The sequence below is a fragment of the Lacinutrix sp. MEBiC02595 genome, from assembly GCF_053601555.1.
Genome location: NZ_JBSHNU010000158.1, coordinates 115,343 through 169,739, shown reverse-complemented (window position 1 = coordinate 169,739; position 54,397 = coordinate 115,343). Strand labels below are relative to the sequence as shown.

Genomic DNA, 54,397 nt, shown 5'->3' with positions numbered 1-54,397 from the left:
AGCGTATGCAACGGTGCATCCTTGTTGTGAGTATCGCGATGAAGAAGTGAAAGACGATCATAAAGAATAACGAGAGAATAACAAGAGAATAAGAAAATAGTAAAAAAGCCTGAATTAATATTCAGGCTTTTTTATTTTTACCAGATGCCCTATAGAATTTATGTCATCGAATTATCTAAACGTGTGTTTACTGAAAACACCAAGTTTAGAAATGCAAATCCGCAATTTAATGGCGTTTTGCAATGCTTGTATGTTGGTATGACGAGCAAAACGCCTAAAGAACGTTTTCTGCAACATAAAACAGGGCATAGAAATAAGAAAGGACATAAGTTGTCTTCTAACATTGTTGAGAAATACGGACTTTATCTTCGTCCGAGTTTATACAATCACATCGATCCAATTACAACTAGAGCAGAAGCTTTAAAAATGGAAGAAACGCTAGCTTTAGAATTGCGCAGACAGAAGTATGCGGTTTGGTTTAATTGAAGTTTAATCGCGTGATTTTGAAAAAAAAAACAAGCTTAAGTCGTTTTATATGATGGTGTTAGGTTGAATTAAATATTGTTTAAGAAATTATTCTGTTAATAACGGTTAAAATGTTAATACTATTGTAAACTATAGTTCTATAGATGCAAAAATCATTTAATTTATATCATAAAAACTTAAAACCATGAAAAAACTATTACTAGTCACTGCTATCTCTATTTTAGGATTAGCACATGTTAACGCACAAGACGTTAAATTTGGAGTTAAAGGAGGTTTGAACTTTGCTTCGGTAACTGGAGTTGAAAGTTCTCAGCTAGAACCTATAACGGCTTTTCATTTTGGAGGTATGGCGGAAATATTCATTTCAGAAAAATTCTCTTTACAACCTGAATTAATGTATTCTGGACAAGGATTTAGCGATGGAGGAATAATTGATTTACATTATTTAAATGTTCCGTTAATGGCAAAATACTATGTAGCAAAACGAATAAGTCTAGAAGCTGGACCGCAAATTGGATTTTTGCTCAATGCAAGAGAAGGAGGTGAAAAATTAAAAAACCGGGATAACAATATTGATTTTGGTGTGAATTTTGGTCTAGGTTATAAACTAGATAATGGACTTAATTTTGGAATGCGATATAATTTAGGATTAACAGAGTTCTCGGTTACAGGTAATCACAGTAAAACAACAAATGAAATTAAAAATAGTGTGTTTCAATTTTCCATTGGCTACTTCTTTTAATGCGTAATAATTTTCTATATTTTAAAACCGAAGTCTATTGACTTCGGTTTTTGATTTTTAGTCTTTTGTTCTTTCTTATTAATACTACCAGTTATTAAGTGTAAACTTAGGTCGGTGAACTTCTGAGAATTAAAAATACATGTATCTTTTAAAATCAAAAAACGCTCCTAGAAACATCTAGAAGCGTTTTTTTTTAATTTGCATGGATCGATGATGAACAGAAGTGCTCTTCTTATTATGCATAAGAGTGCATGACCTGTCAGCAGCGACTCGCTGCTACATCATTCCTGGCATACCGCCACCCATTCCTCCTGGCATACCACCTGGAGCATCTTCTTTAATATCAATTAAAGCACATTCTGTAGTTAAAATCATTCCGGCAACAGAAGCAGCATTTTCTAATGCAATTCTAGTTACTTTTTTAGGATCGATAATTCCTGCTTTCAGCATATCTACGTACGTGTCTGTTTTAGCATCGTAACCAAAGTCTTTTTTACCTTCTAACACTTTGTTTAGAACAACACTTCCTTCACCACCAGCATTTTCAATGATGGTACGTAAAGGAGCTTCAATAGCTCTGTTTACAATTTGAACTCCTGTAGTTTCGTCTAAGTTTTCTGTAGTAATATTTTCTAATACTTTTTTAGCACGAACAAGAGCAACACCACCACCAGCAACAATACCTTCTTCTACTGCAGCACGTGTAGCATGTAAAGCATCATCTACTCTGTCTTTCTTTTCTTTCATTTCTACTTCACTAGCAGCACCAACATAAAGTACGGCAACTCCACCAGCAAGTTTAGCTAAACGCTCTTGTAGTTTTTCTTTATCATAATCACTAGTTGTAGATTCAATTTGCGATTTGATTTGATTCACTCTATTTTTAATCATGCTCTTTTCTCCAGCACCATTAATAACAGTCGTGTTGTCTTTATCAATAGTAATACGTTCTGCAGTACCTAACATATCTAAAGTAGCATGTTCTAAAGTAAATCCTCTTTCTTCAGAAATTACAGTACCACCAGTTAAGATTGCGATATCTTCTAACATTGCTTTACGTCTGTCACCAAATCCTGGTGCTTTTACAGCGGCAATTTTTAGAGAACCACGTAATTTGTTTACTACTAAAGTTGCAAGTGCTTCACCATCTACATCTTCTGCAATAATTAATAATGGTTTTCCAGATTGCGCTACAGGTTCTAAAATAGGAAGTAAATCCTTCATTGTAGATACTTTTTTATCATACAATAAAATGTAAGGATTTTCTAAATCGGTAATCATTTTGTCACTATCTGTAACAAAATAAGGAGATAAATAACCTCTATCAAACTGCATACCTTCTACAACATCTACGTACGTATCTGTTCCTTTAGCTTCTTCTACAGTAATAACACCTTCTTTACCAACTTTACCAAAAGCCATAGCGATTAAATCTCCAATAACGTCATCGTTATTTGCAGAAATAGATGCTACTTGTTTTATTTTATCGGAAGAGTTTCCAACTTTTTGCGTTTGTTTTTCTAAGTCTTCAACTATTGCAGCTACTGCTTTGTCAATACCACGTTTTAAATCCATAGGATTTGCGCCAGCAGCAACATTTTTTAAACCTTCTTTTACAATTGCTTGTGCAAGAACAGTTGCTGTAGTAGTACCATCACCTGCAAGGTCATTGGTTTTACTTGCAACTTCTTTTACCATTTGCGCTCCCATATTTTCAAGAGGATCTTCTAACTCGATCTCTTTTGCAACGGTTACACCATCTTTAGTTACTTGAGGAGCACCAAAGCTTCTACTAATAATTACGTTACGTCCTTTAGGACCAAGTGTTACTTTTACTGCGTTTGCTAATGCATCTACACCACGTTTTAAACCGTCGCGTGCATCAATATCAAATTTTATGTCTTTTGCCATCTTAATGTTTTTAACTATTAGCTATTAGCACTTGGCTTTTAACTAAAAGGTTTATCTGTTTTTAATAAATTTTTAATTGTAACTGGCTAAAGGCTAACAGCCAAAAACCAAAAGCTATTTATATGATCGCCATGATATCTTCTTCACGCATCATTAAATAGTCGTGACCATCTAATTTTAATTCGTTTCCAGAATATTTTCCGTAAAGAACAGTATCTCCAACTTTTACCGTAAGAGGTTCATCTTTTTTACCTGTACCTATTGCTATAACGGTACCTTTGTGTTGTTTTTCTTGAGCTGAATCTGGAATAAATAAACCAGATGCTGTCTGTGTTTCTGCAGGAAGTGGTTCTACTAAAACGCGATCTGCAAGTGGTTTGATGTTTACTTTACTCATGGTATATGTTTTATTTATTTATAATAGTTTTTATGCTTTTATAGGAAGCTAAAAATGTGCCAATAGAGTAGGACTGACAAAGTTGCCGAATGTCTTCATATTATAAACTTGAAAAGTAGATTTTGGACAAAAAAAAATGCCAACTTTTAAAAGTTGGCATCTTGAATATTTTTTAAAACAGGTGATTACTCAGGAGTATCTTCTGTTTGTGCGGGAGCAGTTGGTACTTCTACTGGTTGTACAATATTGTCAGTATCTAAAGCTTTAGATTCTGTAGTTGTTGTACCGCTGTTAATTGCAACGTTAGAAACTAAAATTAATACAATTAAAATAGTTGCAAGCGTCCATGTGCTTTTGTCTAAAAAGTCGGTTGTTTTTTGAACACCACCTAACTGTTGCGTTCCTCCACCACCAAATGATGATGATAATCCGCCTCCTTTTGGGTTTTGTACCATTATTACTACAACTAGCAAAAATGCTACCACTACTATTAAGATTAAAAATACTGTAAACATGTTGTTATTCTTTATTATTTTGTTCTTGTAATTGTTTTACTGCCTTAATTTGGTCTGCAAAGAAACCACTTTTTTCTGGATATTTCAAACTTAATATTTTATAAGATTGTAATGCCTTTTTGTAATTTTTTTGTTCTACATAAATACGCGCCAAAGTTTCTGTCATTAGTGCCTCTGGCTGTATCATTTGGGCTTCGGCAATATTGATATTTGCTTTAGCTGTTTTCTTTGGTTTTAGCTTTGGGTTTTTTGTTATAAATTTTTCTATAAGATCAAACTTTTTCTCTCTTTTTGTTTTTATTTCTTCTGATGTTTCCTGTTCTTCTTCGCGTTGAATAGGAGTGAAGTTTGCTAGTTTTAACCATTCGTTAAACGAATGTGTTTCTGTGTTTTCAAACTCTAATGGCTTACCAATGTTTAAAATTTGGTTTGCAGAAATGGTTTCTGAAGGGATACTTTCTTCTGTATCTTCCACCTTTTTAGAAATATCTAAACTAAAGTTTGCAATTTTGGAACGTTCTATTTTTGGTTGAAATAACTCTGGATCTAAAACGCCAGTGGTATCTTTTATTTGCTGTCTTAAAGCATCATCAATCGTCACGTTTTTGTTTACCGAAATGTCTTCTACATCTACCGTGATATCTTTGACATGTTCGCTATTTTGTTTTATGTGTTGCGATATTTTATTTTGAAGAAACTTTTTCGAAGTAATATAATCGAACAGAATACTTCTATCTGTAGTATAGCTTGCCGTTTTTTTAAGTTCTTGATTATAGTTGAAACTTTCTTTATTCTTTAAACCTTTTAAGTAAATAGCTCTTGCAGATTGACAATACGGAAAAGCATCCACAACCGTTTTTAAGGCTTCGGTTTGCAAAGCCGTAACTTTTTGAGGATGTTGTAATAAATAGGTGAAGTCTGTATTATTCATTGGCTAAGCCAAATTTAATTATTTTTTTTATTGAAAATTGCGACTGCTTACGGTATACTTTTTACTACCACTTTGCTAGTGAAGCATTAAAAATATCTTGTGTTAAACGTTCAAAAATCTCTTCGAAAGCCGTCGTTTTTATCGACCCTACAAGTTGCTCACTTCCTCCATAATCATAATAGAAAGAGAAGCGTTGTTCAAAATCGTCTTCTTCGTTTTTCTTATTGAAAAAGCGCACATTTATACCAATAGTTAAACGGTTTTGCGCGGCAGTATTTGCGGATGTTGCTGTAGTTGGTGAAATTCTATATTCTACAATTTCGCCTTCGTAAACCAAATCGGCATTAGAGTTTACTAAACTTAAATTAGTTTGATTGGTTATTAAATCTTGTAAAGCGATGGTGAAATCTCTATTTAAACCTGGTTCTACTAGAATAGCATTATTTTGAAAATAATTTACCTGAAATGTTTTTACATTAGATGCAATAGATGCTCCTGTAAAAGAATATGGCCCACAGGTAAAAAAAGTGGTTGCTATTAGTAAAAGAAAAAGGTGTTTTATGTTTTTCATTTATTTGGAATGAGATACTGAAACCGGTTCAGATAATAATTAATGTTATTAATAGGTGTTAGGTTTTTTCATAGTGATGTAGGCGTAAATGTAACCAGCATTATCTGCTACGTCAAAATCTGCATTAATAAGTCTATAGCCTTCGTAATGTTTCTCGTTTATAAGGTCTTCTGCTTCTTGCCTTATTGCTTCCGAACTATTACGACTAAACGTTTTTCTTATTAAAAATATTTCTACTGCTTTCATTTCTTCTAAAATTACCTCAAAAATAACTTTTTAAAACTTTGATTTTCATAAAGTTTTGTTACAAATCAAATTGCTTAATCTTTCGGTATAAAGTACGCTCACTAATGCCAAGCTCTGCTGCTGCTAACTTGCGTTTTCCTTGGTGACGTTCTAAAGACTTCTTAATTAACTCTAATTCTTTATCGTGTAAGGAAAGTGTTTCTTCTTCCTCAATTTCTTCTGCAAAGTGATATTTATCTGTAGCGTCTTGGAGCGTTTCTGGGTTTGCGTTTTGCGGAATAGATAATAATTTTAAATCTTCTTTAGCATCTTCAAAATCGGCATCTTCTTCATCTCCATATATTTTCTGTATTAAGCCTTCGTTTTTTTCTTGAACTTCTGCATCGTTACCATTTTTCATGAGTTCCATGGTAAGTTTTTTAAGATCGTTTAAATCGGCTTTCATATCAAATAAAACCTTGTACAAAATTTCACGCTCATTACTAAAGTCACTATCTGCTTTGGTGTTTTTAATTACAGCAGGTAGGTTCGTGCTTCCTGTTGGTAAATATTCTTGCAGTTTTACAGCATCGATAGTTCTGTTTTGTTCTAATACCGAAACTTGTTCTGCTACATTTCTTAATTGCCTAATGTTTCCAGACCATCTAAATTTTAATAATACTGGTATCGCATCGTCTGTTAATTTAATGGTTGGCATTTTGTATTTCAATGCAAAGTCACTAGCAAATTTTCTAAACAATAAATGTATGTCTTCTTTACGTTCACGAAGTGCAGGAAGATGAATTTCTACCGTACTTAATCGGTAATATAAATCTTCTCTAAATTTTTCTTTTTTTATAGCATCAAACATATTTACGTTTGTTGCAGCCACAATACGTACATCTGTTTTTTGAACTTTACTAGAACCTACTTTTAGGAATTCTCCATTTTCAAGAACACGAAGTAAACGTACTTGTGTGGTTAATGGTAGTTCTCCAACTTCATCTAAAAAGATGGTTCCACCATCTGCGACTTCAAAATACCCATTTCTAGTTGCTGTTGCTCCTGTAAAAGCGCCTTTTTCATGTCCGAAAAGCTCGGAGTCTATAGTTCCTTCTGGAATAGCACCACAGTTTACAGCAATATATTTACCATGCTTTCTGTGGGAAAGCGAATGTATTATTTTAGGAATACTCTCTTTACCAACTCCAGATTCTCCAGTTACTAAAACCGAAATATCTGTTGGTGCTACTTGTATGGCTTTTTCAATGGCACGATTTAGTGTTGGGTCGTTACCAATGATACCGAAACGTTGTTTTATTGATTGAATAGACTCCATATTTTACTTCCTGCGAAGGCAGGGATCTTTTATTTAATATTTATATTCTTCCGTCTTTAATTTTTTTTGCCGAATTGAAGACGCTTTCCCTTAAAAAAAAGGAAAGAGTTTATTAATTATTAGCGCTCAAACCTAAAGGTTCACCAATTAAAGTGGTTTTAGTAACTCGAGTAATCTTTACGTTTACAAACTCACCAACTTTATAATTTTCTTTTGGGAACACACAAAGTAGGTTTTGATCGGTTCTTCCAGACCAATCTTGATCTCCTTTTCTAGCTTCTTTTTCAATTAAAACTTCTACTGTTTTACCCATAAAAGATTGTGTTTTCTCTAAACTATGTGCTAATTGTAAATCGATAACTTCTTGTAAACGTCTTTTCTTAACTTCTAAAGGTATATCATCTTCCAATTTACGTTCAGCCATAGTTCCTGGTCTTTCCGAATACGCAAACATATAACCAAAAGCATATCTTACATGTTGCATTAAGCTTAAAGTGTCTTGGTGATCTTCTTCTGTTTCTGTAGGGAAACCAGTTATCATATCTTGGCTAATCGTGCATTCTGGAAGAATTCGTTTAATATTATCTATAAGATCCATATACTCTTGACGCGTATGTTGTCTGTTCATTTCCTTTAAAATCCTGTCGCTCCCACTTTGAACAGGTAAATGAATGTAGTTGCAAATGTTTTCGTATTTAGACATCGTTTCCACAACGTCTAACGTCATGTCTTGCGGATTAGAAGTAGAAAAACGAATTCGCATTTTTGGTTGTGCTTGTGCACATAATTCTAAAAGCTTTGCGAAATTTACAGCAGTTGCCTTTTGCATATCTGTCGCCTTAACAAAATCCTTTTTTAAACCTCCACCATACCAAAGGTAGCTATCTACATTCTGTCCTAATAAAGTAATTTCTTTATAACCTCTGCTCCAAAGGTCATTTACTTCTTCAATAATACTCTGGTGATCACGGCTTCTTTCTCTTCCTCTTGTAAAAGGAACGACGCAAAAAGTACACATATTATCACAGCCACGTGTAATAGAAACAAAAGCGGTAACTCCGTTAGAATTTAAACGTACAGGAGAAATGTCTCCATACGTTTCTTCTTTAGATAAGATCACGTTTATAGCATCTCTACCATCATCTACTTCTGCAAGTAGGTTTGGTAAATCTTTATAAGCATCCGGACCAACAACAAGGTCTACAATTTTTTCCTCCTCTAGAAACTTACTTTTTAAACGCTCGGCCATACAACCCAAAACACCAACCTTCATATTAGGGTTTACTGTTCTTTTAACTTTATTGTATTTTTCTAAACGTTTTCTAACCGTTTGTTCTGCTTTATCACGGATAGAACAGGTGTTTACCAAAACTAAATCGGCATCTTCTAGGTTTTGCGTGGTGTTAAATCCTTGATTAGATAGAATAGAAGCTACAATTTCACTATCACTAAAATTCATAGCGCAACCGTAACTTTCAATAAAAAGCTTGCGTTTGTTTCCTTCTTTATTTTCTATAACAAGGTTTTCTCCTTGTTTGTTTTCGTCTATAGTCTTTTCCATATTAATGCCTGCTAATGCAGGTAACTTACTTTTTGTCTTTCTACTTTGCTTCAGATAAACTTCAGCAGAAATTTCATTATTTATAATCTTGGTCAATAAGTATGCAAAGGTACAATTATTTTAAATACAGTGACAAAGTGACAGTGTGTAAATTTTTAAAGGGTTTGTTAATAATTTCCTACTTTTGAAGCACTAATCAAAAATACTAAATAATGACATTTCAAGAATTTGAAAAAAGAGTGCAACATGCTAAACAATTAGATTTTGGCGATATTTTTAATAAAAGTATAGAACTTTTTAAGAAAGTTTGGGTACAAGGGCTGGTAATGATGTTGTTAACGATGTTAATAATACTTCCTTTTTATTTACTTATGTACTTGCCTTTACTTGGAGCAGGAATGATGGATCCAAATTCTTTTGGGTCAGGAGGAGATGCTAGCTTTATGCTAATGATACCTTTTTTCTTGATATTAATAGTTTTCTGTATCGTAGCAACTGTAATAGGTTTTGGTATGCGTGCTAGTTTTTACAGAATTTGTAAAATGAAAGATTTAAATGAAATAGGTTCCGATGATTATTTCTTTTATTTGAAAAAACCATATTTAGGTAAATTGGTGAAATTATCACTTGCCGCTTTCGGAATCTCTTTTGTGGCAACAATTTTATGCTATTTACCATTGTTTTATGTGATAGTTCCAGTGACGTTAATGAATGTGATTTTTGCTTTTAATCCGGAGCAATCTGTTTCTGAGATTATAAAATCTGGTTTTGCTTTAGGAAATAAAAAATGGCTAATTTCTTTTGGACTTATCCTTGTAAGTTCTATTCTAGCATCTATAGTAGGTATGATTATGTGTTTTGTTGGTGTTTTTGTAACCGCATCTTTTGCATATATTCCTGCGTACTATATATATAAGGAGTCTATTGGTTTTGATTCTGAAGAAGAAAATAAGCAAATTGAAAATATTTAAAATATAGTTTATATTGTGAGAAAGCCTGTTAATTCAGGCTTTTTTTATGTCTAATTTTATGGAATTAATGCCCCGTGAAAGAATAAATTAGGAACGTGAAATTTTTTTCACATACCTTTGCACTCTGAAAAAATAGAAATATGGCGAAGAATTTAGTTATAGTAGAGTCACCTGCAAAAGCAAAAACTATTGAAAAATTTCTTGGAAAAGATTTTAAAGTAGAGTCTAGTTTTGGGCATATTGCAGATTTACCTTCTAAGGAATTAGGAGTAGATGTAGAAGGTGATTTTGATCCTAAATATGAAGTATCTAAAGATAAAAAAGCAGTTGTAAAAAAACTGAAAGATTTAGCTAAAAAAGCAGACATGGTTTGGCTAGCTAGTGATGAAGATAGGGAAGGAGAGGCTATTGCATGGCATTTAGCAGAAACGCTAAAACTAGATAAAGAGAAAACAAAACGTATTGTTTTTCATGAGATTACTAAAACTGCGATTAAAAAAGCAATAGAAAATCCTAGAGATATAGATTACCATCTAGTAGATGCACAACAAGCAAGAAGGGTTTTAGATAGAATTGTAGGGTATGAACTTTCTCCAGTTTTATGGCGAAAAGTAAAAGGAGGTCTATCGGCAGGACGTGTGCAATCGGTGTCTGTTCGTCTAATTGTTGAAAAAGAAAGAGAGATTACAAACTTTACAGCAGAAGCATCGTATAGAATTGATGCAGAATTTTCTAATGAAGCGGGGCAGTCTTTTAAGGCAAAGCTTCCTAAGAATTTTGCAACAAAAAAAGAAGCCTATGCGTTTTTAGAAAGTAATGCGGATGCCAATTTTAAGGTTTCCGATCTTCAGAAAAAACCTGCAAAAAAATCACCAGCAGCACCTTTTACAACTTCTACATTACAACAAGAAGCAGCAAGAAAATTATATTTTTCCGTTAGTAAAACCATGAATATGGCACAACGCCTTTATGAAGCTGGTTTAATTACGTATATGAGAACAGATAGTGTAAACTTATCTGACGAAGCAAAAAATGGCGCGCAAGCAGAAATAGAATCTGCTTATGGTGAAAAATATAGCAAACCAAGAAATTATAAAGGGAAGTCTAAAGGTGCTCAAGAAGCGCATGAGGCGATTCGCCCTACAAATTTTGCAACACATTCTGTTGCTATTGATAGAGATCAAGCACGATTATACGATTTGATTTGGAAACGTGCTATTGCATCACAAATGAGTGAAGCACAATTAGAGCGTACCAATGTTAGAATCGAATCATCCACAAATAAAGAAACCTTTACAGCAAATGGAGAGGTTATTAAATTTGAAGGGTTTTTAAAAGTATACTTAGAAGGAACAGATGATGAAGATGTAGAGCAAGATGGAATGCTTCCTGCAATGAAAGTAAACGAGGCGCTTTTAAATAATTACATTACCGCAACAGAACGTTATACAAGACCACCAGCAAGATATACCGAAGCTTCTTTAGTGAAGAAGTTAGAAGAACTTGGTATTGGTAGACCATCTACATATGCACCAACTATTTCTACAATACAAAATAGAAATTACGTGGAGAAAGGAGCGGTTGATGGCGTAGCACGCGATTATACGCAGTTAACATTAAGTAGCGGAAACGTGAAAGATGCAATTCTTACCGAGAAAGTAGGGTCGGATAAAGGAAAATTAGTACCAACAGATATTGGTATGATTGTTACTGATTTTTTAGTCAATCATTTTGAAAGTATTTTAGATTATAATTTTACAGCTAAAGTAGAAAGTCAGTTTGATGATATAGCAGAAGGAAAGAAGGATTGGAAAAAGATGATGAAATCTTTTTATAAAACGTTTCATCCAAAAGTAGAAGACGTACAAGAAAATGCTGAAAGAGAATCTGGAGAACGTATTTTAGGAAAAGATCCAAAGACGGGAAAACGTGTTAGTGTCCGTTTGGGTAAATTTGGACCAATGGTGCAATTGGGAGAGCCAGACGATGAAGAAACACCAACCTATGCTAGTTTAAGTCCGGATCAACAATTAGGAACTATTAGTTTTGAGGAAGCGATGGACTTGTTTCAGCTTCCTAAAAATTTAGGAACGTACGAAGACGAAGAGATACAAGTTAATAATGGTCGTTTTGGTCCTTATGTGAAGTTTGGAACAGCATATGTGTCGTTACCAAAAGGAACAGATCCATTAACGGTAGAGTTGGATGATGCTATTGTTTTAATTAAAGAAAAACAAAAAGCAGACGCGCCAATTTATCATTATCAAGATTTACCAGTGCAAAAAGGAAAAGGTCGTTTTGGTCCATTTATAAAATGGAACGATATGTTTATTAACGTGAACAAAAAGTACGATTGGGATGATTTATCGGATGCGGATATTGTAGAATTAATTGAAACAAAGATTCAAAAAGAAATCGATAAGGTTATTCATAATTGGGAAGATGAAGGTATTCGTGTTGAAAAAGCACGTTGGGGAAGATTCAATATATTACAAGGTAAAGTGAAAATTGAATTACCAAAAACTACAGATGCTCCAGCTTTAACTTTAGAAGAAGTACAAGGAATCATTGAAAAAAATGCGCCTAAAAAGAAAGTAGCTAAGAAAAAAGCTCCTGCAAAGAAAAAGGCACCAGCAAAGAAAAAAACGACAACTAAAAAGAAATAGATAGTACATGAATTTTGATTTTCTTTCACCAGTTTCCGATTTAGTTTTAGCGCATAATGAATTATTGCCAGTACAGGCTTTAGGTAGAAAATTAAAAATACATTCTAAACAAGAAGGTATTCCGGAGTTAGATGGAGTACGTCTTGCTATATTAGGAGTGCTGGAAACTAGAAATGATGTAGACTATATTGGCGAAGATTTCAACTTAAACGAAATTCGCAAATCCTTCTATGCACTTTTTCCTGGTAGTTGGAATACCAGTATTGCCGATTTAGGTGATATTAATAAAGGAGAATCTGTTGAAGATACATACTTCGCTTTAAAGACTACCATTACTATTTTAGTCGAAAAAGGAATTATACCAATTATCATTGGAGGAAGTCAAGATCTAACCTACGCTAATTATCGTGCGTACGATGATATTATACCAATGGTTAATATTGTTAATGTAGATTCTAAATTTGATTTAGGAGATTCTGCTAAACCAATTAAAAATAAAAGTTTTGTTGGTAAAATAATATTAGATCAGCCATTCAATTTATTTAATTATTCGGCAATTGGTTATCAAACCTATTTCAATTCGCAAGAAGAAATAGATTTAATGGAAAAACTGTATTTCGATGCATATCGTTTGGGTGAAGTATCTAATGATATTACCGTAGTAGAACCTATAATGCGAGATGCAAATATTGTAAGTATAGATTTAGGCGCTATAAAGTCTTCCGAAGTTAGTTTAAATCAAAGAGTATCCCCAAATGGTTTAGACGGTAAAGAAGTCTGTGCCATCTCACGTTACGCAGGAATAAGTAATAAAGTAACTTCTTTTGGTCTTTGGGAATATAAGCCCTCTAAAGACGATGAAATAAGCGCTATGCTTATCTCTCAAATTATCTGGTATTTTATAGAAGGTGTAAATTATAGAGTAAAAGATGATGATTTTAAAGATGAAAATAATTATCAAAAGTTTATTACACTTATAGAAGATCAAGATTTAGTTTTTTATAAAAGTATAAAAACAGGTAGATGGTGGATTGAAATACCTTTTTTAAACGAAGTGAATAATAAATTAAAAAGACATACGTTATTACCATGCATGCATCAAGATTATGTAGATGCTTGCAACAATATTATACCAGAGCGATGGTACAAAGCCTTTCAAAAGAATTGCGTATAGATTAAATAACGAAATAAAATAATAGTTTTGTCGTTTAAATGTTTTATTTTTACGACGAACAGTATTTTTTTATGACAAAAAAGTTGTTTTTTAAAAAATATATAAATATGTTTACGCTCTTAAATTTTGAGCATAGAATAATTAACCTCGAGTATTCAATAAATATGAAGAATTTTCTTTTATTAACAGTAGTTTTAGCATTCCTTACAAGTTGTGGTTCTGGAGACAGAGGTCAACTAGTAGGTGTTAAAGGAAAAAAATGGCATCCAGAAAAACCTTATGGTATGGAATTAATTCCTGGAGGAGCATTTATTATGGGTAAATCAGATGATGATTTAGCTGGGATTCAAGATGCACCAACTAAAACGGTTACAGTAAGGTCGTTCTATATGGATGCAACGGAAATCACAAATAGTGAGTATCGTAAGTTTGTACAATGGGTTAGAGACTCTACCATTAGAACAAAACTTGCTATACTAGCCGATGAAGTAGGAGCAACTCCTGGTGATGGTGGTATTGGTGATTTTGCATTTAAAGATGCAGATCCAGAAAACATGAATGCTTACGAGCAATACATGTATGACAATTACAGCGGAATGGGTGAAACTGGTTACGAAGGAAGAAAATTAAATCACGATGTAGATTTACTTTTTGACACTTCAGAATATCCAGATGAATACTATGTCGAAGTAATGGATACCATGTATTTACCTATAGAGGAGTCTTATAACGGACAACGTACTTGGGATGTTAAAAAATTCAAATTTCAATATACATACATGGATATTGAAAAAGCTGCAAAAGCGAAGAATAAAGGGAAAAAAAGATCTGAATTCATTATTACAGAAGCTGTAGAGATTTATCCAGATACTACCGCTTGGATTAGAGATTTTGCATATTCGTATAACGAACCAATGCACAATGATTATTTCTGGCATGATGCGTACGGAGAATATCCAGTAGTAGGTATTTCTTGGAAACAAGCAAAAGCATTTTGTGAGTGGAGAACTTTATACCACAATGCATATAGAAAAGAAAAAAAGCAACATTTTGTAAATGAGTATAGATTACCATCGGAAGCAGAATGGGAATATGCAGCAAGAGGAGGCTTACAAGGAGCAACTTTCCCTTGGGGTGGACCGTATGCTAAAAATGATAGAGGATGTTTCATGGCAAACTTTAAACCTTTAAGAGGAGATTATGCAGCAGATCAAGCTTTATACACTGTAGAAGCGAAATCGTATGACCCTAATGACTTTAATTTATATAACATGGCTGGTAACGTATCGGAATGGGTAAGTGCTTCTTACGATCCTGGTTCTTACGAGTATGTTTCTACAATTAATCCTAGTGTTAATGATGTAAATAACCAACGTAAAGTGGTTAGAGGTGGATCTTGGAAAGATGTTGCCTACTATTTACAAGTAAGTTCTAGAGATTATGAATATGCAGATTCTGCAAGAAGTTATATTGGCTTCAGAACCGTTCAAGATTATATGGGAACAGATGTAACCGCGAACGCTAGATAAGATTAATAACCAATTAATAATAATTTAATAACCAACTAAAGTAGCAATACTTAACTAAAAACTAAAATTATGGCACAAAAAGGTAAAATCACAGTAACTAATATGATCTACGGATTAGGAGCAGCAATTGTAATCGTTGGAGCTTTATTTAAAATTCAGCACTGGCCTTATGGTTCTGAAATCCTAACATTAGGTATGATTGTAGAAGCTTTAGTATTTACGTATTCTGCTTTTGAAAGACAATCAAGTGATTTAGACTGGTCTTTAGTGTATCCTGAATTATCAGGAGGTGCTTCATTAGGAGGTAAAAAATTAAAAGAAGAGCCTAAAGATGCAGAAGGTTTACTTTCTAAAAAATTAGACAACTTATTAAAAGATGCTAAAATTGATGGAGAATTAATGGCAAGTTTAGGAGCAAGTATCAAGAATTTTGAAGGTGCTGCTAAAGGAATCTCTCCAACAGTGGATGGAATTCAAGCACAAAAGAAATATAGCGAAGAAATGTCTTTAGCTGCTGCACAAATGGAGTCTTTAAATAGCCTTTATAAAGTACAAATGGATAGTGCTAGTAGACAAGCGACTATTAATGAGGAAGCTGTTGAAAATGCAACGAAATTAAAAGATCAAATGCAATCTTTAGCTTCAAACTTATCTTCTTTAAACGGAGTATATGGTGGAATGCTTTCTGCAATGAACAAAAACTAATTAGTATTATTAACTAATATTTATTAACCAATAAAAACTAATTAAACATGGCAGGAGGAAAAGCATCCGCAAGGCAGAAAATGATTAACTTGATGTATTTAGTATTCATCGCAATGATGGCTATGAATATGTCTAAAGAGGTACTTTCGGCATTCGGGTTAATGGAAGCGAAATTCGCTGATTCTAATGAAGCTACAACAGAAAGAAATGATAAGTTACTAGCAGAATTAGAAATTAAATCTGATGAAAATCCGGAAGAATTTAAAATGCCTGCTGCAAGAGCACAGGAAGTTAAAATCGCTTCAGATAAATTTTACAAGTATATTGAATCTTTAAAAAATGATCTAGTAAAAACTGGTCAATATAAACTAGACGAGCAAGGTAAGTTACCATTCGAAGCAATGGATAAAACCGACATCTTAGATGAAGCTTGGTTTACAGGAGATCGTTTAACAAAGAAAGGTCAGGAAGTAATGGATAATATTAATGCTTATAAAAAGGCTATTAATGATGTTCTTGCTAAAGATGAAAGTTATAGAGGTAGAGCGCAAGCTTTCGGTAAAACATTCAGTACAGAAAAGGTTCCTAATAAAGATGGAAAAAAGATTGATTGGTTAGCATATAACTACCAAGGTTTTCCAGCTATTGCTTCTTATACGAAGTTAACAGCAATGCAAAATGATGTTAAGGTAACAGAATCAGATATGTTTAGCCTTTTCTTAGGAAACATTGTTTCAGAAGCGACAACATTAAATAACTACAAAGCAATCGTATTGGCAGATAAATCCGCATTTTTTGCAGGTGAGAAATTCCAAGGTAGAGTTGTTATTGGTAAGTATGCAAATGTTGCACCTACTAAATTAAGTGTTCAAGGTAATGAAGTAGATTTATCTAAAGCTATTGATTCCACTGGAGCAGCTACTTTAGATTTCAACGTTGGAAATGTTGGTGAACACCAAATAGAAGGTAAATTTACTTTTATTGAAAATGGTAAGGAATTAGAAATCCCTATCGTTAACGCAAACTACGTTGTTGTACCAAGACCAAACTCTGCAACTATATCTGCAGACAAAATGAATGTTGTTTATCGTGGTGTAAGTAACCCGATGACTATTTCTTTTGCTGGAGTGCCGGACAATAAAGTAAATGCAACTGGTGCAGGTTTAAGTAAAGGATCTGGAATAGGTAAATATAACATGGTGCCTACAACAGGGAAAGAAGTAACTATTAATGTTACTGCTAAATTGGATGATGGTACTCCAGCTTCCGATAGAAAAACATTTAGAATTAAGGATATCCCTAAGCCTTCTGGTCAAATGGCTGGAAAAACAGGACAATTTGGTTTACCAAGAAACAATGTAGAAATTGGTAGAGTAGAAGCTGTATTAGAAGATTTTGATTTCGATTTACCTTTAAGAGTAACATCGTTCAAATTTAAAGTACCTGGTTCACCAAGTGTTACTTGTCAAGGTAACAAACTTAACTCACAAGCTAAGTCTGCTTTACGTAAAGCAAAACGTGGTTCTGATGTTCAAATATTTGATATTAAATCAAGTAGTAATGGACCAAGAATTAAGCCAGCAGCACCAATTATTATAGAGTTATCTAACTAAACCAACTTTATAGTATTATTAATTAAAATTAATTATTGTAAGATGAATTATAGATCTTTTTTATTAACCATTTTTAGTGTAGCACTAACAACTACAGGTTTTTCGCAAGCAAATATTTTAAATGCGAAAACTCCGCAAGAGATAGGCGTTAGAACAGAAGCACAGAAAGCTGTAGATAATGATAAACCATTAGAATACGGTTATGTAGATGATAGAGACATTATGTACTCTAAAATGACTTGGGAAAAAGTGGTTTTAGATGAGCGTGTAAACTTTTCTTTGTATTATCCAATTGATACAAACAACATAGGAAGCAACAGACGTTCTCTATACGATGTTTTAACAAAAGCAATCCGTGAAGGTAAAATAGAAAATGTATACGATGATTCTTACTTTACTGCAAAACGTAGCATCAAAGATTTGAAAGATATAACTTCTAAAGTGGATACTTTAGATATTGGTTATGATCAATTAAATGCAGATGGTTTTGTAGATGCAGAATATATTACGAAAAGAGAAATCTCTTCTTATGATGTAAGTGCATATTTAATTAAAGGTCTTTGGTATTTTGATAAGCGTCAAGGCGAACTTAAATATAGATTATTAGGTCTTGCTCCAGCAGCAGCCGATGTAAACTTTATTGATAGTGATGATGAAGCTAACAAAGAACCAAATCCTTTATACTGGATATTCTTTCCAGATGCAAGAGATATTTTGCATGAAGCAAAAGCATTTAATAATAAAAACAGTGCTGTGCCATTTTCTTTCGATCACATTTTAAACGCAAGACGTTTTAACGGTTATGTGTATAAAGAAGAAAACGTTTATGGAGATAGAACAGTAGATGAATATATTACTGAAAATGCTTTAATGCAACTTTTAGAATCGGATAGAATTAAAGATAAAATCAGAAACTTTGAAATGGATATGTGGTCTTATTAAATCACATTTTTAAATAATGGAAACGCTCACTACCGATAAAAAGGAAGTGAGCGTTTTTTTATTACCATAAATCTCGAAGGCTTTAAAACAGTATATTTGCAATTCATTTTAATACTTATTTCTTGAAAGTAGATTACATAATAGTAGGTTGTGGTTTAGCCGGAATTCATTTCTGCGAGCAATTAAAAGCAAATAATAAAACCTTTGTGGTATTAGATAATAAATCGCAACACGCTTCTGTAGTCGCTGGCGGTTTATATAATCCGGTAATTCTAAAACGATTTACTTCGGTATGGAAAAGCCAAGAACAATTAGAATTGGCGCTACCAATCTATGAAAAATTAGAAAAGGATTTAAAGGTTACTTTAGATTATAAGACACCAGTGTATAGACGTTTTACTTCTGTTCAAGAACAAAATGATTGGTTTACTGCTTCCGACAAGCCAGAACTGGCCCAATATCTTTCCTCAGAACTTATTAAAAATGAAAACCAAGCAATCGATGCTACTTTTGGCTTCGGAAAAGTTTTAGGAACCGGAAGAATAGATACGAAACTATTAATTCAAAGCTATAAAAAGCACTTACTAGCACGTAACGAGTTGTTGGAAGATACTTTTAATTATGAAGCATTAATTATAAAAGATACGATGCAGTATAAAGATATAAGCGCTAAGCATATTGTCTTTGCGGAAGGTTTCGGAGTGAAAAATAATCCGTTCTTTAAAGAACTTCCTTTAAAAGAAGTAAAAGGAGAATTATTAACTATCCATGCTCCAGATTTAAAAATAGACTTTGTATTGAAAGCAGGTGTGTTTCTAATTCCTATAGGAAACGATTTATACACGGTTGGTGCTACCTATGATTGGAAAGATAAAACGAACAACATAACAGCAGAAGCCAAAGAACAGCTCTTAAAAAAGCTTAAAACGTTCTTGAAATGCGAGTTTAAAGTGGTGCATCAAGTAGCAGGAATTAGACCAACGGTTACTGATAGAAGACCGCTTGTTGGGCAACACGAGATACATAAAAACATGTATGTGCTTAATGGTTTGGGGACACGTGGTGTTATGATAGCGCCTTATGTAGCAAAACAACTATTAGATTGTATTGAAAACAATATTGCCTTAGAAAAAGACATTGATATTGCAAGGTTTAAATAGGTAATGTATTTCTAGTAACAATAACCTTGTCTTCGAATAAGAAACTGCGTTAGCGATTGCAATGATATCCTTTTTACTAGAATATAAATTTCCTTAGTAATTACAGGGTATAAAAGTAAAAAGATTTAATGGAAAGCGCGACCCTTGTGGTAACGCCCAAATACTTATTGCTTTTTTACTGCATTCTTATCAAAATGGACAAACATATTGATCCATATATTTCTGGATACACGCATTATTATAGGAGCAAAAATAATTAATGTTCCCACTATAGAAGCAAAAACATAATGAATAGAAGCTTTTAGAAAAACCCCGCTAATTACAGCAGCAGCAACAGCAAAAGCAATACCAACAGCATAACTAACATACATGGCACCATAAAAAAACGATGGCTCTATCTTGTATTTGATACCACAATGCGAGCAATTCTCGTTCATGGTTAATGTCTTTGATAAGTGATACGGATTGGTATCGCAATACATAGATTCTTGATGACATTTTGGGCAAGAACCCGTTAAAATACTATATAATTTAGAACCTTTTTTAAACATATAATTTATGTACTTTTGCAAACCGGTTACGGAATGCGTTCCTTAGAACAAAGCTAGCCATTATTTATTAAATTAAAGTAACAATTGTTACCAAACTATGCTTAACATACACAATCTATCTATATCTTTTCAAGGCGAATATTTATTCGAGGAAATTACATTCAAATTAAATTCTGGCGATCGTGTTGGTTTAATAGGGAAAAATGGCGCAGGGAAATCTACCATGCTTAAAATTTTATCTAAAGAGTTAGAACCGGATTCTGGTCAATTAGCAGCAGATAAAGATTTAAAGATTGGATTTTTAAAACAAGATATAGATTTCGTTTTAGGAAGAACAGTACTGGAAGAATCGTACCAAGCCTTTACCGAAATTAAAAAAATAGAAGCACAGTTAGAAGAGATCAATACACAACTTGTAGAGCGTACCGATTACGAAAGTGAAGGGTACAATCAAATAATGATTGATCTTAACGATTTACAACATCAATTCGAAATACTTGGTGGGTATAACTATCAAGGGGAAACCGAAAAAATATTACAAGGTCTTGGTTTTAAACGCGAAGACTTTAACAAACTTACCGATACTTTTTCTGGAGGTTGGAGAATGCGTATTGAACTAGCAAAACTATTATTACAAAATAATGATTTATTGCTATTAGATGAGCCAACCAATCACTTGGATATAGAATCTATTATCTGGTTAGAAGGCTTTTTGAAAAATTATACAGGTGCAGTGGTTATTGTTTCGCATGATAAAATGTTTTTAGATAATGTCACTAATCGTACTATTGAGGTTTCCTTAGGAAGAATTTACGATTACCCAAAACCATACACGAAGTATTTAGTGCTGAGAAATGAAATTAAAGCACAACAATTAGCATCTCAAAAAAATCAGCAAAAACAGATTGAGCAGACTGAAAAGTTAATTGAAAAATTTAGAGCCAAAGCGAGTAAAGCAACCATGGCGCAATCGCTAATAAAAAAGCTCGACAAAATTGATAGAATTGAAGTTGATGAAGACGATAATTCTGTAATGACTTTAAATTTTCCAGTATCTATAACACCAGGAAAAGTGGTGGTAGAAGCAGATAAGATTTCTAAAAATTACGGGGAAAATCAAGTATTATCCGAAGTGAGTTTAATGATCGAACGGGATGTTAAAACTGCATTTGTTGGTCAGAACGGACAAGGTAAATCGACACTTGCTAAAATTTTGGTTGGCGATTTAAAACACGACGGAATATTAAAACTTGGTCATAACGTACAGATTGGTTATTTCGCACAAAATCAAGCAGAATATTTGGACGGTAGCAAAACCGTTTTAGATACCATGATTGATGCTGCAAACGAAACCAATAGAAGTAAAGTCCGTGATATTTTAGGTTCGTTTTTATTTCGTGGTGACGAAGCAGAGAAATACGTAAGAGTACTTTCTGGAGGGGAACGTAACCGTTTGGCGCTTGCAAAACTAATGTTGCAGCCGTTTAATGTGCTTATTATGGATGAGCCAACCAATCACTTAGATATTAAATCTAAAAACGTGTTAAAAGATGCGTTAAAGCGTTTTGAAGGCACACTACTTTTGGTTTCGCATGATCGTGATTTCTTACAGGGATTAACCGATACGGTTTATGAATTTAAAGACGAAAAAATAAAGAAATATTTAGGGGATATAGATTATTACTTAGAGCAACGTAATGTGGAAAATTTACGTGAAGTAGAAAAACGTACCGTTATAAAATCAGCTCCTAAAGAAAAGAAAACCCAGTCTTACGACGACCAAAAGAAGCTGAAATCTTTAAACAACAGGTTGAGTAATACCGAGTCTAAAATAAATCAGTTAGAAAAAGAAATTAAAGAAGCAGATGTGGAACTTGCTGTAAATTATGACGAAGTTTCTTCTAAGCCAGGTTTCTTTGATACCTACCAAGGTAAAAAAAATACCCTTACCAAACTCATGCAAGAATGGGAAGATATCACGTTGAAACTAGAAGATTTCGCATAAGTTTTTTGGGTTTTCTTTAACATTTATCCGTTAAACTATAGCATAGTTTTGTAGTCTAATTACAAAACTATACCAATGCGCAAAATTATACTATCTATTATAGGTGTTCTACTTATAGTTGGCTCCTTCTTATTTGCTAAAAAATTAATAGCAGACAAGAATAAACCAAAGCCAGTTAAAGCTAAAGTTGTAAAAACTATTTTTACAGACACAGTACAAAATAGTACCATACCAATAGTTATTGCAGCAAATGGTAGCCTGGAAGCGAAACGCAGATTAGAAATCTATGCAGAAGTGCAAGGGATTTTTAAATCTGGAAACACTTTATTTAAACCCGGACAAGAATACCGAGCAGGACAAACTTTAATTAAAATTGATGCTGCAGAATATTACGCAAGTGTACAGTCTTCCAAAAGTAATCTGTACAATTCTATTGCTGCTATCATGCCCGATCTTCGTTTAGATTTTCCAGATATCTTTGATAAATGGCAAAACTATCTTACTAGTTTTGATTTAGATAAAACAACACCAAAGTTACCTCAAATGACTTCCGATAAGGAAAACTACTTCATTACAGGAAGAAGTATTGTGTCTAATTACTACAACGTAAAAAACTTAGAACAACGTTTGGCTAAGTATTACATCTCTGCACCTTTTTCAGGAATTTTAACCGAAGCGTTAGTAACGGAAGGGACATTAATTAGAAGCGGACAAAAACTAGGCGAGTTTATAGATCCTACGGTGTACGAAATGGAAGTCGCTATTAGTAAAACCTACGCTAATTTGTTAAAAGTAGGAGAAGATGTTGCCTTAAATAATTTAGATAAAACCGAAACCTATACTGGTAAAGTATCGCGTGTTAACGGAAGTATAGATGCTACCACACAAACCATTACTGCGTATATAGAAGTGAAACACGCCAATCTAAAAGAAGGAATGTATTTAGAAGCGAATCTAAATGCAAAACAAGAAAGTGATGCTATCGAAATAGATAGAAACTTACTTTTAGAAAGTCAGCAAATATTTGTCGTTAAAGATAGTTTGTTAGATGTACTAGATGTGAAACCTGTATATTTTTCGGAAACAAAAGTAGTATTGAAAAACGTACCTAACGGAACTATTATTCTTAAAAAGTCAGTTCCTGGTGCCTATGCAGGAATGTTAGTAAAAGCTTTTGAAGAAAAAAGTAATACCAAAGACCAACAGTAAACATGAGAAAACTAATTACGTATTTTATTAAGTATCACGTAGCTGTTAACATATTTATTTTTGCTTTTCTTGTTTTTGGAATTCTAGGAATACTATCCTTAAAATCTTCCTTTTTTCCTTTAGTAGAATCTAAAATAATTAACATTAGTGTTACCTATCCTGGAGCTTCCCCTCAAGAAATTGAAGAAGGGATTGTGCTTCAAATAGAAGATAATCTAAAAGGTTTAAAGGGTGTCGATCGTGTTACTTCGGTATCTAGAGAAAACAGTGGAACCATTACGGTAGAAACCGAAAAAGGGGAGAACATTGACTTCATGCTATTGGAAGTTAAAAATGCAGTAGATCGCGTGCCTTCTTTTCCTTCCGGAATGGAACCTTTAATTGTAGCGAAACAAGAGGTGGTTAGAGAAACCATTTCCTTTGCTTTAAGTGGGGATGATATTCCGCTAGCTACTTTAAAACAATTAGGAAGGCAAGTTGAAAATGATTTAAGAGCGATTGAAGGTATTTCTCAAATAGCAATTTCTGGTTATCCAGATGAAGAAATTGAAATCGCAGTAAATGAAATTAGTTTGTTAGCATATAATCTAACCTTTACTGAAGTTTCGCAAGCCGTAAGTAGAGCTAATATTTTAACCACTGGAGGTACTATAAAAACGGATGCCGAAGAATATCTTATTCGAGCAAATAACCGTTCGTATTATGGGGATGAACTTTCTAATGTAGTTGTTCGTGCTACCAATGATGGTAAAGTTATTCGTTTAAAAGATGTGGCTATTATTCGTGATCGTTTTTCAGAAACGCCAAATGCGACGTATTATAATCAGAATTTATCCGTAAATATTACGGTAACGAGTACGAATAACGAGGATTTAATATCTTCTGCAGAAAATGTGAAAACGTATATTGAAGGATATAATCAAAAGCATAATAATGTACAATTAAGTATTATTGAAGATCGTTCAAAAACACTTAAACAGCGTACCAATTTACTAGCCGAAAATGCGGTTGTAGGAATGCTGTTGGTGTTAATCTTTTTATCCCTATTCTTAAACACACGTTTGGCGTTTTGGGTAGCCTTCGGATTGCCAATTTCGTTTTTAGGAATGTTTATGTTTGCAGGACAATTTGATGTAACCATAAATGTATTATCCCTTTTCGGAATGATTATCGTTATTGGTATTTTGGTAGATGATGGTATTGTTATTGCCGAAAATATCTACCAGCATTACGAAAAAGGAAAGTCGCCTATCGACGCTGCTATTGATGGTACTATGGAAGTAATTCCTCCAGTAGTTTCCGCAATTATAACAACGCTTTTAGCCTTTTCTTTATTTTTATTTTTAGATAGTAGAATTGGTGAATTTTTTGGTGAAGTTTCCGTAATTGTAATACTTACTTTAGTAGTTTCCTTAGTCGAAGCATTAATTATTCTTCCTGCGCATTTAGCCCATTCTAAAGCCTTGAGAAAACCAGTTATAGATGAGAACCCTTCAAAAATGAAACAGTTTTTCTCTAAAATGCGAGTAATAAATAAAGCAGGAGATAACTTTATGATCTTCTTAAGAGATAAAGTATATGCACCTGCTATTACATTTGTTTTAAATTTTAAATTACTCTCTTTAGGTATTTTTCTGGCTTTACTAATTTTAACTTTTGGAGCTATTGGTGGTGGCGTTATTGGTATGACCATATTTCCTTCGGTTGCAAGTGATAAAGTGACTATAGAATTAGATATGCCAAATGGTACAAATGAAAAAATAACAGATTCTATTATTTCTATGATAGAAGAGAAAGCGTTTATCGTTAATCAAGAGTTAACCGAAAAATATTTAAAAGGAGAAGATAAAGAGCTTTTTGAAAATACGATTTTAACTATAAGTAGTAGTTCTAGTGCGAAATTGCAGATTAATATGTTGCCAGGAGAAGAAAGACCAGACGCCATAAAATCAGATTTAGTAGCAAATAGATTACGAGAATTGGTTGGTCCTGTTATTGGAACAGAACGTTTAATTTTTGGTTCTGGTGGTAATTTTGGTGGTAGTCCTGTTTCGGTTTCCCTTTTAGGAAATAATATTGAAGAACTTAAAGCTGCAAAAATAGAGTTGAAAGAGGTTTTAGCGTCTAATCCGTTATTAAAAGATATTGAAGATAATGATCCTGCCGGAATTAAGGAAATACGTATCGAACTTAAAGAAAGTGCTTACCTATTAGGTTTAAATTTAAGTACGGTAATGGCGCAAGTGCGTTCTGGCTTTTTTGGTACACAGGCACAACGTTTTCAAAGAGGACAAGACGAAATTCGTGTTTGGGTGCGTTATGATAGAAGTAACAGAGCATCTATTAATAATCTAGATGACATGCGAATTGTAACACCGACCGGAGAACGAGTAACGCTTAAAGATATCGCTTCGTACACTATTGAAAGAGGTGATGTTGCTATTAACCATTTAGAAGGGCAACGCGAAATAAAAGTTTCTGCAGATTTAAAAGATCCAAGTACAAGTACAACCGATATTTTAGCGGACTTGAAAGGGATAACGATGGTAGAGCTGAAATCTAAATACCCAACCATTTCTGCGTCTTTTGAAGGACAAAACAGAGAAAGTGAAAAACTAAATAGTTCTTTAGCAAAGGCAGGGATTCCTATTTTATTCCTTATTTATATTGTCATTGCTTTTACGTTTAGAAGTTACAGTCAGCCAATCTTACTAATTCTATTAGTTCCTTTTAGTCTTACGGCTGTAGCCTGGGGACACTGGATGCTCGGTTTTTCTGTAAATATATTATCCCTTCTAGGTATTATCGCGCTAATTGGTATTATGGTAAATGATGGCCTCGTACTTATTGGTAAATTTAACTCTAATTTAAAGGACGGTTTAAAGTTTGATGAAGCGCTTTTAGACGCAGGAAAATCTCGTTTTAGAGCCATTTTCTTAACCTCATTAACTACCGTTGCAGGTTTAGCGCCTTTGCTTTTAGAAAAAAGTAGACAGGCACAATTTTTAAAACCTATGGCAATTTCCATCTCTTTTGGTATTGCATATGCAACGATTTTAACTCTTTTGGTTTTACCGCTATTCTTATCTTTTAGTAATAGTATTAAACAAAAAGTAAAATGGTTAGCAACAGGGAATGAGGTAACCAAAGAAGAAGTAGAAAGAGCTATTAAAGAACAAAAGGAAGAAAATGAACATTAAAATAATAACATTATGTTGCTTTATAGGTTTAGGTACTTGCTATGCACAGCAAGAGCTTAGTCCAGAAGATGCCGTGAATTATGTGTTAGATAATAACTACGGAATTAAAATAGCAAACAAGAATCTGGAGGTTTCTGAAAATAACACCAGTATTTATAATACGGGATATTTACCAACAGTAACAGGTAATGCGGGAGCGACTTATAATTTAGATAATAATGAATCACAATATTCAGATGGTAGACCCGATGCTGTTTTAAACGGTGCAGAAAGTTCTCGTTATAATGCTTCTTTAGATGTCAATTATACCTTGTTTGATGGTTTAGGAAGGAAATATAACTACAAGCGATTAAAAGAGCAATACCAATTATCGGAATTGCAAGCACGTGAAACTATAGAAAATACCATAATAGAGTTGTTTTCTATTTATTATAATGTGGCGCAACTTTCGGAAAATGCAACTACTTTTCAGCAGACTTTATCTATTTCTAAAGATCGTTTGGTACGCTCGGAATATCAATTTGAATATGGCCAAAATACAAAACTTGAAGTTTTAAATGCCGAAGTGGATATTAATAACGACAGCATTAATTTAATCAATACCAAGCAGCAATTAAACAATACCAAAAGGGATTTGAACTTTGTAATGGGAAATCAGGTTGCCGACGATTTTACTGTGAAAACAGAAATTAATTTCCTACTAGATATTAATAAAGCCGATTTGTTAGAAAAAGCTAAATCTAGAAACGTAGCGTTATTACAAGCCGATAAGTCTATTCAAATATCTAAATTAGATATTAAAACCGGGAAGTCTTCTTATTTACCAACTTTAGGATTAGTAGGTTCTTACGGATGGAACAAAAGCGATAATAATGCAGCATCTTTTGTTGCGGTATCTACAAATACAGGGCTATCTGCCGGACTGAATCTAAGCTGGAATATATTTGATGGTGGAAGCACTTTAATAAGAGTAAAAAACGCAGAAGTAGCCTTAAAAAATCAAGAGCTTCAAAAAGAGCAAATACTGCTTTCTTTAGAACGTGATTTTAATAATGCTTGGGACGATTACCAAAACAAGCTTACTATTTTTCGAGTACAAGAAAATAATATAATTACTGCTCAAAATAATTTTGATCGTTCGCAAGAGAAATTCAAAATCGGACAAGTAAATTCTATCGAATTTAGACAAGCACAATTAAATCTGTTGAATGCAGAATTAAGTAGAAATCAAGCAAAATATCAAGCGAAACTCTCTGAATTACAGGTGTTGCAGCTAAGTGGTGAGTTGCTGAATATTGCATATTAAGAAGTCTCGTTTGGTTTGAGTGTGCATTTCGTCGAATAAATTTGTTTTTTATCTAGTTATCAGTTAGTTTCGTATAGAATTAATTCCAAATCTATTCCTTATGAAGACTTTAAAACTAACCCTATTATGTCTTTTTGTTAGTCTGATGATGCATGCTAACGTTTCGCAAACCGAAAAAGAAGCTTTAGTAGCATTATATACTGCAACTAATGGAGCGCAATGGAATACCACTTGGGACTTAGAGCAACCAATTACAACTTGGCATGGCGTTACTGTCAAAAACGATAAAGTGGTAGGTCTTAATCTACACATGAATAACTTGCAAGGAACACTTCCTCAAGAAATAGGGAACCTTATATATCTTCAAAAAATAAACTTAGGTTTTAATAAATTAGAAGGTAATTTGCCAGTAGCATTCTTTAATTTAAAAGAATTGAAATCGGTAAAGCTATTTGTAAATGCTTTTGAAGGAAATATACCATCCGAAATTGGTTCGTTAACTAAACTAGAAGTCTTAGAATTATTTAGTAATACATTTTCTGGTGAAATTCCTTCCGCTATAGGAAACTTAAAAAACTTAAAAACATTGGTGTTAGGAAGTAATTTCCTAACAGGTGCTATTCCAACCGAAATTAGCCAACTAACAAAATTAGAAGTATTAAGCTTAATCGATAATAAATTGGATGGTGAAATACCTGCAGAAATAGGTAGCCTTGTAAATCTTAAAGAACTTGTTTTAGCTAGTAATGCGTTAACAGGGAATTTGCCAATAGAACTAAATAACCTAACGCAACTAAATACTATTATGGTAAGTGGTAATAAACTGAATAAGGATATGGTTAGTATTATTGATAGAGAACCAGCAGATATACAAATGAAATTACATTTTGTTACAGACACAGCGTTAGCAACAGAAGAAGATTAATACTAATATTTAGATGTTTATTAAATAGGCAAAATTTATTTTGCCTATTTTTATTTTATGGAAGAACACTTTTTTCAATGTCCTTATTGCTGGCAAGACATATCCATGTTGCTAGATAATAGTATCTCTAATCAAACATATATTGAAGATTGCGAGGTCTGTTGTAACCCTATTGAAATAAAAGCACAATTTATTAACGCAGAACTTGCTGGTTTTCAGGCAGAAAATATAGAACAATAAATTTTTTAAAAAAAGGCTTGTAATATCTAAAAAGCGTTGTATATTTGCAGTCCGAAACAATTTGGTCGCCATTATGAAGCGAAAGTTAAAAGCTAAGAAAATTGTTTTATTTAAAATCGCGGGATAGAGCAGTAGGTAGCTCGTCGGGCTCATAACCCGAAGGTCACTGGTTCGAGTCCAGTTCCCGCTACTAAGAAAGCCAGATACGAAAGTGTCTGGCTTTTATGTTTTAGATACGGCATCACGCTATTTTACTAGCGTATGGTATATAAGGATCAATTCCGTGGTATTTCGCTTAAAGATTCGTGTTTTGTTGCATGGGCAAGTGAAATCATGTTGGTTTTTTATCTAAAAAAGGCATGTAGGGAGCTTATCTAATAGCTATATTATTTTTTAAATACAAAGTAATACGCGGATACATCTCTGCATTCAAGGTTCTAACGCAACAAACGTTGCTTTTTTTTTAGTTTATACTAAGCTACATTTTTTAGTTCAAAATCCATAATTTCTTGAGGAGTTTTATAACCTATTATTTTCCGAGGTCTATTGTTAAGTTTTTCTTGAATACTCATTAGTGATTTTTCATCAATTTGATTGAAGTCAGTTCCTTTAGGAAGGTATCTTCTAATAAGTCCATTTGTATTTTCATTAGTTCCTCTTTCCCAGGAAGAATATGGATGGGCAAAGTAAATTTTCATGCCAGTATTTTGTGTTATTTTTTCGTGTTTTGCCATTTCAATTCCGTTATCGTATGTCATTGTTTTCTTAAATAATTGATTTAATAGGTTTAGTTTTTTCGAAAACATTTTTGCTACTTCATCTGATTTTCTGCTATTAAGTTTTATTATAATAGTGTATCTAGACTTTCTTTCAACAATGGTTCCAATAGCACTCTTTTGATTCTTACCAATCATTAAATCTCCTTCCCAATGACCAATTTCTTCTCTTAGTTCAATGTGTTTGGGCCTTAGATCTATACTGACTTGGTTGATTATTTTACTTCCTGTTCGGCGTCTTTTTTTAGGGGTTCTTCGTCTAGTTTTTTTGCGTACAAGAAGCTTAATTAGTTTTTTGTTTAAACTAGCTTGAGGACGTGTATAAATGTGTCTGTAAATAGCTTCATGTGAAATTGTCATTATGGGATCATTAGGATAATCTTGTTTGATTTTACCAGCTATTTGCTCAGGAGTCCAATTTGATAAAAGACCTTTATATACAAAGAATCTTAAAAGAGAGTAGGTGCTTATTTTGTCAAGATTTCTTTTGTTTAAGTAGTCTTCTTTAGCACACCAATGTGCCAAATGAGCTTCGTATTTATCGTACTTATTTTGTACCCACTTATTGACTTCTCGAGAGATTGTAGATCGCGATCGATTTAGTCTTTTAGCTATGTAAGCTTTAGTGTTGTTTTCGTTTAAAAGAGTCTCTATTTGAATTCTCTCCTTTAAGGTAAGTCGTTTATGTTTTTTTACTTCCATTGTAACAAATCTATAAATTTAGATTTGTTGCGTTAAGTTATTGAATTCGGAATCTTACAGGCTTATGCAACATAACTGGTTCATGTATAGCCGTTCTATTTTATAAAATAATAAACAGCTACTTTAGGAAATATATATAGCTAAATTTGAAAAATAAAGCAATGCTGTATATGGAAAAATAAGTCCTAAATTTCATTCTTTTTATAGTCCCATAATAGGATTTTTTCTGTAGGCTAAATCGCTCAATTATTAGCCGTTTAGCATGCAAAAAACGTCTTTTATCGTTATAATTGGATTTTTTTTTACTTTTTTTAAGTTTTTTTTTTACTAAAAATAGTTGCTGTTTTTTTTTTCTTCCAGATGCTCTAAAAGTCAGTGATAGCTTTAACTTAGATGCTTTTTTACAATGTGCTTTGTTTCGTTTTTAGATACAAATTACAGATGGAAATCTCCTATTATATGAGGTTAAATAAAAATTTAGGGTTGTGCATTTTGATTATTTGCCTAGATTTGTTGCATAATTTTAATTATTAAAGATTTACAAATATGAAGCTTAAACTTGTTTTTTTTAGTGTTATTTTTTTATTAATTACTGGAGTAGGAACAGCTCAAAATAGAACTGGAGCTCCAAAGAGTATTATTAATAAAGATGTTGCGATCTCTAAATATCATGATCTTAAAGAGTTAGAGGATATGCAAAAAGGGAAATTATTAGAGTTATATACCGAACGAATGGAAATCATTATTAAACTATTGCCATCCATCGCTTTCGGGATTAAACCAGGTATTACAATGTCTAGTTTTGGTATTCCAGATTCTAAAGAAAATAGAAGTGCATTGGAGGATCATCATGAGGCTACTGCAAGTTTTTTCGCAAATACTATTGCCTTTCAGAGTAGAATTTTGCCATATTCCGATAAAGCTAATTTAATAGCAGCTATTTTGTTTTATGAACAAGTTTTGAAGTCCCTGCATATTTACGGACAGGAAAATAAGTTCTAAATGGATTACAAAAAAGGAGGAATTACTTGAAAATAATTAGAGACGTAAGAAAAAGAGTGCAATGTGATTTTATTTTTTTACCATTACTTTCTCGATTTAGTTTATAAATATTCTTTGAAAGCCTGATTAACAGTCGTTTTTTTTAGTAAAAACCTATTAATCGGGCTTTTTTATTTTTTCGCTTATGATTTTATATTTTGCATTTCGTCGATAAAATTTGCATTACATGGAATTTATCTCTAGATTTACCATCTTAAATAACACACTTAGAATTATTAAATATTTTTCGTTATGAAACATTTACTTAAAACCGCATCTATATTCCTTTTAATTATTGGAAGTACCTACGCACAGCAGGAAAAAGGTATAATAGGTAATAGCAATTGGTTAAATTCTTGGACAGAATTTAAACCAGACTTAGTGGAGTATAATGAGGCTACCGAAATTCTTACAGGAATTATTTCAACAGACACAAAATTACTAAAGAGAAACACTTATATGTTACTCGGTGACGTTTTTGTAACGGCTGGCGCTGTACTTACTATAGAACCAGGTACGGTTATTATTGGTGATTTTAAAACAAAAGGATCGCTAACTATAACTAAAGGTGCTACAATAATTGCAAACGGTCTAGAAACAGATCCTATTGTGTTTACGTCCAATAGAAGTGTGAAAAAAGCTGGGGATTGGGGAGGTATAATTATTCTTGGTGATGCTCCCATAAATAACTTCGGTAATGGCGTTTTAAAAGGCTATAATTTTAATACAGATCCTTCTTTAGATGTTAGCTACGGTGGTGAAAACCTAGAAAGTAATTCTGGTGTTTTACGATATGTAAGAATAGAGTATGCAGGTAAAAGAACTAAAGATGGTGATAATTTTAATGCACTATTATTAGCTGCTTTGGGTACGGAAACAACTATTGATAATGTGATGGTAAGCTATTCTGCTGGTAATTCATTTGATATATATGGTGGAGAGCTATACTTAGAAAAGTTGGTTTCCTATAAATCTAATCGTATCGACTATAACTTTAATTTTGGAGCGCAATGTAATTTATTTAACTCGTTGGCAGTTCGATCTTCTTATGTGTCGAGCTCTAAGGGGTCCAGAAGTATGAATGTTGCATCTTACGAAAAAGGGGACGACGTTAGTTCTGTCAAACTAGAAACGACAGTTACGGCTTTAAACTTAACATTAATTAATGTAAGTGATGATTTAGATTACGAAATTAAATTAGACTTAGTTAAGGAAGGTATTTTTATTGGAAATGATGCAACTCTTAGTATGAAAGAAAGCGTGGTATCCGGATTTAGTCCAGCGGTTATAATTGATAGTGACGTGCGTGTTAATAACGAAAGTTTAAAGAAAATAATATTTCAAAAAATGTATTTCAATAATTGTAATGGAAATATCTTTAAAGAATACAATAGTAATAATGAAGATTTAGAAAACTGGTATGGTAACAGTAGCTTTTTTAATGTGTACTCTAAAGGATTAGATTCGGAAACATTTATTGATCTGAAAAATGATAATCGACTAGATTTTAGATTGCGTATTAATAAAATTCTTGCATCTAGTATTGATTAGAATTCAACCATATAATATAACTGTCTTAAATGCGGAAGCATGACGTTTAAATAAGCTTATACTTTTGGTATTTGTCTTTAATAAGTAAGTGTATGATGAAAATTACTTTTCTACGTAAATTATTTTTAGGATTATGCATTAGTGTTTTTTTAGTTTCTCAAAAAATAAATGCACAAATAGTAATTGGTACTCCAAATTTAGGATTCAGTCAAGCATGTGCAAATGCGTCTTTTAATTCTTATAATGTCAATTTTGTCTTTTCACATAGTGCTCCATTAGATGCATCCAATCAATTCAACATATTATTGTCCGATGCTAACGGTGATTTTACTAACGAAACCGTTATTATTCCAACGAATGCAGGGACAATAACTTCTTCTCCTGCAGTTTTAAATTTTTTATTACCAACCAATCTCGCTGGTGAAGGATATAAAATAAAAATAAGAAGTACTGCTCCTGTTGCAACGAGTTCTAGATCTGTAGCCTTTGCCGCATATTATAAAATTCAAGACGAACCATTTACCATTAATAATTTAATAGATACTGCGGTTTTTTGTGCCGGCGGAAGCTATTTGTTAACCATTGATAATCCTGGAACAGGAACCAATGATTCGCCACTAAATTATCCTTCTTTATCCTTTAAATGGTATAAAGAAACTAGTATGACAACATCTGTTTTTGTTTCCGATGGCCCTAGTTTATCTGTAAATAGTCCTGGAACTTATTTTGTAGAGACCTATTATGGTTCTTGTACTTCCAGTTCCTATTCTAATAGGGTACAGGTTTCTGAAGCTATGTCAAGTATAGAAGCTGTAATTATCTCTAGTTTAGGTAATCCGTATTGCCCAAGTAATGCACCAACTATCTTAAGTACAACAAATGGAGAAACGTACCAATGGTCCCAAGATGGTATTCCTATTTCAGGAGCTACCAACCAAATGTATGCAACTGCAGAATCCGGATTATTTGAAGTCCGGGTCGATTTAGGTGGATGTGTAGCAACAGGTTCTATCGATTTAATAAGCGAGCAGTTTACTAGTAGTATCAATGTTTTGGAAGAAAACAACATCGAATCCGATCAAACTTTAGAAGTCATTGTTACGTCATCTGCAACAAATCCAGAATACCAATGGTTTTTTAACGATGTCCTTATTACGGATGCTTTAGAGGAAACTTATATAGCAAGCCAAGAAGGAAGCTACAAAGTTATCATAACAGAAACTACAGGTTGCCAAGCTTCTAAAGAATACACTTTTACTGTAATTAAAGCAGAAGACCCATTTCCAGATGTTGCAGAAATTCCAAATTTAATTAGTCCTAATGGTGATGGCGCAAATGATACGTGGGTAATTCCTAATCAATATGTAAGTGGTACCAATACCGAAATAGTTATAATGGATTCCTACGGGAAAATAGTTTTTGAAACGGAAGACTACCAAAATAATTGGCCAGAAAATGAAATGCCTTTTAATGCTGTAAATGCGGTGTATTATTATATGATCATCACAGAAGACAAAAACACAAAAAACGGATCGATAACAATAGTTAAATAGTATGAAAAAAACATTACTTGTAATAGCTTTAATTTTTGGTTTCACGCAGTGCTTCTTTGGACAAGAAGAGGACGGAGTGATTTCGCTAGCTATACCTGTAAGAAATTCATTGAAGTTTAATAGATTCAATATCAATCCAACCTTTAGTTTTGTAAGAGAACAAAACAAATATATAAGTGTAAATAATAAAAGGGAATGGGTGCAATTTGAAGACGCTCCACAAACCTATTTATTAAGCTATTCTGGTCGATTTAGAGAGAATATAGGAGTAGGTATTGGTTTCTTTCAACAAAATTATGGTGTTTTAACTTCTTATGGTGGTATTTTAAACCTAGCCTACAATGCCATGCTGCAACCAGATAGTAATTTAACTTTCGGATTAAATATTGGCTTTTATCAAAGTGGTATCAATGAAGGTAAAGTGGTTACCAATGTGGCAGATCCTTCCTTAGAAAATATACCATCTAATTCTATTTTAAGTGTTAGTCCAGGAATTAATTACGGAACAGTGTTTTTTGACTTCGGAGTTTCCGTAAATAATCTAGTACAGTACAATTTTAAAACATCACAACTTCTTAAAGAAGATCCGCAACAAGTTATTCAGGCACATATAATGTATACCGGATATATGAGTAGTTATGGTTTTCTGGATGAAAGTAAATTTTCGGGTATCATAAAATCGGAATTTAAAAAAGATAAAACAGTGCTTTCCGGATTAGCAATGCTTACGGTACCTAAAGGAATTTGGGGACAAGTTGGTTATAATACGCAGTATGGTATTTCAGGTGGTATCGGACTTAATATTACTTCACAAATAGCTATTGAGTATAACTACGAGAAAGCTATTGGAGATCTTTCCGCTTTTGGTTCTTCACATGATATCACGTTGGCATATAAATTTAAAAACACAAATAATTTTTATTATAGTGGAGATGATGAGGAAGAAACGATGCTTTTCAAAAAGAAGAAAAGAAGAGTGGTTTCTTCAAAACCAAAAGTAGATACAGCAGCTAGAGCGATAATTGCTAAAGAAAAAGCAGATGCAAGAGCCTTAGCCCAAGCCAAAATTAAAGCAAAAGCGGATGCAAGGGCAGCAGCAAAAGCAGAAGCAGCTGCAAATAGAAAACAAGTAGAAGAAGCAACAATACCGGTCGAAGAAGTAGAAGAGGAAAGCGTAATAACAGATACAGAACTACAAGCACAAGCACAAGCCGATGAAGCAGCCAGATTAGCAGCAGAAGCAGCAGCAAAAGCGCAAGCAGAGGAAGATGCAAGATTAGCAGCTCAAGCAGCAGCACAAGCACAAGCACAAGAAGAGGAAGACGCAAGATTAGCAGCAGAAGCAGCGGCACAAGTTCAAGCAGAGGAAGACGCAAGATTAGCAGCAGAAGCAGCAGCACAAACACAAGCCGATGAAGCAGCCAGATTAGCAGCAGAAGCAGAAGCACAAGCACAAGCCGATGAAGCAGCAAGATTAGCAGCTCAAGCAGCAGCGCAAGTTCAAGCCGATGAAGCAGCCAGATTAGCAGCAGAAGCAGCAGCAAAAGCGCAAGCCGATGAAGCAGCAAGATTAGCAGCCGAAGCAGCAGCGCAAGCACAAGCAGATGAAGACGCAAGATTAGCAGCCGAAGCAGCAGCACAAACACAAGCAGAGGAAGACGCAAGGTTAGCAGCGGAAGTAGCAGCGCAAACACAAGCAGAGGAAGCTGCAAGATTAGCAGCAGAAGCTTCGGAGAAAGAAGAAGCTCTATCTGAAATCACACAGAAAGATGTGATAGCAAAAGAGATGTTTGCAATTACAGAATCGGCAAAAATATCTAAAGAAAAGCAGGATGCATTGTTAGCGAAATTAAATGAAGCAGTTGCAAGTAAAGATAAAGACCTTAAAGACTTAAAAGAAGAAAATGATTTGAGTGAAAAAGGAATTTATTCAGAACCTAAACCATTTAAAAGTATTGCTGCAGAAAATCGAATGCTAGAATCCTTAAAAACAGAAGTAGATCAAGTTATTCAAGAGCGTGGTGAAGAAATAGTAGCATTAGAAAACCTATATAATAATAGACTTAAAGATGTTTCTAACAAAAAGGACGAAACGAATCAATATTATTTAAATGCAATTCAAACTTTAAAAGAAGAACAATTACAATCTAAAAGAGCGAAAGAACAATTAGTATCTACTTTAGAAAGTATTAAGATTGCTACCGATTTTGAACGTAAACGAAGAATTAAACGTGCCGTTTATGATAATGAGAAAGATCGTTATTTAAAGGATAAAGCAACCCTAGAAAGCATTATAGAAAATACACCTTTAAGCACCGAACCTGTTACAGCAGAAGATTTTGATTTTGGAGAAGCGCAAAGTGCAACGGTACAAATATTAAAGGATGTGCAAAATGTAGACGAAGGATATTATATCATTATTGCAGTACATAGTGACAAGGTGAAGAGAGATGCATTTTTAGAAAAAGTAGTCGCTACTGGACAATCTAATATTAATTTCTTCTTTGATGTAAATACCAATAAGTACTTTATTTACTATGAGAAATTTGATTATGTAGATGGAGCTATGCGAGCTTTAGAAGCTAAAGGAAGCAAGCCTTACAATGGAAAAATGTCTGTTATTAAAATAGAAAATTGATAAAAAATTAAAGTAAAAATATCATTTAATCCATATTCCCAAATGGTTTAAATGTATGAAACATATAACATGAAAAAACCTACTTTTTTTAAGATCGGAATAGTAATTATATTACTAACAACTAGTCTGCAGTCTATCGCTCAGAATTACGTTCCATTTACACCTAGATTTAACCAAGACCTAAAAGGAGATATTCGCTTGATTGGGAATAATATATTAGGTCCAGATAACAATGCCTTCAACAATAACAATGTATATAATCACAATGTGGATATGCAGTATATTGATATTGATGGAGATCCTTCAACATTCAATTCTACAAGTGCAGATTTAGAAATTCCGAATCCTGGTTGTTATAAAATTATACATGCAGGTTTGTATTGGGGTGCAGTTACAAATGGAACGGATCCAATTACAGAAGTAAAGTTTAAAGGTCCAGAAGGAGGTTATAATGATGTTGTAGGAACGCCAATTTATAGTGCTGGAGGAGTAGCAACGGGTGATAGTTATCCGTATTCTTGTTATGCAGATGTAACCGCTATAGTTAATGGTTTTACCAATAATTTAGGTACATATACTATAGGAAATGTTTCTACAGCACAGGGAGAAACATCTGATTTTAGTCCTTATAACGGAACAGGATATTCTGCAGGTTGGTCCTTGTTTATTGTTTTTGAAGATCCAACGTTACCAGGAAAATCGATTACCAGTTTTGATGGTTTTAGTGCAATTAGTTTCGCCGATAATCCTAATTTAGATATACCTGTTTCTGGTTTTAGAACAGTACCAGCACCTATACCAGTAAGAGCAAATTTTGCGTTTGCAGCTTTAGAAGGGGATAAACCAATTCAAGGGGATAGATTAAGAATTAATGGCGTAAACATGTCTACGGTAGATCGTCTTGCTAACAACTTTTTTGATAGTTCTGTTACGCAACTGGACGCAACGCCTGTAATGAATAGAAATCCTAACAGTACAAATACTTTAGGTTTTGATACAGGGATTATGGCGGTTCCTAATCCAGGGAATTCCGTTATCACAAATGATTCTAATAATGCAACAATAAGTTTGTCAACACAAGGAGATACTTATTTTGTGTACCTGTCTGCTATAGCTGTAGAGATTATAGAACCTAATATTGTTCTTACTAAAATTGTACTCGATGAATTTGGAGCCGATATTGGTGGGCAAATGGTTGCTTTAGGACAGCCTCTAACCTATGTTATTGGTTTTCATAACACAGGAAATGATGATGCCGGAAATTTAATTATCAAAGATATACTTCCTATTAATACCATTTTTGATTATCCAGCTGGTTTAGAATTACCTCCAGGTGTTACGGTTGTCAGTTATGATCCTATTACGCGAGAAATTATCTTTAGTGTAGCTAATTCTTATGTAGAACAAGGATATCCTGTTTCCGAAATTCGAATTAATGTAAATGTTGTTGAAAACTGTAATGAAATTGATGATGCTTGTTCTAATACGATTAATAATCAGGCTTTTGCAACCTATACAGGTATTACGAATGCTAATTATGAAATTACAGATGATCCTAGTTTAAATAGTAATACTGGATGTTTATTAACACCACAAGCTACTAATTTTCTTGCCGATTTAAACGATTGTGTTTTTACACAAAATGAAGTGCTTTGTGGGGAAAGTGTACAGTTAACTGCCGCTGATGGTTATGATACTTATTCGTGGTCTACAAGTACTACAGGTACACCTGTAATAGGAACAACGCAGACAATTACAGTGACCAATGTTGGTACGTATTACGTGCATAATGCTGCTGTAGCTCCTTGTCAATCTATAGATCAAATATTTACCGTTACGCCGTATGGTGCTTCTATTACAAATCCTGTAATTCCGTATGCGGATGAAGTTGTTACTTGTCCGAATGATGGAAAATTACTACCAAATATATTCTTATGTGGTGCCAATGATTCCGTTTTTATTGAAACAAATATTGCAGATGCATCTACGATTATTTGGGAGCAATTAGACGAAGCAAGTTGTGCGCCAGTTTCCGATACAGATTGTGCCAATGAAAATACTTCTTGTACTTGGACGCAAGTTGGAACAGGACCCGACTTTTTAGCGAATACTTCCGGACAGTTTAGGTTAACTTTAAACTATGATGGTGGATGTTTTAATCAGTTTTATTTTAATGTGTATCAGAATATTTTAATTCCGACGGTTAATACTCGCGATATTATTTGTACAACTCCTGGTCAAATTACAGTTGGTGGTGTTCCTTCTGGATATGAATATAGCATCGATGGAACAAATTTCCAGGCTAGTAATATTTTCTCCGTTACCGTTGCAGGTATTTATACCATCTATATCAGACAAACAGGAGTAACTACAAATCCTTGTATTTTTACGGTTCCAGATATTCAAATTAGAGAAAGAGATTTTAGCGTTTCTACAAACGTGACACAGCCACTTTGTAATGGCGATAAAGGAAGTATTCAATTGGTTGCAAATGATGTGAGACCACAATATTTTTTCACCATCCATAATGGTGCAACACTAGTAAATAATGTTGGTCCGATTACCGAAAATAATTACGCCTTTAATAATTTAAATCCAGGTACTTATACCGTTTTAGTCGAAACCGAAGATGGATGTAGCTATACCGAAGATATTACCATTTCAGAACCACCACTATTAACAGTTACAGCGGCTATTACTAGTCCGTTAACCTGTGCAGATGGCGAAATTACAGTATATCCACAAGGCGGAACACCTCCGTATTTTTATTATATAAATAGTACAACAGATTTTCAAACGGTACCAGAAATAGTGGTAACAGCTGGAGGTACTTATGATATTACCGTATTAGATGCTAACAATTGTAGTGCAAGTACGACTATTGAAATAGTAGATATACCAGCTCCGGAATATACTATTAGCCAAACCGATGTTTTATGTTATAATGATACTACTGGAGAGATTCAAATTAATGTTACCAACGCAAATGGATATACTTTAGAATATAGTATTAACAACGGAACAACTTTTACTTCCAATTCTACTTTTACTAATCTAAATGGTGGGAATTATGAAGTCGTAATTAAATACACGCTTGGTGGTTCTGAATGTTTTACAACGGCAGAAACAATTACCATAAATCAACCAGATGAAGCTTTAACCGCTACCGCAGGAATATCTGCACTTGCAGGTTGTGGTCCATCAGGAGAAGGTACTATTCGTATTACTAATCCGCAAGGAGGAACACCTTTTCCTGCACCAAATTTTTATGAGTATAGTTTTGATAACCAAACAACATGGACAACATCCAACGAAGCATACGTAAATCCAGGAACATATACCGTTTATATTCGTGATGCTAATGGTTGTGTTTTTGTGATGCAGGATACTATTTTAGATCAGGAACCTCCTGCGCCAACGATTGAAGTTGGTGATACTACGTTTAATTGTGATGGTTCTGGAAATGCAACGGTAACAGTAACCAATAATGGTGGCGTTTCTTATGCTTATGATTATTATTTAGATGGTACACTTAACCCAAATACAACAGATCCAGAAACGTTTATAAATGTGCCTTCCGGATCGCATACGATTAGTGTAGAGTACACTTTATTAACGGTGCCTACATTTAGTAATTTACTTTATGAGACATTTGGTTATGGTGAAGACACTACTTCTCCTGGAATTAACCCAACCTATTATTGTTTTGAAAGACAAGTGGTTGCAACACAATGTAGATATAATCCAGCAATTAATGATGGGGATTATTCTGTTACTGCTAGTATTGTACATCCATTTGGAACATGGATAAACCCAATAGATCATACGCCAGCAACGACTCCTGCAACACCAAACGGACGATTTATGGTGGTGAATATTGGAGCAGCAATTCCTGCAACCGAAATATTATATGAAAAACAAATAGTCGATATTATTCCAAATCAGCCAATACAAGTAGAGTTTGCTGCTATGAATTTGCTGGAAACAGGAAACTCGCAATATGACCCTAATTTAAGAGTAGCATTAGTAGATGGTTCTGGTACAGAAATATCTTTTTACAATACAGGAGATATTCCTAAAACAGAAGATTGGGTAGAGTATCCTACAACACCAATAACTTTAGATCCCGGAGCGAATACTAGTTTAAAATTCATTTTAAGATCCAACGTACAACAAGTTAGTGGAAACGATGTGGCAATAGATGATTTGAAAGTGTTTCAACTTCCTGTCGCTTGTGCTAATCTTGTAGATTTCCCTTTTGTTATTCCTTCCGGAAATGCATTTACTGCAGATATTACAGGAACTTCTATGATAAGCTGTTCTGGTAATGCAGATGGTGAAATTACCATTGCGGCACAAAATTTTGATCCTATTTTAGGATTTCAATATTCCATAGATAATGGTGTAACTTGGATAACCGAAACAACATCTCCGCAAACGATTACCGGATTAACAGATACAACGTATACTATTCAAGTACGTTATGAGGATGCAGCCGATACGTGTATTTTTGACTTTACAGAAACAATAACCTCATCAAATCCTTTAGAAATTAGTATTACTAATACCGAAGTAAATTGTGTGGATGGCGCAACCATTACAGCTACTGCAACAGAAGGAACGCCTGGATATTCTTTTCAATTGATCGATACGGTTTCTCCTTTTACAGTAACCGATTTTCAAAATGGTACTTTAACAGATGTTGCTCCGGGAACCTATACTGTGGAAGTGACAGATGCTTCCGGTTGTACAGCATCGACAACACTTACGCTAAGTGCAACAACTGCACCAACGGCAATTATAAGTACTACATCTAATTTTTGTTATGACCCAACAAATGGAGCAACTCTAGAAGTTACTGCTTCAGGAGGTGTAGCACCATATCAATATAGTAGCAATGGAGGCGCATTTCAAAATGACTATATTTTCAATGGTTTAACACCTGGAACATATACCATAACCGTACGAGATACTTTTGGATGTGAAGTTACTTTACCAGCTCAAACGATAGAGCCTCAGTTAGTATTAGGCACTATAATATCTAAAGACTTAGACTGTACAACGTCTCCGGATGCAGTAATCACAGGAACTATATCTGGTGGTACTGCGCCATTTACGTATGCAGTTTCTGAAAACGGTGGGACATACACAGACTTAGGAACTACTGGTACACCTTTCACTTATACGGTGGCAACAGCAGGAACGTATCAATTTCAAGTAACAGATGCACAAGGTTGTATTGCAATATCGGAAGTCAATACTATTGCTTCTATTTCTGCGCCAACAGGAACTGCTACTGGTGTGGACCCACTTTGTTTTAATGATGCAAATGGAGAAATTCAATTGTTTGCAGCAGACGGATCTGGAGGATATACTTTCAGTTTTAATGGAGGTGCTTTTGCAACAACTTCTTTCTATGATGCCTTAGATGCAAATACTACCACAGCTACGACTACAGAATATACCTATCAAATACAAGATAGTAATAACTGTCTATCTCCTATATATACGATTACTTTAAATAATCCGACAGAGATTATTGCGACAGCTACTTTATCGAATAACACCAACTGTAGTACTACAACAGATATTACGGTAACTGCTTCTGGTGGTGCGGGTAATTATACCTATAGTTTTAATGGTAATACTGCTTATACTGCTACAAACGTATTAACAGTAACCAATACAGCTACAACACAAACCGTAACGTATGCAGTAAAAGACGCTAATGGTTGTATCGATACGGAAACGATAGAGATTCCACCATTCAATCCTTTAACAGGAATGACTTTTGTCGATTCTAATACCATTACTTGTAATGCTGCTACTACAGATGTAACCGTGACACCTACAGATGGTGTTGCTCCATTTACCTTTGAAATAACAGCTCCAGCAGCAGCAACTTCTAATACTTCTGGTGCAACAAGTGGAGTTTTCACCAATGTTGGTCCAGGAAATTATACCTTTCAAATAACAGATGGTAATGGTTGTACAAGTACTGCTTCTCATACCATTGCACCAGCAATTAATATTGCAGTAGCGCAAACAAACACAGATCAAATATGTTTTGGTTCGGATGATGGAACTGCTGTTTTTACAATGACAGATGTTAGTAGTTTAGGAAACTATAGCTATACATTAACTCCTTCCGCAGGAACAATAATACAAACTAGTAATGAAGTTACAGTAACTAATTTACCAACAGGAACCTATACGTTTGATGTTGTAGATACTACAACAGGTTGTACTAGTGCTGCTACTGTTACTATAGATGCAGTAACTCCAATTACTTTTACAGTAAACGCAACTAATATAAGTTGTAATACGACGACTTCTACCATTAGTTTTTCTGCATTATCTGGAGGAACTGGTGGTTATAGCTATGCGTATGTAACCTCTGGAAGTGCAGCTCCTACTAGCAGTGATTACAGTACTTCAACAACAGTAGATACTAGCGTTTTAGGATTAGTAATTGATGTTTATGTCATGGATAGTAATAATTGTGTGGTTATGGATACTATAACTATTACAAGTGATGTATTACCTACCGTAACAGCAAGTATAGATAACCAATGTTCAGGAACAGGGAATAATTTCACGATTACAGCAACGGCAACAGGTATTGCCACGTTAATGTATAGTATCGATGGAACGAATTTTCAAACAGGAAATACATTTACAGTAACTGCAGGAACATACACTATAACCGTTAGAGATGGTAACGGTTGTGAAGTAACAGATACGGTTACTGTTAATCCGCAATTAACACTTGCTGCTGTATTAGATAAAGATATTACTTGTGTTTTACCAGCGGAAGCGGAAGTAACATTAACAGCTTCAGGAGGAGATGCGTCGGTTTATACATATGCATATTCTACAGATGGTGGTGCTACATATACCAATATGGCTACTAGTGTACTAAATACAACAACACCTGGAAGCTATGTTTTTATGGTTACAGATGCAAATTCTTGTACGGCAGTAACAACAATTCCTATAGAAATTACGGCAGCTGTTAATCCAGATATTACAGTAGCACAAACCGGATTCATTAATTGTAATGGAGAAGAAACAGGAGCTATTTCAATAACACCAGATGTAACACTTGGTCAAGCGCCATTTGTTTTTGAAGTATATAATACAACTACAAGTACTTCTTATGGGACACAAATTTCAGGGTTACCAGCAGGAAATTATACGGTGACGGTAACAGACGCAAGAGGTTGTACTGAGGTGGAGCCTATTAATATATTACAACCAAACGCCATTATTGTTAACCATTCGACTGTGCCAATTACATGTACTGCTAGTGGGGTTTCACAAGGGTCGGTAATTGTGGATAATGTTACTGGAGGTACAGGGCCATACAACTATTTTGTAACCGGTACCAATGGTTACGATGAGGTAGAGCTTAATAATATAGGAGATACATCGACTACTTTTGATGTTGTAGATTTCGGTTTATATCAAATTAATGTTGTGGATACCAATGGATGTTCTGTATTAATACAAAATGTATTAGTAGCTTCTCCTCCAGATGATTTAGATATTACTATTGATGCGACTGCAGACTGTGCTACAGGTGGAGAAGCTGTAGTTACAGTAAGTACTACATTAGCTGGCTCGGGTCCTTTCTATTTTGATATTTATAATGGTACTATTCCAACAGCACCACCAGGAGGAACATGGCAACTAGAGACAACACCTGGTTCAACAACTTTTACCGGTTTAACAACGGGTGTTTTATATACTTTTATCGTTTATGATTCGCTGACTGGATGTACGTATTTTGAAACTGCAGCTGCTCCAATACCAACAAATGCTACCTTAACAGTAGATACTGTAAGTTCTAATAATATTACATGTACTGGAAGTGCAGATGGTAATGTTTCTTTCACGATACATAATCCGGAAACGAGTGCTATTGATGTTAATTTTGAAATATTTGATTCCTTATCACAAATAACAACAGGTGTAAATGGAAATGGAACGGTACCTGCAGGAGGATCACTTCCTATAACTAATTTAGGACCTCTACCTTTTGGAAACTATTATGTTTTAATTACAGAAACATCTGGAACAAATGCAGGTTGTAGTATTGTAACTGCTTCCCCATTTAATATTACAGAATCTGCTATAGCTTTTAATTTAACAGCTTCGGTTTCTTCCACTGAAAATTGTAATGTTTTAGGAGTTATTACTGCAATTGCAAGTGACGGTACAGCACCTTATCAGTATCAAATTTTATTAGATTCAGATACTGCTCCAATAGCATCAAGTACCAGTTGGGCATCTGCTAACACATTTACTGTAGCAGCAAATGGTTATACCGTTTATGCTATCGATGCTTACGGATGTATTAGAGATTTTGATGTTACTCTAACTAAAGATGCAGAGCCAACAATCGATCCGCAAACGGCACCTTGTTTTGAAGGTAACCCTATAAATATTACCATTACTGGTAGTGTAGCTATAGGAAGTCCGTTGTATAGTATGAATGGAACTACTTTTGTTTCCAATCCTAATTTTACGGTTTCCGCTTCCGGAACGTACACTTTATATATACAAGATGGAAATGGTTGTGTGGCATCCACACCTTATATTGTTAATGATCAGTTATTATTAAGTGCAGCTTTAACTAGCGCATTAGATTGTAGTGCAACACCAAATGCAGAAATTACATTATCCGCAACCGGAGGAGATGCTACATTATATACCTATGAAGTATCTACCGATGGTGGTTCTACATATAGCCCAATGGGTACCAATGTATATACCGCTACAACAGCTGGAACGTATACGTTTATGGTTACCGATGCTGCTGGTTGTACGTCTACAGTAACCTATGTTGTGGATGCGATACAGCCAACAACGTTTACAACTGCAGAAATAAATGTGAGTTGTAATGGTGGTAGCGATGGTTCTATTACGGTAACCACAACGTCATCTACTGGTCCTTTTATGTATCAATTAGATAGCGGAACACCACAAAGTGCTAATGTGTTCAACGGATTATCTCAAGGAACGTATACCATAACCGTTATAGATGCAAATGCTTGTACTACTACAAGTACACCAATTACTATAAACGAACCATTGCCATTAACAGCTACCGATTCTGTTTTAGCAACCACGACTTGTGATGTTGCAACCGTTATTACGGTATTAGGTCAAGATGGAACACCTACAGTTTCTGGAGAATATTATTATGATTTTAATGGTACTGGTTTTTCAACAACCAATACATATATAGTCAATAGTAATGGTACGATACAAACGATTAATTATACCGTAAGAGATGCAAATGGTTGTGAGGTTATGGGTTCTGTAATTGTGAATCCGTTAGATTCTCCAACAGATTTAGATTTTTCTGCAACGCCAATTACCTGTTTAGTTAGTATTAGCGATATAACCTTAACAGCAACAGGAGGTACTGGAGCGTTAAGCTATGAGATTTTGTCTCCTGCAAGTGCAACAACAAATACTACAGGTGCAACAAATGGAATTTTTACAGGATTAACAACAGATAGTTATACGTTTCAAATTACAGACGCTAATGGTTGTTCTTACCAAGAATTATATGCGTTAGAAGATGTAGATAATATAGAAGTTACCGGTCAATTAATTAGTGATGTTACTTGTAACCCAGGAACAGATGGGGAAGTGTTATTTACTATTTCTAATTTTACAGGAACATACAGCTATTCTATTAATGGGAATCCAGATGTCACCGGACAAACAAATCCTACAGTTACCATAAATGGATTAACAGCTGCAGGTACACAAACGATTGTGGTTACCGATGAAGCAACAGGATGTACAGCAACAACATCTATAACCGTATCTCAATCTACACCATTAAGTTTAGTAGCAGATCCGTTTATTAACGCGAATTGTAATGCAGGTGCTCAAGTAAGCGTAACAGCTTCCGGAGGAAATGGTTCTTACAGTTATTCGTTTGTTGTAAGTGGTGCGCCAGTAGGAACGTATTCTAGTTCCAATACCGCAGTTTTAGATCCAGCAATTTCAACAACTTGGGATGTTTATGTTCAGGATACTAATAGTTGTACTATTTCTACACCTTTAACCATTACGATTGCTACAGATCCTATTCCGACAGGAATAACGGTTACAGGTTCTCCTTGTCTAAGTGCAGCAAACGATTATACGTTTACCGTAAATGTGGCTTCCGGAATAGCTCCTTACGAATATAGCATAGGAAACGGATTTCAATCTAGTCCTATATTTACAGTAAACGGTACTGGTACATATACTATAACCGTGCGAGATGCTAATGGTTGTGAGGCTACAATTCCATATACTATTGATGAACCAATAGCTTTAACTTTAGCAGCGGTATCTCCAAGTTGTAGTGATGATGATGGAGAAATTACAGTAACAGGTTTTGGAGGAACTGGTAGTTATACCTATTCTATAAATCCGAATCCTGCTTCTATAACTATAACAGGAAATGTGTTTTCAGGAGTGCCTTCTGGAAATTATGTAATGACTATTACCGATGCAGCAACATCTTGTTCTAATGATGCGAGCGTAACATTAGATACAGCAACACCAGTATTATTTTCTACTAGTGTTAACGATGTAACTTGTAATGGAGATGCGAATGGTGTAATTACGGTAGACTTACCTGCAAGTAATGATAACCCAATTTATACGTATGAGATTACTGCACCAATTATTGTAGCGCCACAAAGCTCCAATATATTTACAGGATTAGCTGCAGGTACCTATACGGTTCAAGTAACTTCGGGAAGAGGTTGTACAATGACAGCTAACGTTCTTGTTGAAGAACCAACAACTATCGATGTTCCTGCGCCAGCAATTGTACAATACACATGTACAATTGGAACAAACACAATTAATTATGCTTCTATAACCGTAACAGGTGTTACTGGAGGTTCTGGAACCTATACTATTTATGAATTTCTAGAAAGTGGTACCGTTGTGCAATCTGGTACTAGCAATGTGTATACAGAGTCCGATGCTTCTGGAGGGAATTACATAGTGAATGTATATGACGATCAAGGTTGTTTAGGAAGTACACTAACCGCAGTTATTATTAATCCGTATCTAGATTTAGATACGATAGCTGTTGCTGTGGATAATGCTATTACATGTACTAATTTAGAAGATATTACCGTTACCGCTTCAGGAACTACTGGTACACCAACAAATTTAGAATATACAGTAGAAGATGTTACTGGTACTGTAACAGGTGGAATATATAGCGAGACAAATACAACAGGAATCTTTACAGGATTAGATGTTGGAAACTACAGTATTACCGTAGTAAATTTAGATACCGGATGTACGTTAGAAAGTGTACATTATGTAAACAATCCAAATACTTTCGATCTTATTGTCGATGCGGTTATAGATGTTACTTGTTTTAACGACAACAGTGGTAGTGTTACCATTACTTTTGTAGACGACGTTGTTACCGGTACAAACCCGGATCAATCCGGACCATTTAACTACATTATTTTAGATAGTTCTGGTACCACAGTAAATTCTGGAGCTACTGCAAATGCAGGGCCAGTTAATATTACAGGATTAGTAGGAGGAACCTATACTATAAATGCCACTTTAATAGGAAGTCCTTTTTGTACCGTAAGTGAAAACTTTACCATTACAAGACCTACAGAAGCATTGGCGCTTACTACAACGCAAACTTCAGTAACTTGTTTGGATGGTGTAGGAACAATTTCAGCTGTTGGTACAGGTGGTTGGGGGAATCTAGAATACGAATTAACTGGAGATGCTACTGTAGCATATTCTTCTAACGGAACCTTTACAGGACTGTTTGCAGGAAATTATGTAGTGAATGTGAGAGATGCTCAAGGTTGTATTGTTTCCGAAAATGTAATTTTAGCGCCAACACCGCCAATAGATAATACTTTCATTGCAACGCCAAGTGTTTTATCGTGTTTTGGGGATCAAGACGCAACGATAACGGTAACGAATGTTACTGGCGGACAAGGAAGCAATTACACATATACTTTAAATAGTGCATCGCCTAGTGTTACTAATTCCGGACCACAAACTTCTAATGTCTTTACCGATTTGGCAGCTGGTGTATACTCTGTTACAATAGCAGATGGTTTTAATTGTACAGTTACTTCCGCAGATATCACCATACAAGCACCAATAGAAATAGACGCAAGTCTAGTAAAACAGACACCTATAACTTGTTTCAATGATGCAACTTTAACTTTAAGTGCGTCAGGCGGAACTGGTGCATATACGTATAGTGCGAATAGTTCCATGATACCGGTACTAGGTACATTTACAAATGCTATTACATTTCCTGTAGCGGAAGGAAATTACATGTATTATGTAAGTGATGCTAATGGTTGTATTTCTGAAGTTTCTAATGATATTCAAATTGATGCACTTCCAGATTTAATAATAGATTTAACATTAACCAATGTAGTTATTAACTGTGCTGGTGATAATAATGGTGCTGTTGTAGCAGTTGCTGCAGGTGGTTTAGGAAATTACGTGTACACATTGCAAGATGCTACTGGTGCTCCAATTACTGCAACACAAACAAGTCCAGGAGTTTTTACTGAATTAATTGCAGGTACCTATCAAGTAGAAGTAGTTAGTGGAGATTGTCTTACAACATCTGCATGGATTAATATTACAGAACCAACAGCGCCATTAACCGCAACGTTTATAGTAAACGATATTACGTGTAATGGTGCAGATGATGGTTCCTTAATCATTAATGCTTCGGGTGGAACAGGTATTATTAAATATGCTATTTCTCCGCAAATGAATCAGTTTTTTGAAACGAATACGTTTGAGAATTTAGAACCTGGTAATTACGATGTTGTTGTTCAAGATGAACTAGGTTGTTATTTAACTTCTAGTTTCACCATAAATGAACCAGCTGCTGTATTACTTAGTATGGTTGCTGGATCTATATTACCAGAAATATGTTCTGGAGATAATAATGGTGAATTTAGTGTGGATATTTCCGGAGGAACACCAGTATATTCGGTGAGTTTAGATGATTATAATGGACCATATATAACCGGAGCCGTAGGACAAACACAATTTGATTTTATGAACTTAAGTGGTGGAGATCATACGGTGTTTATAAGAGATAGTTTTGGATGTGAATCGGAATGGAATATCACTTTCCCAGAATCTGTAACTATTAATCCGATAGTTGATATCGAGTATGGTTGTGTGAATAATGTTTCCAGTAATGTGGTTACCGTAACGGTAGACGATAGTATTACAGATCCAACAGATTTAGATTATTCTTTAAATGGAGGTCCATACCAGGCTAGTAATGTCTTTATAGATGTGGTTCCTGGAATAGGACATTATATTGATGTAAGACATACTAACAGTTGTATTAAAAGAACAGCGCTTTTCGATATCTCCTTTTTTGATCCGTTAACACTTTCTATAATAGATGGTGAGTTTAATGAGATTGTTGCTGTTGTTACTGGAGGATCTGGTAACTATGAATTTACCTTTAATGGCGAAGATTTTGGAAGCACAAGTACATTCACGATAACCGAATCTGGAAACTATACCGTAACGGTTACCGATAGTAATGGATGTATGGCAATAGCTACAGATTATTTTGAGTTTGTTGATATTTGTATTCCAGACTATTTTACGCCAAATGGAGATGGCGTTTTAGATGGTTGGGCTCCAGAGTGTGTGAATCAATACCAAAATATTGAATATTCTATTTTTGATCGTTATGGTCGTAAAATAGCAACATTACGAAGAGGTGAAAAGTGGGACGGAAGATATAACCAAACAGAACTTCCTACGGGAGATTATTGGTATGTTATTAAATTAAATGATCCGGAGGAAAACAGAGATTTCGTAGGGCATTTTACTCTATATAGATAATCATAATGTGTTTTTATTATCCAACTAAATACTATTTAAAATGAAAAAATTAACCATATATATCCTTTTATTATCTTTAACAGTAAGTTATAGTCAAGAGCTAAACTTACCTGTATTTACACAGTATTTAGCAGATAATAGTTTTGTGATTTCTCCAACTTATGCAGGTATTGGTGACAATATCAAAATTAGAGCGAATGGATTAACACAATGGGTTGGTATTAAAGGAGCTCCAGATAATCAATCTTTATACGTAGACGCTAGACTAGGTAATCGTTCGGGTGTTGGACTATCTTTATATAATGATAGAAACGGAAATACAGTACAAAAAGGATTTAAAGCTTCTTTTGCACATCATCTTACTTTAGATTATTACTCCAAACAATATTTGTCTTTTGGTATTTCATATAACTATAATACGTTTAAAATTGATATCCATAATTTCAGACCTACAGCGAGTATGCCTGTAATAGATCCTAGAGTAACAGACGATAGATATATTGCGAATAATAACTTTGATGTTGGTGCTTTATATAGAAATAAAGGTTTTTATTTTAGTTTTAACGCGAGTAATATTCTACCTAAAAAGATTGATAATTTTGTGGGTGTAGAGCCAGATTTACTTTTAAATTATCAAGCATATACCGGACTTGTGCTTGTAAACCCAAGAAATAAAAAAATAGAAATTGAACCTTCCTTATTTTTTCAATATTTTGCTAGTGATGATCGATCTAGTACCGATGTAAATATTAAAGTAAGAAAATTTAGTAGAAATGAAGATTATGTTTGGGGAGGAATTTCCTATCGTTTTTTGAATGATCAATTTTTTAATCCTTTAAATCTAGGGCCTATGGTTGGTTTTAATAAATCTAATTTTTATTTTGGATATGCCTATCAAATTACCATAAATGAGCTCGCTGGTTATAATGCTGGAACACATATGGTAACTATAGGATTCGACTTTTTACAAGGTATTAGTGAATGTGAGTGCACGCAGACTAGATCACATGTAAAATAAATCATTTTATTTTTAAAGTAAAAGCGCCGTATAAAAAACATCTTTTATACGGCGCTTTTACAGTTTTAAATTGCTATGCTTTATTCCAATAAGACCTTTCTAGAAATCACATTGTTTTCGTTTGTGATTTTTATAATATAAACTCCTTTTGCTAAACGATTTGTTTGTATTAGCAATCTTTCTGGATTAAGAGATCCTGACTAATCTTTCCTAAAGCCCAGATCCATGAACAAATCCTGTTCTGCACATATTAAAATCTTAACATAAAAAAGAAATGTATTGATTTTTGTCAAAAACACAGGAAATGACCTAGATCATTTCCTGTGTTTTAAGAAAGTGCAACCTTTGAAAAGGATAATTGTAAATATGTAACACGATGGAAAAAGAAATTTTATATAACACGAACATGCATTTTGAGCATGAACAATGGAAAGGAGAACTTGCTTTTTGGAAGGACGAATTAAAATCCTTTAATAATAGATTGAGCGAATTAGTAACGCGTTGGACAGATAAAGATGTACTAGCGAAATTAGAACACTTTCAAAATGAATTTGTCCTTCATGGTGGCGTGATTGAAGATTTGCAAGAAACTATTGAAGAGCATGAAACTCGAATAGCTGGGCAAAGTAAAACAGGAACAGATGCAATGGATATGGAATTAGCAAAAAGACATATGGAGTTTAGAAACCGCATGGAAACGCAAAGACATATTTATGCAGAACTTAAAAAAGACTTTTTTAGGTTTTTGACGAAGTATATGTAGTAATAAATTAAAACCATAAAAACAAATTACAAAAACAGACCTATTATTAGAGGCTGTATTTTAGAATATTGATTTGCATTTCAAACCTCGTTTTATGGTCTTTAATTAATCGTTTATGACATTAATGCTAATACAATGGAAAAAATAACTGCACTTATAAATGAAATTCAGGATTGTACTTTAGAGATAGAAGTGCATTATCCAGAACTATATAACAGTTTAGATGAAACAACTTATAAAGAGCTGTTTTCAGGAGTTTCTACAGAAACACTCCATGATTATTTAAACAAACTCAAAGTAGCATTAAAAAATTTCAAAAAGCCTAAATATCATGAGTCAAGAGAAAGAATTTAGCAAGGAAAGATATATCTAATAATAAATCAAAACCATAAAAATGAATTACAAAAATATTACCATTGCAGGAAGTGGTGTTTTAGGATATCAAATTGCATTTCAATCCGCATTTCATGGATTTAACGTAACTGTTTATGATATTAGTGATGAGGTTTTGGAAAAAGCAAAAGCCAAATTTAACGGCATGTGTGAAGCTTTTAAAAAAGATCTACATGCAACACAGCAACAACTAGATAAAACAGGTGAAAACTTAAGTTATACTTCCAGTTTAGCAGATGCGGTTAAAGATGCCGATTTGCTAATTGAAGCAGTACCTGAAAATGTGAAAATAAAAATAGATTTTTATAGAAAACTGGCAAAATTGGCACCCGAAAAAACCGTTTTTGCAACCAATTCTTCCACACTATTGCCAAGTCAATTTGCAGAAGAAACAGGAAGACCTGCCAAATTTTTAGCCTTACATTTTGCGAATACCATTTGGATTCACAATACCGCAGAAATAATGGGACATGCCACAACGGATCCAAAGGTTTTTAAAGATGTAGTTGCATTTGCCAAAGCTATTGGCATGTTGGCATTGCCTTTACATAAAGAGCAACCAGGTTATATTCTTAATTCTTTATTAGTACCTCTGTTAAGCGCGGCAACCAACTTATTAGTAAATGAAGTTGCAGACCCAGAAACTATAGATAAAACTTGGATGAAAGCAACAGGAGCGCCATTAGGCCCTTTTGCTATTCTAGATATTGTAGGTGTTACAACAGCTTATAATATTAATAAAATAGCAGCAGAGAATAGCAAAAATCCATTAACAAGAAAAACCGTAGAATACTTAAAAGAAAATTTTATAGATAAAAATAAATTAGGAGTTTCTACAGGAGAAGGATTTTATAAATATCCAAATCCGACGTATAAAAATCCAGATTTCTTAAAGTAGGTTTTAAATCTTTTTATAGTTTGATTTATGTGACCTTATAATTTGTCATCTTTTAATTACCATAGTTACAACTTCTGATCTTTGTTCTAGTGATAATCTTTTTTTCAAAAGATGGCTTGCTAAATATTTCCTTTGTAGACTATAATAAAAGCCCATGAAGTGCTGAGTAGTATCCGTCGTATTATATTCTTTAGCATATAAGTTTAGTTCCATACTATTCGTTTTTAATATGGGCATATAAAGGTGCAAATAGAAGTACACTAATAAAAGGACAAGCGTAAGTAAATA

36 protein-coding genes and 1 tRNA gene are annotated in these 54,397 nt (G+C 34.0%); 26 read left to right on the top strand and 11 right to left on the bottom strand.

Annotation, left to right across the window (positions count from 1 at the left end; genetic code table 11):
- The first annotated feature begins 144 nt into the window (after window positions 1-144).
- Both ACVCZW_RS03610 and ACVCZW_RS03605 read left to right on the top strand, forming a co-directional pair.
- The gene (locus tag ACVCZW_RS03610; RefSeq protein ID WP_452227691.1) at window positions 145-486 is read left to right on the top strand and encodes a ribose-5-phosphate isomerase; all 342 of its coding nucleotides are present in this window, start codon (window positions 145-147) and stop codon (window positions 484-486) included.
- A gap of 184 nt (window positions 487-670) precedes the next feature.
- Complete coding sequence (locus tag ACVCZW_RS03605; RefSeq protein ID WP_452227690.1) at window positions 671-1,228, top strand: porin family protein; 558 nt, start codon at window positions 671-673, stop codon at window positions 1,226-1,228.
- Window positions 1,229-1,504: 276 nt separating this feature from the next.
- On the opposite strand, the gene groL is transcribed toward ACVCZW_RS03605, so the two are convergent.
- From groL to miaB, 8 genes are all read right to left on the bottom strand, one after another.
- A complete protein-coding gene (gene groL, locus ACVCZW_RS03600) occupies window positions 1,505-3,139 on the bottom strand; it encodes a chaperonin GroEL (protein WP_452227689.1) in 1,635 nt (544 codons plus the stop codon).
- A gap of 118 nt (window positions 3,140-3,257) precedes the next feature.
- Window positions 3,258-3,536: a co-chaperone GroES gene (locus ACVCZW_RS03595; protein ID WP_452227688.1), complete on the bottom strand. Its 279-nt coding sequence runs from the start codon at window positions 3,534-3,536 to the stop codon at window positions 3,258-3,260.
- Between the two features lie 185 nt (window positions 3,537-3,721).
- Complete coding sequence (gene secG / locus ACVCZW_RS03590; protein ID WP_452227687.1) at window positions 3,722-4,051, bottom strand: preprotein translocase subunit SecG; 330 nt, start codon at window positions 4,049-4,051, stop codon at window positions 3,722-3,724.
- Between the two features lie 4 nt (window positions 4,052-4,055).
- Window positions 4,056-4,982, bottom strand: coding sequence for a hypothetical protein (locus tag ACVCZW_RS03585; protein ID WP_452227686.1), 927 nt, complete (start codon window positions 4,980-4,982; stop codon window positions 4,056-4,058).
- 64 nt (window positions 4,983-5,046) lie between these two features.
- Window positions 5,047-5,553 carry an LptE family protein gene (locus tag ACVCZW_RS03580; protein WP_452227685.1) on the bottom strand — a complete coding sequence of 169 codons (507 nt, stop codon included), beginning with the start codon at window positions 5,551-5,553 and terminating at the stop codon, window positions 5,047-5,049.
- A gap of 48 nt (window positions 5,554-5,601) precedes the next feature.
- Window positions 5,602-5,799, bottom strand: coding sequence for a hypothetical protein (locus ACVCZW_RS03575; RefSeq protein ID WP_452227684.1), 198 nt, complete (start codon window positions 5,797-5,799; stop codon window positions 5,602-5,604).
- Between the two features lie 58 nt (window positions 5,800-5,857).
- Window positions 5,858-7,117, bottom strand: coding sequence for a sigma-54 interaction domain-containing protein (locus tag ACVCZW_RS03570; protein ID WP_452227683.1), 1,260 nt, complete (start codon window positions 7,115-7,117; stop codon window positions 5,858-5,860).
- Between the two features lie 112 nt (window positions 7,118-7,229).
- Complete coding sequence (miaB, locus tag ACVCZW_RS03565) at window positions 7,230-8,678, bottom strand: tRNA (N6-isopentenyl adenosine(37)-C2)-methylthiotransferase MiaB (RefSeq protein ID WP_452227682.1); 1,449 nt, start codon at window positions 8,676-8,678, stop codon at window positions 7,230-7,232.
- Window positions 8,679-8,890: 212 nt separating this feature from the next.
- Here miaB and ACVCZW_RS03560 point away from each other — a divergent pair, with 212 nt between their 5' ends.
- The 8 genes from ACVCZW_RS03560 (at window position 8,891) to ACVCZW_RS03525 (ending at window position 19,438) form a co-directional block, all read left to right on the top strand.
- Window positions 8,891-9,649, top strand: coding sequence for a hypothetical protein (locus ACVCZW_RS03560; RefSeq protein WP_452227681.1), 759 nt, complete (start codon window positions 8,891-8,893; stop codon window positions 9,647-9,649).
- A 140-nt stretch (window positions 9,650-9,789) separates the two neighbouring features.
- A complete protein-coding gene (gene topA / locus ACVCZW_RS03555) occupies window positions 9,790-12,315 on the top strand; it encodes a type I DNA topoisomerase (RefSeq protein ID WP_452231659.1) in 2,526 nt (841 codons plus the stop codon).
- A gap of 7 nt (window positions 12,316-12,322) precedes the next feature.
- Complete coding sequence (locus tag ACVCZW_RS03550) at window positions 12,323-13,489, top strand: formimidoylglutamase (RefSeq protein ID WP_452227679.1); 1,167 nt, start codon at window positions 12,323-12,325, stop codon at window positions 13,487-13,489.
- Between the two features lie 164 nt (window positions 13,490-13,653).
- The gene (gene porK, locus ACVCZW_RS03545; protein ID WP_452227678.1) at window positions 13,654-15,018 is read left to right on the top strand and encodes a type IX secretion system lipoprotein PorK/GldK; all 1,365 of its coding nucleotides are present in this window, start codon (window positions 13,654-13,656) and stop codon (window positions 15,016-15,018) included.
- 69 nt (window positions 15,019-15,087) lie between these two features.
- Entirely contained in the window at window positions 15,088-15,723 is a 636-nt protein-coding gene (gene porL, locus ACVCZW_RS03540; RefSeq protein WP_452231658.1) for a type IX secretion system motor protein PorL/GldL, read from the top strand.
- Between the two features lie 47 nt (window positions 15,724-15,770).
- Window positions 15,771-17,336, top strand: coding sequence for a type IX secretion system motor protein PorM/GldM (gene porM / locus ACVCZW_RS03535; RefSeq protein WP_452231657.1), 1,566 nt, complete (start codon window positions 15,771-15,773; stop codon window positions 17,334-17,336).
- Window positions 17,337-17,378: 42 nt separating this feature from the next.
- Window positions 17,379-18,278, top strand: coding sequence for a type IX secretion system ring protein PorN/GldN (porN, locus tag ACVCZW_RS03530; RefSeq protein WP_452231656.1), 900 nt, complete (start codon window positions 17,379-17,381; stop codon window positions 18,276-18,278).
- 122 nt (window positions 18,279-18,400) lie between these two features.
- A complete protein-coding gene (locus ACVCZW_RS03525) occupies window positions 18,401-19,438 on the top strand; it encodes an NAD(P)/FAD-dependent oxidoreductase (RefSeq protein WP_452227674.1) in 1,038 nt (345 codons plus the stop codon).
- A gap of 164 nt (window positions 19,439-19,602) precedes the next feature.
- On the opposite strand, the gene ACVCZW_RS03520 is transcribed toward ACVCZW_RS03525, so the two are convergent.
- Window positions 19,603-19,989: a DUF983 domain-containing protein gene (locus ACVCZW_RS03520; RefSeq protein ID WP_452227673.1), complete on the bottom strand. Its 387-nt coding sequence runs from the start codon at window positions 19,987-19,989 to the stop codon at window positions 19,603-19,605.
- 97 nt (window positions 19,990-20,086) lie between these two features.
- On the opposite strand from ACVCZW_RS03520, the gene ACVCZW_RS03515 reads away from it, so the two are divergent.
- The 7 genes from ACVCZW_RS03515 to ACVCZW_RS03485 all read left to right on the top strand — a co-directional run bounded on the left by ACVCZW_RS03515 (window position 20,087) and on the right by ACVCZW_RS03485 (window position 29,064).
- Complete coding sequence (locus tag ACVCZW_RS03515; RefSeq protein WP_452227672.1) at window positions 20,087-21,994, top strand: ABC-F family ATP-binding cassette domain-containing protein; 1,908 nt, start codon at window positions 20,087-20,089, stop codon at window positions 21,992-21,994.
- Window positions 21,995-22,069: 75 nt separating this feature from the next.
- Window positions 22,070-23,203 carry an efflux RND transporter periplasmic adaptor subunit gene (locus tag ACVCZW_RS03510; protein WP_452227671.1) on the top strand — a complete coding sequence of 378 codons (1,134 nt, stop codon included), beginning with the start codon at window positions 22,070-22,072 and terminating at the stop codon, window positions 23,201-23,203.
- A 2-nt stretch (window positions 23,204-23,205) separates the two neighbouring features.
- Entirely contained in the window at window positions 23,206-26,403 is a 3,198-nt protein-coding gene (locus ACVCZW_RS03505) for an efflux RND transporter permease subunit (RefSeq protein ID WP_452231655.1), read from the top strand.
- Window positions 26,393-27,709, top strand: a complete 1,317-nt coding sequence (locus tag ACVCZW_RS03500; RefSeq protein ID WP_452231654.1) for a TolC family protein — start codon at window positions 26,393-26,395, stop codon at window positions 27,707-27,709. Before ACVCZW_RS03505 ends, ACVCZW_RS03500 begins: the two co-directional genes overlap by 11 nt.
- Window positions 27,710-27,809: 100 nt before the next feature.
- Entirely contained in the window at window positions 27,810-28,634 is an 825-nt protein-coding gene (locus ACVCZW_RS03495; protein ID WP_452227668.1) for a leucine-rich repeat domain-containing protein, read from the top strand.
- A 57-nt stretch (window positions 28,635-28,691) separates the two neighbouring features.
- A complete protein-coding gene (locus tag ACVCZW_RS03490; RefSeq protein ID WP_203457952.1) occupies window positions 28,692-28,874 on the top strand; it encodes a CPXCG motif-containing cysteine-rich protein in 183 nt (60 codons plus the stop codon).
- 117 nt (window positions 28,875-28,991) lie between these two features.
- Window positions 28,992-29,064: transfer RNA gene (locus tag ACVCZW_RS03485), tRNA-Met, on the top strand.
- A gap of 283 nt (window positions 29,065-29,347) precedes the next feature.
- Here ACVCZW_RS03485 and ACVCZW_RS03480 read toward each other — a convergent pair.
- Window positions 29,348-30,352 (bottom strand): IS30 family transposase, encoded by a 1,005-nt coding sequence (locus ACVCZW_RS03480; protein WP_452231653.1) that lies wholly within the window; start codon window positions 30,350-30,352, stop codon window positions 29,348-29,350.
- 546 nt (window positions 30,353-30,898) lie between these two features.
- Here ACVCZW_RS03480 and ACVCZW_RS03475 point away from each other — a divergent pair.
- The 6 genes from ACVCZW_RS03475 (at window position 30,899) to ACVCZW_RS03450 (ending at window position 52,055) form a co-directional block, all read left to right on the top strand.
- A complete protein-coding gene (locus tag ACVCZW_RS03475) occupies window positions 30,899-31,354 on the top strand; it encodes a hypothetical protein (protein WP_203457969.1) in 456 nt (151 codons plus the stop codon).
- 291 nt (window positions 31,355-31,645) lie between these two features.
- Entirely contained in the window at window positions 31,646-32,944 is a 1,299-nt protein-coding gene (locus tag ACVCZW_RS03470) for a hypothetical protein (RefSeq protein WP_452231652.1), read from the top strand.
- A gap of 92 nt (window positions 32,945-33,036) precedes the next feature.
- Entirely contained in the window at window positions 33,037-34,497 is a 1,461-nt protein-coding gene (locus ACVCZW_RS03465) for a T9SS type B sorting domain-containing protein (protein WP_452231651.1), read from the top strand.
- A gap of 1 nt (window position 34,498) precedes the next feature.
- Complete coding sequence (locus ACVCZW_RS03460; protein WP_452231650.1) at window positions 34,499-37,135, top strand: PorP/SprF family type IX secretion system membrane protein; 2,637 nt, start codon at window positions 34,499-34,501, stop codon at window positions 37,133-37,135.
- 69 nt (window positions 37,136-37,204) lie between these two features.
- Window positions 37,205-51,037, top strand: coding sequence for a T9SS type B sorting domain-containing protein (locus tag ACVCZW_RS03455; protein WP_452231649.1), 13,833 nt, complete (start codon window positions 37,205-37,207; stop codon window positions 51,035-51,037).
- 40 nt (window positions 51,038-51,077) lie between these two features.
- The gene (locus ACVCZW_RS03450; RefSeq protein WP_452228088.1) at window positions 51,078-52,055 is read left to right on the top strand and encodes a PorP/SprF family type IX secretion system membrane protein; all 978 of its coding nucleotides are present in this window, start codon (window positions 51,078-51,080) and stop codon (window positions 52,053-52,055) included.
- An 80-nt stretch (window positions 52,056-52,135) separates the two neighbouring features.
- Here ACVCZW_RS03450 and ACVCZW_RS03445 read toward each other — a convergent pair whose 3' ends face one another.
- Window positions 52,136-52,231 carry a T9SS type A sorting domain-containing protein gene (locus tag ACVCZW_RS03445; protein WP_452228087.1) on the bottom strand — a complete coding sequence of 32 codons (96 nt, stop codon included), beginning with the start codon at window positions 52,229-52,231 and terminating at the stop codon, window positions 52,136-52,138.
- A 200-nt stretch (window positions 52,232-52,431) separates the two neighbouring features.
- Here ACVCZW_RS03445 and ACVCZW_RS03440 point away from each other — a divergent pair, with 200 nt between their 5' ends.
- The 3 genes from ACVCZW_RS03440 (at window position 52,432) to ACVCZW_RS03430 (ending at window position 54,109) form a co-directional block, all read left to right on the top strand.
- A complete protein-coding gene (locus ACVCZW_RS03440) occupies window positions 52,432-52,818 on the top strand; it encodes a hypothetical protein (RefSeq protein WP_452228086.1) in 387 nt (128 codons plus the stop codon).
- A gap of 135 nt (window positions 52,819-52,953) precedes the next feature.
- On the top strand, window positions 52,954-53,172 hold the full coding sequence (locus ACVCZW_RS03435) for a hypothetical protein (RefSeq protein WP_452231648.1): 219 nt from the start codon (window positions 52,954-52,956) through the stop codon (window positions 53,170-53,172).
- A 40-nt stretch (window positions 53,173-53,212) separates the two neighbouring features.
- A complete protein-coding gene (locus tag ACVCZW_RS03430) occupies window positions 53,213-54,109 on the top strand; it encodes a 3-hydroxyacyl-CoA dehydrogenase (protein ID WP_452228084.1) in 897 nt (298 codons plus the stop codon).
- Window positions 54,110-54,397: the final 288 nt, after the last annotated feature.

Excerpts from the sequence above, each read along its gene's own strand:
- ACVCZW_RS03520 (WP_452227673.1), bottom strand. The coding sequence starts at position 19,989 with ATGTTTAAAAAAGGTTCTAAATTATATAGTATTTTAACGGGTTCTTGC.
- ACVCZW_RS03605 (WP_452227690.1), top strand. The coding sequence starts at position 671 with ATGAAAAAACTATTACTAGTCACTGCTATCTCTATTTTAGGATTAGCA.
- porN (WP_452231656.1), top strand. The coding sequence starts at position 17,379 with ATGAATTATAGATCTTTTTTATTAACCATTTTTAGTGTAGCACTAACA.
- ACVCZW_RS03490 (WP_203457952.1), top strand. The coding sequence starts at position 28,692 with ATGGAAGAACACTTTTTTCAATGTCCTTATTGCTGGCAAGACATATCC.
- ACVCZW_RS03510 (WP_452227671.1), top strand. The coding sequence starts at position 22,070 with ATGCGCAAAATTATACTATCTATTATAGGTGTTCTACTTATAGTTGGC.
- ACVCZW_RS03475 (WP_203457969.1), top strand. The coding sequence starts at position 30,899 with ATGAAGCTTAAACTTGTTTTTTTTAGTGTTATTTTTTTATTAATTACT.
- porM (WP_452231657.1), top strand. The coding sequence starts at position 15,771 with ATGGCAGGAGGAAAAGCATCCGCAAGGCAGAAAATGATTAACTTGATG.
- ACVCZW_RS03465 (WP_452231651.1), top strand. The coding sequence starts at position 33,037 with ATGATGAAAATTACTTTTCTACGTAAATTATTTTTAGGATTATGCATT.
- ACVCZW_RS03430 (WP_452228084.1), top strand. The coding sequence starts at position 53,213 with ATGAATTACAAAAATATTACCATTGCAGGAAGTGGTGTTTTAGGATAT.
- ACVCZW_RS03500 (WP_452231654.1), top strand. The coding sequence starts at position 26,393 with ATGAACATTAAAATAATAACATTATGTTGCTTTATAGGTTTAGGTACT.
- ACVCZW_RS03450 (WP_452228088.1), top strand. The coding sequence starts at position 51,078 with ATGAAAAAATTAACCATATATATCCTTTTATTATCTTTAACAGTAAGT.
- topA (WP_452231659.1), top strand. The coding sequence starts at position 9,790 with ATGGCGAAGAATTTAGTTATAGTAGAGTCACCTGCAAAAGCAAAAACT.
- ACVCZW_RS03585 (WP_452227686.1), bottom strand. The coding sequence starts at position 4,982 with ATGAATAATACAGACTTCACCTATTTATTACAACATCCTCAAAAAGTT.
- miaB (WP_452227682.1), bottom strand. The coding sequence starts at position 8,678 with ATGGAAAAGACTATAGACGAAAACAAACAAGGAGAAAACCTTGTTATA.
- ACVCZW_RS03470 (WP_452231652.1), top strand. The coding sequence starts at position 31,646 with ATGAAACATTTACTTAAAACCGCATCTATATTCCTTTTAATTATTGGA.
- groL (WP_452227689.1), bottom strand. The coding sequence starts at position 3,139 with ATGGCAAAAGACATAAAATTTGATATTGATGCACGCGACGGTTTAAAA.
- porL (WP_452231658.1), top strand. The coding sequence starts at position 15,088 with ATGGCACAAAAAGGTAAAATCACAGTAACTAATATGATCTACGGATTA.
- ACVCZW_RS03460 (WP_452231650.1), top strand. The coding sequence starts at position 34,499 with ATGAAAAAAACATTACTTGTAATAGCTTTAATTTTTGGTTTCACGCAG.
- ACVCZW_RS03455 (WP_452231649.1), top strand. The coding sequence starts at position 37,205 with ATGAAAAAACCTACTTTTTTTAAGATCGGAATAGTAATTATATTACTA.
- ACVCZW_RS03550 (WP_452227679.1), top strand. The coding sequence starts at position 12,323 with ATGAATTTTGATTTTCTTTCACCAGTTTCCGATTTAGTTTTAGCGCAT.
- porK (WP_452227678.1), top strand. The coding sequence starts at position 13,654 with ATGAAGAATTTTCTTTTATTAACAGTAGTTTTAGCATTCCTTACAAGT.
- ACVCZW_RS03580 (WP_452227685.1), bottom strand. The coding sequence starts at position 5,553 with ATGAAAAACATAAAACACCTTTTTCTTTTACTAATAGCAACCACTTTT.
- ACVCZW_RS03610 (WP_452227691.1), top strand. The coding sequence starts at position 145 with ATGCCCTATAGAATTTATGTCATCGAATTATCTAAACGTGTGTTTACT.
- ACVCZW_RS03505 (WP_452231655.1), top strand. The coding sequence starts at position 23,206 with ATGAGAAAACTAATTACGTATTTTATTAAGTATCACGTAGCTGTTAAC.
- ACVCZW_RS03440 (WP_452228086.1), top strand. The coding sequence starts at position 52,432 with ATGGAAAAAGAAATTTTATATAACACGAACATGCATTTTGAGCATGAA.
- ACVCZW_RS03570 (WP_452227683.1), bottom strand. The coding sequence starts at position 7,117 with ATGGAGTCTATTCAATCAATAAAACAACGTTTCGGTATCATTGGTAAC.
- ACVCZW_RS03595 (WP_452227688.1), bottom strand. The coding sequence starts at position 3,536 with ATGAGTAAAGTAAACATCAAACCACTTGCAGATCGCGTTTTAGTAGAA.
- ACVCZW_RS03480 (WP_452231653.1), bottom strand. The coding sequence starts at position 30,352 with ATGGAAGTAAAAAAACATAAACGACTTACCTTAAAGGAGAGAATTCAA.
- ACVCZW_RS03560 (WP_452227681.1), top strand. The coding sequence starts at position 8,891 with ATGACATTTCAAGAATTTGAAAAAAGAGTGCAACATGCTAAACAATTA.
- ACVCZW_RS03435 (WP_452231648.1), top strand. The coding sequence starts at position 52,954 with ATGGAAAAAATAACTGCACTTATAAATGAAATTCAGGATTGTACTTTA.
- ACVCZW_RS03575 (WP_452227684.1), bottom strand. The coding sequence starts at position 5,799 with ATGAAAGCAGTAGAAATATTTTTAATAAGAAAAACGTTTAGTCGTAAT.
- ACVCZW_RS03495 (WP_452227668.1), top strand. The coding sequence starts at position 27,810 with ATGAAGACTTTAAAACTAACCCTATTATGTCTTTTTGTTAGTCTGATG.
- ACVCZW_RS03515 (WP_452227672.1), top strand. The coding sequence starts at position 20,087 with ATGCTTAACATACACAATCTATCTATATCTTTTCAAGGCGAATATTTA.
- secG (WP_452227687.1), bottom strand. The coding sequence starts at position 4,051 with ATGTTTACAGTATTTTTAATCTTAATAGTAGTGGTAGCATTTTTGCTA.